Below are 56398 nucleotides of genomic sequence, written 5' to 3'. Positions count from 1 at the left end.
GGTCTTGCCCGCCGGATCGTTGGCCTGTATGCATCCCTGGGCGCGCCGCAGCGAGGCCAGCGCGCCATCGTACAGCATGAGGATGAGCGCATGCGGGCTGGAGGTCGAGACGCCGGTTTCCACACCTATGCTGGCATAGGCCCGGGCGCCGAAGCTTGCGAATCCTGACACGTCGTTCTCCCGGCCCGCTACGAACGCAGGCCCTTGAGGGCTTCGAGCTGTTGGCTCAGAAAGCTGGAAGTGTTGTTCATCTGAGTGAGCACCGAATCGAGCGCGGTGAATTGCGCCCGGTATCTGGCCTCGATCTGCTTGAGCCGGCCCTGCAGTTGCACCTGCTGGTTCTGCAAGGTCTTGGTGGTGGAATTCAGGCCGTCCACGCGAGAGTCGATCAGGCCCTTGGCATTGACCACGGCGTCGAGTTCGGCGGTGAAGCGCTCGGCGATGTTCCGGCCGTCGCCATAGGCTTGCGGGTCGAAGAGCTTGGCGATGGCGTCGGCATCGGAGGCCATCGCCTTGTCGAACCGGGCAGTGTCGAGCTTGAGCGTGCCATCGGCCTGGAAGCTGACGCCTATCGAGGCGAGCGAGGTGTATTGGCCCTTGGCGCCCTGGACCGGGCCGAAGACCTCGTTGCGGATCCGGGACATCACGTCGCGCACCAGGCTGTCGCCCGCCAGGGGGCCGGTGGTGCCGGCCTCTCCCTTGGTCGCGCTGGGCGTGTTGACCGCCAGCGAGTTGGCCGTGGTCAGGAGCTTGTTGTAGGCGTCGACCATCGATTGCAGCGCGGCGCGGCCTTTGGAAGTGTCGTTGCCTATCGTGATCGTGCTGCTGCCGGCCTTGACCAGGTTCAGCGTGACGCCGTCGATCGCGGTGTCGACCTTGTTGCCGGCGCTCGACATGACCAGCCCGTCGATCGTGAACTGGGCGTCGGCGGCCTTTTGCAGCCTGCTCATCTGGCTGGCCGCGCCAGCGCTGTACTCGGGGGCGGTGGACGGGTCGTAATCGAGGAACGAGAGCGGCGTACCCGTGCCCCCGGGCGTTCCGGCCGCCGTGATCCTGAAGGCCTGGGCCTCGCCGGTCTCCTTGGCCGTCAGCACGAGCCGGGTGCCGCTGCCGTCGGTGATGAGCGAGGCCGTCACGCCGATGTCGGCCTTATTGATGGCGTCGCGCACGCCCTCGAGCGTGTTCTTGCCGTCTTCGATCGTCACGGTCTTGGCTCCGCCCGAGCCCGGTACGAAGGCTCCTCCTTCGACGCTGCCGAAGGTGAACGTGAGCTTGCCCGGCTGCACCAGCGCCTTGCCGTCGGCCAGGCCGGCGCTGACGGCTTTTTCCGCCTTCGCCAGCGATACGACCTCGAGCGCATACGTGCCCTTGGTGGCGGCGTTGGTCGCCGTCGCGGTGGCCACGTCGGAAGCCGACGTTGAAGCGCCCGCGCCGTTGAATTTCTCGGGGGTCAGGGCCTTGACCGCGTCGCGCAGCGTCGACAGCGCGCTGCGAAGCTGCCCGTACGCCGAGATCTTCGATTGGGCGCTAGCTTCCTGCGTCTGCAGTTTGGTCAGCGGCACCGACTCGGCCGCCATCAGGTTGGACAGCAGGGTCGTCAAGTCGAGCCCCGAGCCGATGCCGAGGGCGGATCCTACGCTTGCCAAGATGGGCTCCTTTTAACCATGGGGATGCGGCTCAGGCCTTGCCGTCGAGCAGCAGTCCCTTGAGTTGATCCAGCGACCGGCTCAAGGCCAGGGCCTGCTCGGACGGAATCTGGCGGATGACGTCCTGCGTGTCGCCGTCGACGATCTTGACGACGACGGTACCGCTGTCCTCGTCGATGCTGAAGGTCAGGTTGTGGGTGGCCAACGGGATGAACTGGTTGAAATTGTCGACCGCGGCTTGCAACTGCTCGAGATCCGGGACCTGCGACGTGATGGGCAGCGAAGGATCGAGCTGGTTCGACGTGCCGCGCGGCGACACCTGCGCAATGGCCGGCGTCATCGCGGTCACGCTGGGGCGTGTGTCTGCCGGGTTGCCGAGGGCGGCGATGCTCATGAGGACTCCAGGGGCGAAGGCGGCGGGAAGAGCCGGCGCAATGAATGGCTATGCCTGGGTTATCGGGGAAATGCGGGGGAACTTGAGGGTGGGGACTGCCGGGTTCCGGCGTCGAAAACAAAAGGCCCAGCCTGCGGCATGGGCCTTGCGGGCGGCCCCTTGGGAGACCGCCGTGGCTTCGAAAACGCCGATCAGCCGCGGAGCAGCGTCAGGACGTTGTTCGGCAGCGAGTTGGCCTGGGCCAGCATCGCGGTGCCGGCCTGCTGCAGGATCTGGCCGCGCGTCAGCGAGGCGGTTTCCGCGGCGAAGTCGGCGTCCATGATCCGGCTGCGCGAGGCAGACAGGTTCTCGGACGTGGTCTGCAGCGTCGAGACCACCGAGCTGAACCGGTTCTGGATGGCGCCCAGGTCGGCACGGGACTCGTTGATGGACTTCAGCGCGGCATCCATGGCCAGGATGACCTTGTCGGCGTTGGCGGCGGTCTTGATGTCCAGGTTCTTGAAGCCGACCTGAGCATCGCCGGATTCGCCGTCGATGTAGCTGGGGGCGGCCGCGCCGCCGAACTCGAATTTCTCCAGCGAGGACAGTTCCAGCGCATCGCCCGCGTCGTTGATCGATGCGTTGACGCGGCCGCCGGTGGCCTTGGTGATTTCGGCCGCCACGCTTTCCAGGTGCTGGCGGATGGCGGCCTTGTTGGCTGCGTCGATGTCGGCGTCGTCGTTCGAAGCCGGCGTCACGCTGACGGCGGCGATCTCGCCCAGGTTGATCGCGGTGGTGTCGTCGCCCACGGTGACGGAGATCCCGCCCGGGGCAATGGAGGCGAACTTGGCTGCGGTCGGGGGAGCGGAGGCGGTCGCGCCGGCTGCCGCGGCCGTTCCGGGAGTGGTGATGGCGGCGGTGGTAACCGAGTAGCTCGTGCCCAGCGCCGAGGTATTGGCGTTGATGATGCTGTCGATGCTGATGCGCTGGCCGGCGTTGGCGCCGACCTGGAACGACTTGCTGGTGAACGAGCCGTCCAGCAGGTTGGTGCCGTTGAAGGACGTGTCGCGCGCGACGCGGTCGATTTCGGCGGTCAGCTGCGAGACTTCTTTTTGCAGCGCGATGCGGTCGCTGTCGGAGTTGGTCGCGTTGCGCGACTGCACGGCCAGTTCGCGGATGCGCTGCAGGTTGCTGCCGATCTGGCTCAAAGCGCCTTCGGCGGTCTGCGCCAGCGAGATGCCGTCATTGGCGTTGCGCACGGCCTGGTTCAGGCCGGTGATCTGGGTGGTCATGCGCTCGGAGATCGCCAGGCCGGCGGCGTCGTCCTTGGCGCTGTTGATGCGCAGGCCGGTCGAGAGGCGCTGCAGCGAGGTGTTGACCGCGTTCTGCGAGCTGGTCAGGTTGCGCTGCGCGTTGAGCGAAGCGATGTTGGTGTTGATGACTTGTGCCATGACTTATCTCCGTGAGGGTGAGTCATATCTTCGTTCCGGGCCTTGGGCCCGCCATATGCATCTGCGGCCGGAGGTCCTTCCGCAACTGCCCCTTGGCCATGTGACGGCGGTGCGTGCGAGAGCGGATGTGCCAGCACCGCCGACACTTTCTTGCGTAGTGCAAGCGCGGCCGCGTTGAGGCAATTAACGGGGTGGGGTCTCGAAACTTTAGGAGGGGAAGGCGGCGGGACGGAAAAAAATACCGCTAAAGTTTCCTCGCTTCGATCCGAATTGGCGCACCCGTACGGTCCATGCGCCGCGCAGCCCGGAGATGCGTGGCCGTGCGCGGGCCCGGCGTGTCAGCTTGGCGTTTCCAGCGTGAAGTAGAACGTCGCGCCCTGTCCGGGCGCGCTTTCGGCCCAGATCTGGCCGCCGTGGCGGCTGACGATGCGGCGGACGGTGGCCAGCCCGATGCCGGTGCCGGGGAAGTCGCTGGCCCGGTGGAAGCGCTGGAAGGCGCCGAACATGCGCTCGGCGTTTTGCATGTCGAAGCCCGCGCCGTTGTCGCGCACGAAATAGATCGTGCAGGCGCCGCGCGAGAAGCAGCCGAACTGGATGCGGGCCTCGGCCTGCCTGCTCGTGAACTTCCACGCGTTGCCCAGCAGATTGTCGAGCGCAATGCGCATCAGGCCGGCATCGCATTCGGCGTAGGTGGGGGCGGGCAGCTCCACCTCGACCGACCGGCCGGGATGCGCGCTGCGCAGGTTGGAGACGGTGTCGCGGGCGAGGGCGGTCAGGTCCACTTGTGTCTTGAGCAGTCCGCTCTGGTTGATGCGGGCGAGCTGCAGCAGGTCGGCGATCAGCCCGTCCATGCGGTGCGCGTTGTCGAGGATGTGCTGCAGGTGCTTGGCATTGGCATCGTCGAGCTGGCCGGCGAGCCGGCTTTCCAGCAGCTCGGCGAAGCCGGCGATCTGCCGCAGCGGGGCGCGCAGGTCGTGCGACACCGAGTAGGAGAATGCCTCGAGTTCTTCGTTGATGACGCTCAACTGATGCGTGCGCTGGGCCACCCGCTTCTCGAGCTCGTTCTGGATGCGGCGCGCCGCTTCCTGCTGCTCCATGTGCTGTGTGACGTCCTGGGCATAGCCGGAGACGGCGACGGCTTCGCCCTCGTCGTTGCACAGGCAGCTCATGTGGACCTCGAACCAGCGGGGCTCGCCGTCTACTGTCCAGATCTGCTCGAAGCGCTTGCGGGCGCGGGACTCGAGCAGTTGCCGGTGGCGCAGCGTATAGATGCGCGCAAGCGTTGCCGGCATGACCTCGTCCATGGTCCTGCCCAGGCAGTCGGCGGCCGACATGCCCATCAATTGCGCATAGGCTTGCGACACGTAGCGGTAGCGGCCGTCGCGGTCGACCACCCAGGTGGCGGCGGGCAGCGACTCCAGCGCCGCTTCCAGGAGGTCGCGGTCCTGTTCGGTCACGGCCGTGCCGCGTTGCATGGGTGGAATGACGTTTCGCATTTAGGTGTATAAATGAAACAGCTGATACAGTTTTTGTAAGAAAAATTCTTACAAGCCGAGTTTACCTAGGCAGACGTGAAATCCAGCCGGCTTCCAATGTCGATTTCGTAACAAGTGTCTGATAATTTACATATTGAATTGGTTGTCTGCGCCAAGAGTTTTGGACGGGGACGCTTGTGTTTCTCTTGCCCCAGCCGGGCATTTCCCTGAAAGGAATCGCGATGAGTCAAGTTTGCGACGTGGTCGATGTTGGCGTGCAGGCCCCGAAGGCCGAGGCTTCCTCCATGTCTCGGCTGAGCGAGGAAATCCGCGACGCCAACCTGACTTACCTGATGCTTGCGCAGCAAATGCTGCGGGTGGACCGCAGCGAGGCCCTTTATCGCCTGGGCATCTCGAGCGAGGTGGCCGACATCCTGCTGTCGCTGACGACCGCCCAGTTGCTCAAGATCGCCGGCTCGAGCATGCTCTTGGCCCGCTTTCGCTTCGACGACTCGCTGGTCTGGAATCTTCTTTCCTCGCCCAAGCGCGACGACGTTTCGCCCCGCATTCACGCCGCCATTCTGATGGCCGGCCGCACCGCCGCCATGGCCGCGTCCTGAGCCTTCCCGCCGTGCATAGACGTAGTACCCGGGGGTCGCATGGTCCGCGCTAAGAGCGTGCTGTCCGAAGCCCGGCAGATCGAGATCGCGTCCGAGCTGATCCGGCTCGACGCGCGCTTGCAGGTACTGGAGGCCGAGGTGCAGCTGTCGCGCGAGCGCCTGCTGCGCCTGTATCGCGAGATCCGAGGCAAATCCCCTCCCAAGGGCATGCTGCCGTTCTCGACGGATTGGTTCATGACCTGGCAGCCGAACATCCATGCTTCGCTGTTCATGAACATCCACCGGCACCAGCTCGGCATGGAGGACACGACGGCGGTGGAGGCCCTGATCCGCGCCTATCGCCTGTATCGCGAGCAGGTGCAGCAACTCGGCATGCCCGAAGTGCTGTCGATCACGCGGGCCTGGCGCCTGACGCGGTTCTTCGATGCGGGCATGCTCGGCATGACCGCTTGCACGTGTTGCGGCGGCGAGTTCGTCACGCATAGTTTCGAGCTGGCGCATCAGTATGTGTGCGGTTTATGCCACATGCCTTCGCGTGCCGGCAAGACCCGGCGCGCCGTGGAGGCGGCCAAGGCCTCCACGCGCTGATTGCGATCTTCCGCGCCTCAAGTTTTTCCCGGCGTGGCCGAAAACCCGTTCATGGCTCCGCGCAATGTGCCACCGGAGCCGGATTACCCCACGCAGGATAGCTTCCCCGGATATCCGGATCGTTCTCCGCCGCCACGCCAGGCAGCGAGTCCGGCCCAGGATGCGGTGGATCCGGCTCCGCCGGTCCGCCCGCATCGGCCCCCGGGGAGGCGTGCCAACGCGCAGGGGGGGACTCTATATGCTCGTCATCATTGGCTACATCATCGTTGGGGCGTCAGTGCTGGGCGGCTACGCCATGCACGGCGGCTCGCTGGGCGCGCTGTTTCAGCCGTTCGAACTCGTGATCATCGCCGGCGCCGCCATCGGCGCCTTCGTCTGCGGCAATTCCAGCAAGGTGGTCAAGGCCACGCTCAGGGCGCTGCCGACCACGTTGCACGGTTCCCGCTTCACCAAGCAGCGCTACCTCGACCTGCTCGCCCTGCTGTACGAGATCCTCAACCGGGTGCGGCGCGAGGGGCTGATGTCCATCGAGGCCGATGTCGAGGAGCCGCAGAACAGTCCGCTGTTTCAGAAATATCCGGCGTTGCTGGCCGACGAGCACCTGGTCGAGTTCGTCACCGACTACCTGCGGCTCATGGTCAGCGGCAACCTGAATCCGCTCGAGCTCGAGGCGCTGATGGACCAGGAGATCGACACCCACCACCAGGAAGCCAGCGTGCCGGCGCACGCCATCCAGCGCATCGCCGACGGCCTGCCGGCCTTCGGCATCGTCGCCGCCGTCATGGGCGTGGTCAACGTCATGGGCTCGGTCGGCGATCCGCCCGCGGTGCTGGGTGCCAAGATCGGCGCCGCCCTGGTCGGCACCTTCGTCGGCATTCTGCTGGCCTACGGCATCGTCGGGCCGCTTGCCTCGGTGCTGGAACAGAAGGTGAGCGAAAGCAGCAAGCAGCTCGAGTGCATCAAGGTCGCCCTGCTGGCCAGCCTGAACGGCTACGCGCCGGCGCTGGCGGTGGAGTTCGGCCGCAAGGTCCTGTTCTCGACGGAACGTCCGACGTTCGGCGAGCTGGAAGACACGGTGCGGGGCAAGTCCGCCGCCTGACGGCGCGGCAAGGGGTCGGTCATGGCAGGCAAAGACGGCGTTGCACCCATCATCATCCGGCGGTCCCGCCGGCGCGGGCACAAGGCGCACGGCGCCGGCATGTGGAAGATCGCCTATGCCGACTTCGTGACCGCGATGATGGCGTTCTTTCTCTTGATGTGGCTGCTCACCACCTCGGCCCAGGCCGATCTGGAAGGTATCTCCGAGTACTTCCGGACGCCGCTGCGGGTGGCCGTGACCACCGGCAGCGTGGCCGGAGACCCGGTCAGCGTGCTGACAGGCGGGCAGCACATGAGCCCGCGCATCACGCCGCAGCGCCGCGCCAGCGACGAAGAGCAGGAGGCCCGCGAGCGCCGCAAGCTCGAGGGGTTGAAGTCCGAGCTGGAAAGCCTGATCTTCACCCAGCCCACGCTCAAGCAGTTCAAGGACCAGATCCTGCTGGATTTCACCGACGAGGGGCTGCGTATCCAGATCGTCGACGAGAAGAACCGGCCCATGTTCGACAGCGGCAAGACCGTGCTCAAGGACTACAGCCGCGTCATCCTGGACGAGCTCGCCCGCGTGCTCAACGGCGTGGAGAACAAGATCTCGATCTCGGGCCATACCGATTCCGCGCCGTACGCCGGCGGCGATACCGGCTACAGCAACTGGGAACTGTCGGCCGACCGCGCCAATGCGGCACGCCGCGAGATGCTCAACGCCGGCATGCAGCCGGACAAGGCCTTGCGGGTGGTCGGGCTGTCGGATTCGGTGCCTTTCAACCGCGACGATGTGCGCGCGGCGGAAAACCGGCGCATCAGCATCGTGGTGCTGAACAAGCGCAGCGAAGAATTTCTCAAGAAAGGCGGGGTTTATGTCGATGTACCCGCCATTCCGGATACCTTGGACGGCGGGGCAACGCTGCGGGTGTCCGCGCTCGAATCGCAGTGAACACGGGGCCGGGGTCTTCCGGCCGGTATGGAGGATGCTATGGGTGCCGGTGACAATCGGTTGATGGAAATGGTGGACGAGAAGGCGCGGCTGGCGGGCTCCAACAAGATGGAGCTGCTGCTGTTCTCGCTGGGCGGCAGCGAGGTCTTCGGCATCAACGTGTTCAAGGTGCGCGAGGTCTGTGAAACCATCCCCATCACCAAGACGCCCAACGTGCCGCGGGGGGTGGAGGGCATCATCTCGCTGCGCGGCGCCATCCTGCCCGTGATCGACCTGGCCACGACGATCAACATGCAGGTCGACGCGCCCCGGACCAAGCTGCTTATCACCGAGTTCTCCAGCCATACCCAGGCTTTCCTGGTCGCCGACGTCGATCGCATCGTGCGCATCGACTGGGACAAGGTCAAGTCGCCGCAATCCATGCCATCGAACAATACCTCGTTCATGACCGCGCTGACCGAGCTGGCCGACGGCAAGCTGGTTTCCATCCTCGACGTCGAGCAGATCCTGGCCTCGGTGATCGGCGAGGACAAGATCCCGCCCGAGATCCAGCAGGTCGATGCCGACATCAAGGCGAACGTGTTCTTCGCCGATGATTCGACACTGGCGCGCAAGAAGATCACGGAAGTCCTGGACCGCATGGGGCTGCCTCACCAGCACGCCACCAACGGGGCGGACGCCTGGGAGAAACTCAAGGGCATCGCGGCGCGCGCCGAAGCCGAGAAGCTGCCGCTCGATCTCATGCTGGGGCTGATCCTGGTCGATGCCGAGATGCCGGAAATGGACGGCTACGTGCTCACCCGCCACATCAAGGCCGATCCGCGGTTCAGCAAGATCCCGGTCGTGATGCATTCATCGTTGTCGTCGGTCGCGAACAAGAAGCTCGGACAGCAGGTGGGAGTCGATGCCTATGTCGCGAAATTCCACCCCTCGGAACTGGCTAGTATGATCGCCGCTCAACTCACCCATATCAAGGCCAGAAAGGGAGCAAATGAAGCCTGACGATTTGAAGTTCCTTATCGTCGACGATTTCTCGACGATGCGGCGCATCGTCCGCAATCTGCTGAAGGAACTCGGCTACAACAACGCCGACGAGGCCGAGGACGGCCAGATCGCGCTCAGCAAGCTGCGCAGCGGCTTGTTCAATTTCGTGGTCAGCGACATCAACATGCCCAACATGAACGGCTTCGAGCTGCTGCGCGAAATCCGCGCCGACGAGCAGTTGAAGAAGCTGCCGGTGCTGCTGGTGACCGCCGAAGCCAAGAAGGAAGACATCGTTCTGGCGGCGCAGATCGGCGCCAATGGCTACATCGTCAAGCCTTTCACCAAGGCGACGTTGGAAGAGAAGCTGACCAAGATCGTGCAAAAAATGAACGGGAGCACGTAATGGCCCATACCGGCGATACCGAAGACCTCGAAGCGCTGTTCGACCAGATCTCTTCCGAGACGCTGGCCCGGCTCGACGCCACGCCTGCCGCCGAGATCGCGCCGGCGCCGCCGGCCGCGGCAGCCGCCGGCGGGGAAGGCGAGGATTCGCCCGAGTTCTATCAGCGGGTCGGCATGCTGACGCGGCAGCTGCACGATGCGCTGCGCGAGCTGGGCTACCACCAGAAGGTGGAGCAGGCCGTGCATTCGCTGCCGGACACCCGCCAACGCCTGGACTACATCGCCAGGCTGACCGGGCAGGCGGCCGAGCGCGCCTTGTCCAACGTCGAGAAGGGCCAGGAGATCCAGGAGGCCGTCGAACGCGAGGGCGCGCGGCTGAGCGGCCAATGGCAGCAGCTCTACGAGCGCAAGCTGGGCGTGGACGACTTCAAGCAGGTGGCGGCGGACACCAGCGCCTTCCTGCACCGCACGCAGGAAGATGCGCGCGCCACCCACGCCCTCCTGACCGACATCATGATGGCGCAGGATTTCCACGACCTGACCGGCCAGGTGATCCAGAAAGTCGTCAAGCTTGCCCAGGATTTCGAGGACGAACTCGTCAAGCTGCTGATCGAGAGCACGCCACCCGAGAAGCGGAATGCGGCCCACAGCGAGTGGATGAACGGGCCGGTCATCGACGCGTCCAGCCGCGACGACGTGGTGACCAACCAGGCGCAGGTCGACGACCTGCTCGAGAGCCTGGGTTTCTGAGCGAGAACAACGAGTGTCTGCCTTTTCCGACATGCAGGACCTGCTGGCCGACTTCCTGACCGAGGCCTCGGACCTGCTCGATGACGTCGATATCGGCCTGGTGGAGCTGGAGCAGCGGCCCGATGACGCCGGCCTCCTCAATCAGGTCTTCCGCGGCTTCCACACCGTCAAGGGCGGAGCCGGCTTCCTCGAGGCGACGCCGCTGGTGGAGCTCTGCCATCGCGGCGAGAACCTGCTCGACCTGCTGCGCGGCGGGTCCCTGCGCATCACGCCGGAGATCATGGACGTGATCCTGGCGGCAACGGGCGAGGTGCGGCGCATGTTCTCGGAAATGGAGCGCGGCGCGATGCCCGAGGCCGCGCCCGCCGGACTGCTCCGCGCGCTCGAGGCCGCGGCCAAGGGCGAAGCCTTCGATACGGACCTGCTGCGGGGCGGCCCCTCGGGCAACGAAACGGGCGATGCCGTCACCGCGCAGGCGCGTGCCGCGGCGGACCCGGCGCGTCCGGGTTCCGAGCCGGATTGGCTGGGCTACTACCGCGCGGCATTCGGCGATCCGCCCGGCACGCCCGCGAAAGCTGTCCCGGCACGAGAGCATCGGGAAGGCGTCCCGCCCGCGTCGAAGCCTTATCGGCCCGAGCTGCTGGCCCCCCCAGCCGGACCGGCGGCGGTGGCCAAGGATGCCACCATACGCGTGGACACCGCGCGCTTCGACCAGATCCTGAACCTGTCGGGCGAGATCGGCCTGACCAAGAACCGCCTGTCCTGCCTGCGCGACGCCCTGCTGGGCAGCCGCCGCGACGATGCCGCGGCCGAGACCCTCGATGCCGTCTTCAGCCAGCTCGATACCCTGGTCTCCGACCTGCAGTCGGCCGTCATGATGGCGCGCATGCAGCCCGTCGGCCGCGTGTTCCAGAAGTACTCGCGGCTGGCCCGGGACCTGGCGCGCCAGCTCGACAAGGACGTGGAACTCATCATCACCGGCGGCGAGACCGAAGTCGACAAGACCATCCTCGACGAGCTCAACGACCCGCTGGTGCACCTGATCCGCAACGCGGTGGATCACGGCATCGAGACCATGGTCGAACGCCGCTCGGTGGGCAAGCCCGCACGCGGCACCGTGCACCTGTCGGCGCGCCAGACGGGGGATTCCATCGTGGTCGAAGTCTCCGACGACGGCCGAGGCATGGATCCCGAAGTCATACGGCGCAAGGCGATCGAGAAAGGCGTCATCAGCGCCGAGGAAGCCGCGGTGCTGGATCACGCGCACTGCCTGCAGCTCATCTTCCTGCCGGGTTTCTCCACCCGCAGCGAGGTGAGCGACCTTTCCGGGCGCGGCGTGGGCATGGACGTGGTCAAGACCAACATCGAGAAGCTCAAGGGGCAGATCGACATCCAGTCCTCCCCAGGCATGGGCTCGCACATCGTGATCTCGCTGCCGCTGACCCTGGCCATCCTGCCCGTGCTGATGCTCAAGCTGGTGGACCAGCCCTATGCGATCCCGCTGTCCGTGGTGCGCGAAATCATCCCGCTGCGCCAGGAAGAGATGCACAGCGTCGGCAACAACCAGGCGCTCACCATACGCGGCGAGATCCTGCCGGTCATCGACCTGGCCACGTTGCTCGGCCGCGAGCGCCAGGAACCGCCGTCGCTGGCGGTCGTGCTGGCCCATGGCGATCGCCAGCTCGTGCTGGGCGTGGACGGCTTCATCGGCCAGGACGAGGTCATGATCAAGCCGCTGGAGGGCATCCACCCCCGAGGCGTGGCCGGCGCCACGCTGTCGGGCGACGGCACGCTGGTGCTGGTTCTGGAGATGAAGCAGCTGCTCGAGGGCATCTTTTAAGCTCACCCCCTCCGCGCTGCCGCGCGTCCCCCTCAAGGGGGCGATGCGGGTGGACCGGCGGAGCCGGATCCACCGCATCCTGGGTCTAGTACCGCTTTCTTGGAATGTGGCGCCTATGCTTCGCTGGCTGCCAGCGGCAGCAACGATGTGGCAATTGGAGAAAACGGTACTAGACCCAGGGCGCCGCGGATCCGGCTTTGCCGGTCCGCCAGCGCCGCCCCCTTGAGGGGGAGCGGCCGAAGGCCGCTAGGGGGTGGGCTTCCCTTGCGCGTAGGGGGGATTAACTCCTTTTCCCGCCTCTGTTCGACGCTTTGAGGCGCGCCGCTTTCGCAAATAATCCATACGCCGACGTGGCGGGGGCGGCTTGCGCTCGCCTGCACGTCCATGGCATCGGCCCGGGAGCGGTTATCGCCCCGGCGTTCGTCGATACCCCGGAATACCGTGTCAGATAATCAGGAAAGCGGCCAGGAAAAAACCCTGGCGCCCTCCCAGCGGCGGCTGGACCAGGCGCGCGAGGAAGGGCGCGTCGCGCGTTCGCGCGACCTGTCGGGGGCCATGGCGACCTTTGCCTGCGTGGCGGCGCTGGTCATCGCGGGCGCCGGCATTGCCGACCGCGCCATGAGCTGGATACGGGCCTCGTTCGCAGCGGCGGCCAGCACTGCCGCCGTTACCCGCGACGACGCCACGCTGCTCAAATCCCTGAACGAAGCGCTGGGCGACGCCTTGCTCGCGATTTCCCCCATCCTCGCGGCCGGCATGGCCGCGGGCATCCTCGGGTCGTTGGGATTGGGCGGCCTGGTGCTGTCCGGCAAGGCGCTGGGGCCGGATTTCAGCCGGCTTTCTCCCCTGAAGGGCTTCGGCCGGATTTTCTCGCTCGCCGGCTTGGGAGAACTGGGCAAGTCCTTGCTCAAGGTCGTGGTGCTGGGCGGCGTGGCCGCAATGCTGGTCTGGCATGGCGCCCAGGCCTGGCTGGCCCTGGTGCTGCCGTCGCCGCCGCAGGCCCTGGCCGAGCTCGGCGACATGCTGTCGAACCATGCGCTGGTGCTGGCCGGCGCGTTGTTCGTCATCGCCGCCGCGGATGTGCCGCTGCAGTGGTGGAATCATCACAAGAACCTGCGCATGACGTTCGAGGAAGCCAAGCAGGAGAACAAGGAAACCGAGGGCGACCCGCACGTGAAGGGGCGCATCCGCCAGTTGCAGCGGGACCGAGCCCGCTCGCGCATGATGCAGGCGGTGCCCACCGCCGACGTGGTGGTGACCAACCCCACCCATTACGCGGTGGCGCTGAAGTACGACGAAGGGAAAATGAGTGCGCCGCGCGTGGTCGCCAAGGGCACGGATGCCGTGGCCGCCAGGATTCGGGAACTCGCCGGGCAGCACAGGGTTACCGTGCTGGAAAGCCCCAAGCTGGCGCGCGCGCTGTACCGGCACGCCGAGATCGACCAGGAGGTCCCGGTGGCGCTGTACCGGGCGGTGGCGCAGGTGCTGGCCTATGTCTATCAGCTGCGGGACCATGTATCCGGCCCGCCGCCCGAACTCAAGCCTGTCGAGGTTCCGGCCGGCTGGGATCCGCTCGATGACGCCCCGCTGCGGCGAGGAGGCCGCGCATGACCGGGCGCAGCCTGAAGCTGGGCGGGCTGGAGTTCAACTCGTCGCAATTGCGCGAGCTGGGCATGCCGGCCTTCATCCTGCTGGTGCTGGGCATGATGCTGCTGCCCTTGCCGCCGCTGGTGCTGGACCTCCTGTTCACTTTCAACATCGCCATCTCGCTGCTGGTGCTGATGGTGTCCACCTACACCAAGCGGCCACTGGATTTCGCCGTCTTTCCCAGCGTGATCCTGGTGACGACCCTGCTGCGGCTGTCGCTCAACGTGGCTTCGACGCGCGTCGTGCTGCTGCACGGGCATACCGGTCCGGATGCGGCCGGCAAGGTCATCGAAGCCTTCGGCCAGTTCCTCGTGGGCGGCAATTTCGCCGTGGGCGTGGTCGTGTTCCTGGTGCTGGTCATCATCAACTTCGTCGTGGTCACCAAGGGCGCGGGGCGGATCGCCGAGGTCTCGGCCCGCTTCACCCTCGACGCCATGCCCGGCAAGCAAATGGCCATCGACGCCGACCTGAACGCAGGCCTGATCGACGAAGCCAGCGCGCGCAAGCGTCGCGCCGAGGTCGCGCAGGAGGCCGATTTCTACGGCGCGATGGACGGCGCTTCCAAGTTCGTGCGGGGGGACGCCATCGCCGGCATCCTGATCCTCTTCGTCAACATCATCGGCGGCCTGCTGATCGGCGTGGGACAGCATGGGCTCAGTTTTTCCGAGGCGGGACGCGCCTACGTCCTGCTGTCCATCGGCGACGGTTTGGTGGCGCAGGTGCCGGCGCTGCTGGTGTCCATCGCCGCGGGCCTCATCGTCTCGCGCGTAGGCGAGGGCGAGGACATCGGCACCGAGGTCGGCAAGCAGCTGCTCGGCACTCCGCAGGCAGTGGCCTTGTCGGCGGCCATCGTCGGCATGTTGGGGCTGGTGCCGGGCATGCCCAATCTCGCGTTCCTCGCGCTGGCGCTTTCCCTGGGCGGGCTGTCCTGGCACCTGGCGCGCCGGCGCAAGCTGGAAGCCGACAAGGCGGCCACAGCCGCCGTCCCGGCGGAGCCTGTGGAGTCGCAAGAGGCGAGCTGGGACGACGTCACCCAGGTCGACACCGTGGGGCTGGAGGTCGGGTACCGGCTGATTCCGCTGGTGGACAAGACGGGCGAGGGCGACCTGCTCAAGCGCATCAAGGCCTTGCGCAAGAAGTTCGCGCAAGACGTCGGCTTCCTGCCCGCCGCCGTGCATATCCGCGACAACCTGGAGCTGCGTCCGGGGGGCTACCGCATCACGCTCAAGGGCGTGGCCATCGGCGAGGGCGAGGTGCAGACCGGCGGTTTCCTCGCCATCAATCCCGGCCGCGTGACCCGGGAGGTGCCGGGAACGCCGACGCGCGATCCCGCCTTCGGGCTGCCGGCGATGTGGATCGAGGCCTCGACCCGCGAAGCGGCGCAGGCCGCCGGCTATACGGTGGTCGACATCGGCACGGTGATCGCCACCCATCTCTCGCACTTGCTGCACAACCATGCAGCCGACCTGCTGGGGCGCGCCGAGCTGCAGGCGCTGTGCGACCACTTCTCGCGCAGCACGCCCAAGCTGCTCGAAGATCTCGTGCCCAAGCTGCTTTCGATGGCGACCCTGCAGCGTGTCCTTCAATCGCTGCTCGACGAGGGCGTCCATATCCGCGACTTCGGCACCATCGTCGAGACCTTGTCCGAGCATGCCGTCCACACCCAGGACCCGGTGGAGCTGGTCGGCGCCGTGCGGGTCGCCCTGGGGCGCGCCATTACCCAGGGCATCTTCGGCGCCAATGGCGAGGTCGACGTGCTGGCGCTGGATCCGGAGCTCGAGCGCATCCTGCAGACCATCAGCACGAAGGCCGGCGAGATCAGCGCGATCGAACCCGGCCTGGCCGAGCGCCTGCTGAGCGAGGCGGCCGCGGCGGTCGAGAAGATGGATGCGGTGGGCAAGCCGGCCGCCCTGCTGGTGCCGGATCGATTGAGGCTGGCGCTGGCTCGCTTTTTCCGCCGTTCCGTGCCGCGCCTGAAGGTGCTGGCCCATTCCGAAATCCCCGAATCCCGTCTCATCCGCGTCGCGCTGACGCTGGGAGGGCGTTGAGCATGTCTCCTTTCATTAGCCTGCAGGTATCCACCCCATGAAGTTCCGCAAATTCATCGCTGCCTCCACGCGGGATTGCTTGCGCATGATGCGCGAAGCGCTGGGGGCCGACGCCATGATCGTCTCCACCCGCCGCACGCCGGCCGGCGTGGAAGTGGTCGGCATCCGGGCGCAGGACATGCCGCTCGCCGACGAAACGCCAGGGGATGCGGCGGCGGCCGATTCCACCCCCGCCATGGAGCCAGCCGCGTCGGCGCCGCCATCCGCCCCGGCGCTCTGGGACGACATGGAGGACGAGTCCGTGCGCCTGTCTCCCGCGGCCCGGGTGCTGGCCCGGCACGACGAAGCGGCCGCACGACCGGCGGAGCCTCCCCAGCCGCCGGAGCAGGGCGACCTTCCGCTCGCCCGATGGCCGCGCCTGCAGGAGGGACAGATCTCCCATCTCGTGCGCTCGGGCGGCGACTTTGCCGATCCTGCCCACGCCATGGCCGTCGCGGCGGCCGACGGCGAGGCTGGCAAACCGGTGCTGCAGCTCGGGCTGGTGCGTCACGGTGCCGAGAAGCGGCCGCCCCGGCGGGGCATGCCGCCGTCGCGGCCCGGCCGGCCGGCGGCGCAGCAACCCGCGGCGCCGGCTCGCCTCGACGAGCGCGACCGCGCCGAGCTGGTCAGCCGCGTATCCGAGCCCATCGTCAGCGAGATGCGTTCGATGCGCGATTGGCTGGCTCACCAGATGGACGCCATGGCGTGGCGCGACAGCACGCAGCGCCATCCGTTGCGCCGCGAGCTGTGGCGGCGCATGGTCGATTGCGGTTTCACTCCCGAACTGGCGCGCACCGTGACCTCGCGCCTGCCCGCTTCGCAAGCGGACGACCAGGGCGAGCGCTGGCTGGCCGAGGTCCTGGTGCGCAATCTCGCCTGCGTCGATGCCGACGCCAGTATCGTCGAGCGGGGCGGGCGCTATGCCATCGTCGGGCCGACCGGCGTGGGCAAGACCACCACGACCGCCAAGATCGCCGCTCATTGCGTGGTCAAGTACGGCGCCGGCGCGCTGGGCCTGATCTCGACCGACCAGAACCGTATCGGCGCCGTGGACCAGTTGCATACCTTCGGACGCATTCTCGGCGTGGAAGTCTACGCCGCGCGGGGAGGCAGCGATCTCGAAGTGTTGCTGGCCAGCATGGCCGACCGCCGCCTCGTCCTGATCGATACCGCCGGCGTGAGCCAGCGCGATACGCAGATGGCGCAGCACCTGCAAGCCATCGCCGCCGAAGGCGTGCAGCGCCTGCTGGTGGTGCCGGGCGGCTCGCATGCGGAACAGGCGGAGGACATCGTACGCGCCTATTCGGCCGGCGGACTGGCGGGCATGATCGTGTCCAAGCTGGACGAGGCCGTGCGCCTGGGCGGGGTGCTGGATGCGGCCATCCGCCATCGCTTGCCGGTGCATTACATGACCAACGGACAGCGCGTGCCCGAGGACATCCACGCGGCCAACGCGCGCCTCCTGGTCCACCGAGCGCTGCGGGCGCGCAATGCCCCGGTGTTCGCGCTCGAAGCCGAAGAGCTGGAATGGGCGAGCGCGGCCCCCGCCGCGTCGTGGACGGAATCCGTACCGCCGCAATCGGCCGAGGCCTGATCCATGGAGAAATTCGTTCCCACCCATGATTTTTTCCGGCGAGAAGCGAATGTATACGCGTGAAGGAACGCTGGCGCGCGAGATGAATATCGAGCAGTACATGCCGATGGTGCGCCGCATGGCCCACCACATGGTGGCGCGGCTGCCCGCCAGCGTGCAGATCGAGGACCTGATGCAGGCCGGCATGCTCGGCCTGCTCGACGCCCTCGGCCGTTTCGAGGAGGGCCTGGGCGCGCAGTTCGAGACCTATGCGACGCAGCGCATACGTGGTGCCATGCTGGACGAACTGCGCCGCGGCGACTGGTTGCCGCGCAGCGTGCGCCAGGTCCAGCGCAAGATCGAATCGGCCATGCAACGCTGCGAGCACAAGCTGGGGCGGGTGCCCACGGATGCCGAAATGGCGGCCGCGCTGGAGGTGAGCCTGGCCGACTACCAGCAGATGCTGGCCGAGGCGCGCGGCGTGCAGCTGTTCTACTACGAAGACCTGGACGGTGGCGAAGAGTCGGACGACTACCTCGATCGCCACGTGCCCGTGGACAATGCCGGCGATCCGCACCTGCGGCTGTCCGATCGGCGCTTTCGCGAGGCTGTCGTCAACGGCATCGAGCGCCTGCCCGAACGCGAGAAGCTCGTCATGGGCATGTACTACGAGCAAGAGATGAACTTCAAGGAAATCGCGGCGGTGCTGGGCGTGACCGAGTCGCGGATCTGCCAGCTCCATTCGCAGGCCGTGTCGCGCCTGCGCACGCGCTTGAAGGAATGGGGCCGCTAGCGGCAGGGGCGGTCAGCGGGAGAGCTGCCCGGTATTCGAGTAGGACAGGTCGGCCCCGCTGACGCGCGCCAACGCGGCCAGCCGCGCCGACGCGGATGCGGTGTTGAGTGTCGAGAGTTCCGCGCCGACCTTGAGCGGCTGGACGGCAGCCGTCAACCGCGCCAGCCATGCCTTGCGGACATCGGGCGCGGCCGCTTGCAAGGCGGGCAGCGCGTGGGGCAAGGCCCGCTGGACGTCGAGCACGCGCAGGCTCAGCGCCTGGGTGGCGTCGTCGATGCGATTCGTATCGGTGCCCGCAACCGCCTCGGCGAGCGTCCGGCCGGCCGAGGCGCAGCGGTCTACCACCACGGAGAATTCTTCCAGCGTCATGCCCGGCGCGCCAGCCCGCGTTCGATTTCAAGGAGCCGATCGGCCACCACTTCGGCGTTCACGGTGAACTCGCCGTTGCGTATCGCCTGCTTGATGCGCTCGACGTTCTCGGCATTGAAGGGGGCCTCGCCCGCGCTGAGCTGGCTGGTGGCCAGCGGGGAAAGCTGGACCGGGTTGGGTTCCGTTCCACCGGCGGCAGGCGGGGCCGGCGTCGCGGGACGGGCTTCCGTGCCCGCGGCGGGGCGGGAAACCTTGATCGAGTCAGGACCCTTTTGCGTGATTTTCACGATGCTGTTCCATCTGGTTGCCGTTGCGGACGGGCGTGCGCCGGACCTTGGCAGATGAGCCAATTATCGGCGTATGCGCGTCGAACTTTAGCATTCGCCCTCCCGCGCGGTACCGGGAGGCGCTACAGGATGTAAACGCCGGGTGAGCAGGCCCTAGAGGTTGACCTCGATCTCGCGGTCTTCGCGCAGGATGCCCGCCACGGTGCGGCCGGAGTCGAGCTGCACGCGCGCCGGCTGCCCGGGGCTGGCCTGGTGCAGCATCTTGCCGGTGGCCTTGATGGTGAAGCCGGCGCCGCTCAGGACGACTTGCACCGGATCGCCGGGCCCCAGGTGCGATCGCGATTGCACGGCCTGGGGCGGAATGGGTTCGCCGGCCTTGAGCGGACGGGTCGTGGTGGCGCCCTCGAGCTGGCGTGGATCGGTCGTGACGCCGCGCGGCCAGGCCGCCACGTTCACCTCCGACAATGACCAGTCGCTTTCCCGCAATACCGTTCCGGCGGGCAGCGGCCGACTAGGCACGGGCACCGGCACGAGCAGCGCGACCTCGGCCGGGATGCGGACCTGCCAAGGCTGGTGTGTGCAGCGCAGGCCGATCGAGGTCTTGCCCGTCGGCCGGCCGCCGGCGGGCAGGAAGACCTGCGGCGAGCAGGGGACCTGGGCCAGGCGCTCGGCCGCCTGGTCGGCCACGTGGACGTCGATGCGGCCGCCCAGCGCGGCGGCGGTGGCGGCGGCGCGCGCTTCGAGAAGCTGGCGGCCGCGTTCGAGCAGATCGGCCGCGGAGGGCCGTTCCAGGGCCGCCGTCGGGGCGGCCTCGGCTTGGGCGCTCCTGGACGGCGCCGCCGTGGGCGCCGCCCACAGCGGAACAGGGCCGATCGAGGCCAGCACGAGGGCCGCGGAGGCGGCGCAACCGGACCGTTTCATATGCCTGCTTCCGAGGTTGGAGGTGAGGCGACACTCTATCGCGCACCCGTGGCGAGGAAGGTGAAAACAAGGATGAAAAAGAGGCCTTACTCCGCCTTTCCTCGTGGCAGGGAATGCGAATAATGGCTAGGCCTGCGAAAAGGCCCACCGCCGCACGCGAGTACAGGAGGTCACGTGATCAGCCGCATAGGCGACGAACTGATGTTCAATGCGCAAGCCCTGACGTTGCGCGCCCAGCGCCAGGAGGTGCTGGCGTCCAACCTGGCCAATGCCGAGACGCCCAACTACAAGGCGCGGGATTTCGATTTCGGCGCCGCGTTGCGCGCGGCCACGGGAACCCCGGAACCGGACGCCGCGCTCGCGCCGCTGCGCCTGGCCACCACCGATGCCCGCCACCTTCGGGGCGAAGCCGCGGCCGGCCTTCCGGTGGCGCTCCGGTACCGCACGCCCACCCAGGCATCCATCGACGGCAACACCGTGGATCCCGACCTGGAGCGGACCCGCTTCGCCGACAACGCGCTGCGCTACGACGCGGCCCTGCGGATGCTGAACGGGCAGATCCAGACGCTCCAGCGCGCGATCCAGAACAATTGAGCGAGGCTGCAACACCATGTCCATGAACAAGGCATTCGAGATCGCCGGCTCGGCGCTCACCGCGAATAGCCAGCGCCTGAACGCCGTGGCGAGCAATCTCGCCAATGCCGAAAGCGTCAGCGGTCCCGACGGGGAGGTCTACCGGGCCCGCAAGGTGGTATTCGAGTCCTACCTCGTGCCGGGCGCAGCCGACGGCGGCAGCGGCGTGCGCGTAAGGGAGGTCGTGACCGATCCGTCGCCGCCCAAGCGCATCTACGATCCCCGGCACCCCATGGCCGACGCCGAGGGCTATATCAGCATGCCCAACGTCGAAGTGGTGGACGAGATGGTCGACATGATCGCCGCCTCGCGGGCCTACCAGACCAATGTCGAGGTCATGAACACGGCCAAGACCTTGATGCAGAAAACCCTGACTCTCGGCAGCTAAGGAATCGCCATGGCCGTCTCCAACGTCAACGGCAGCACCGGTACGAATGCGTCCGCCAACTCGCTCGGCGCGGCTTCCGCCGAGGAGCTGTCGAACCGCTTTCTTACCATGCTGACCGCGCAGATGCGCAACCAGGATCCGCTCAATCCGCTCGACAACGCCGAGCTGACTTCGCAGCTCGCCCAGATCAGCTCGGTCACCGGCATCAGTCAGCTCAATACCACCATGCAGTGGCTGGGCTACAGCATGGGCAGCCTGCAGGCCACCCAGGCCGCTTCGCTGATCGGCCGCAAGGTCATGCTGTCGGGCGACGGGCTCACGCTGGCCGAGGGCAAGGCCGAGGGCGGCTACGTGCTCAGCATCCCGGTCGAGAGCGCCGAGCTCGTCGTCAAGAATGCCGACGGCGTCGAGGTCGCGCGCCGCAAGCTCGACGACGTCGAGGCCGGCGTGCATGCCTTTGCCTGGGATGGCAAGGACGGCAAGGGCAACACCCTGCCCGACGGCGAATACAAGTTCGAGGTCCAGGTCGGCCAGGGTACGGAGGTCGGCGCGGCGCCGCCCCTCACCGTGTCCCAGATTACTTCGGTACGCCCGTCGTCGGGTTCGACCACCGTCGTCGACGCCAAGGGCAACATCGTCAATCTGTCCGACGTCTACCAGGTCTGGTAGCCGCGGACCCTGCCCACGCCCGATTTCCCGGATACAGAGTCAGACAAGGAACCATGCGATGAGCTTCCAGCAGGCATTGAGCGGCCTGAACGCCGCAGGCAAGAACCTCGACGTGATCGGCAACAACGTTGCCAACGCCAACACCGTGGGCTTCAAGGCGTCGCGCGCCGAATTCGCGGACGTCTACGCGTCGACGGTGCTCGGCACGTTCTCCAACAACATCGGCATCGGAACCAAGCTCAATTCCGTCACCCAGATGTTCACGCAAGGGGCGATTTCCGTCACCTCCAACCCCTTCGATGTCGCGATCTCGGGCGAGGGCTTTTTCCGGATGGACAACAACGGGTCCGTCGTCTATTCGCGAAACGGCCAGTTCCACTTGGACGCCAACGGCTACGTGGTCAACGCCAACGGCCTGCGCCTGACCGGATACGTGGCCGATGCCAACGGCAACATCAACACCGCCCAGCCCCAGCCGCTGAGACTGACGGTCAGTTCCATCGAGGCTCGCGGCACTTCCGAGGTGACCCAGGGCGCGGTGCTCGATTCGCGCTCGGACGCGATCGATCCCGCCGTCAAGCCATTCGACCCGGACGATTCCTCCACCTATACCCACGCCACCTCCATCGCGGTCTACGATTCCCTGGGCAATACCCATACGCTGTCCACGTTCTACGTGAAGCGGGGCCCCGGGCAATGGGAGGTCTACACGGCGCTCAACGGCACGGTCACCAATCCCGACGCCAACGGCGACGGGACGCCCGAGGGCTTCCCGCTGGTGTTCGACGCCGCCGGCAAGATCGACCTCGACGCCTCGAACAACGGCGTGTTCGACATCGCGGTCGACGCCGCGACGCTGGGCACCGGCGCCAATGGACTGAACATCCGCTACAACGTGGCGGCCACCTCGCAGACCGGCCAGGCGTTCAGCAACGAGCTGCAGCGGCAGGACGGCTATACCTCGGGCCGCCTCACCAGCTTCACCATCGACGAGAACGGCATCCTCAAGGCGAACTACTCCAATCAGCAGTCGCGTGCGCAAGGCCAGATCGTGCTGGTGTCCTTCGTCAATCCGCAGGGACTGGTGGCCGCGGGCGGCAACAACTTCCTGGAAACGACGCTGTCCGGCGGACCGCGCATCGGCGTGCCGGGGTCCAGCAACTTCGGCACCGTGACTTCGGGCGCGCTGGAGGATGCCAACGTCGACCTGACGGGCGAGCTCGTCAACATGATTACCGCCCAGCGCGTCTACCAGGCCAACGCACAAACCATCAAGACCCAGGATTCGGTGATGCAGACCCTGGTCAACATGCGCTGACGGGTAGCGGGCAGTCATGGACAGAGCGCTCTACATCGCCGCCACCGGCGCCCGCGAGCTGATGCGGCGGCAGGACATCCAGACCAACAACCTTTCGAACGCGCTGACGCCGGGGTTCCGGGCCGAGATCGCCGCCCAGCGGACCGCTCCCGTGGTGGGCGGGCCCGGGCTGCGCACGCGCGCGTACGCCGTGGAGTCGACGCCCGGGGCCGACATGTCGCCCGGCGCGATGATGGCCACCGGACGCGAACTCGATGTGGCGGTCCAGGGCGACGGCTGGTTCGCGGTCCGCACGGCGGACGGGGGGGAGGCCTATACCCGCGCCGGCGGATTCCAGACCACGGCCGACGGCATGCTGGTGGATACCGCCGGCCGCCCCGTGCTGGACCCCAACGGCGAGTTCATCACGATTCCGCCCGATACCAAGGTGCAGGTCAATACCGACGGATCGATCTCGTCCATTCCGGAGGTCGATCGGGTGCAGGCTGTCCAGATCGCCAATCTCAAGCTCGTAAACCCGCCGCCCGGGGCGCTCGAGCGCGGCGCCGACGGCCTGTTCCGGCTGCGGCAGGGCGGCATCGCGCCGATGGCCGAAGGCGTAAGGGTGGCCGGCGGCATGCTGGAGGGCAGCAACGTGAATGCGGTGGGCACGATGGTCGAGATGATCGCCGCCGCCCGTCACTACGACGTGCAGATACAGCTCATGCAGAACAGCGACCAGAACCAGCGTGCGGCCACGCAGATCCTGTCGATGAGTTAAGCCCCCCTACGCGCTTACGCGCCCATGCGGGCGGACTGGCAAAGCCGGATCCGCCGCATCCTGGATGGGGTTGTTGCCGTTGGGCGTGTCGGTTTTTGTGATTTTGGTAGCAGTGCGGCGGATGCCGCGATAAAGGACAAGCATCATGATGCGTTCGCTCTGGATTGCCAAGACTGGCCTGGATGCGCAGCAGACCCAGCTGGACGTGATTTCGAACAACCTGGCCAACGTGAGCACCAATGGCTACAAGCGTTCGCGCGCGGTGTTCGAGGACTTGCTCTACCAGACCATGCGTCCGGCGGGCACGCAGACGACGCAACAGAACCAGGTGCCGGCGGGCCTGACGCTGGGCACCGGGTCCCGGCCGGTGGCAACGGTGCGCAACTATTCTCAGGGAGCCTTGCAGCAGACCGACAGCAGTTTCGATCTCGCCGTCAACGGCGCCGGATTCTTCCAGGTCCAGCTGCCCGACGGCACGCTGGCCTACACGCGCGACGGAAGCTTCCAGATCGACAGCCAGGGGCAGCTCGTCACCAACAACGGTCTCATCATCGATCCGGGCATCGTCGTGCCTGAAGGAGTCAAGGAAGTCGCGATCGGCCAGGACGGCGTCGTGACGGCCACCGTGGCCGGACAGACCCAGCCGGTCCAGCTCGGCCAGCTGCAGCTGGCGACCTTCATCAATCCGCCGGGCCTGCAGCCGCTGGGGCAGAACCTGTTCGCGGAAACCGCGGCCTCGGGCGTGCCGGTCGTGAACGTGCCCGGACTGAACGGCGCCGGCCTGATCAACCAGGGCTACGTCGAGGCCTCCAACGTCAACGTGGTGGAGGAGCTGGTCGGCATGATCCAGACCCAGCGCGCCTACGAGATCAATTCGCGCGCCATATCCACGTCGGACCAGATGCTCCAGCGCATCTCGCAGCTCTGAGGGCGATAAGGCATGAAGGAAGCGCTCACGACCTGCGCCGCATGGGCAGCAAGGGGAATCGCCGTCGGGCTGGCGGCCTCGGCGCTGGCGGCATGCGCCGTGCCCAAGGTGGACATCGCCGAACCCACGACGGCACGGCCGCTGGACCCGGTCGTCTACAACGCCAACCGCCGTCCCACCGGCGGAATCTTCGGCACCGCGCCGGGATACCGGCCGCTGTTCGAGGACGTGCGGGCGCGCAACGTGGGCGATACCCTGGTAGTGCGGCTCGAAGAGCACATCAACTCGACCCAGCGCAACAATACCTCGGCCCAGCGCACGGCATCGGCGTCGGTGGGCGTGCCCACCATCAACAAGCTGCCCGGGTCCGGCATCCTGCGGGGCCTGGGCGTGGAGGGCGAGAGCGACAACCGCTTCAACGCGCGCGGCGAGACCGGCGCCTCCAACATTCTGTCCGGCACGGTCACGGTCACGGTGGTCGAGGTGCTGGCCAACGGCAACCTGCGCGTCTCGGGCGAAAAGCAGATCGGCACCAACCGCGAGACCGAGCGGGTGCGCTTTTCCGGCGTGGTCAACCCGGCGCATATCGTGGGCGGCAATTCGGTCAGCTCCACCCAGGTCGCCGACGCGCGCATCGAATACCGGGGCCAGGGCGCGATCGACGAGGCGCAGACGGTGGGCTGGCTGTCGCGCTTCTTCTTCTCGTTCCTGCCGTTCTGAATGGGTAGATGATGATCCGCCGCCTTCCTCCCCTTGCGTGGCTGGCCCGCTCGGCCCTGCTGGCGTTGTGCGCCGTGCTGCAACTTGCCCCCGAGGCGCACGCCGCGCGCGTGAAGGACCTCGCCAACGTCCAGGGCGTGCGCAACAACCAGCTCGTGGGTTACGGCCTGGTCGTGGGGCTGGACGGCACCGGCGACCAGACTACGCAGACGCCGTTCACCACCCAGTCGCTGATGTCCATGCTGTCGAACCTGGGCATCAACGTGCCGCCCGGCACCCGGTTGCAGCTCAAGAACGTGGCGGCGGTCATGGTGACCGCGACGCTGCCGCCGTTCTCCCAGCCGGGCCAGCAGCTCGACGTGACGGTGAGCTCCATGGGCAACGCCAAGTCGCTGCGTGGCGGCACGTTGCTGCTGACGCCGCTCAAGGGACTGGACGGGCAGGTCTATGCGATGGCGCAGGGCAGCGTGTCGGTGGGCGGGGCGGGCGCTTCGGCCGCGGGCAGCCGGGCGCAGATCAACCACCTGAGCGCCGGACGCATCCCCTCCGGCGCCACGGTCGAACGTGAAGTGCCGACGCCATTTTCCGATGACGGCGCGCTGCGCCTCGAACTGACGACGGCCGATTTCTCCACCGCGCGCTCCATGGTGGACGCCATCAACCGCAGTTTCGGGGCCGGCACGGCGACCGCGCTCGACGGCCGGGTCATCGAGCTGCGCGCGCCGTCTTCGCCCAATGCCCGCGTCGCCTTCATGGCGCAGATCGAGGATCTCGAGGTGGCTGGCAGCCGTGCGCCGGCGCGCGTGGTCATCAACGCCCGCACCGGTTCGGTCGTGATGAACCAGAGCGTGCGCCTGGCGCCGGTGGCGGTGGCCCACGGCAACCTGAGCGTGACGGTCAGCGCCACGCCCGTGATCAGCCAGCCGGCACCGTTCTCGGGCGGGCAGACCGTCGTGGCCGAGCGGGCCGATATCGAGGTCAAGCAGGCCGGCGGCCAGATCGTCCACCTGGATGGCGGAGCGCAACTGGCCGACGTCGTCAAGGCGCTGAATCTGCTCGGCGCGACCCCCCAGGACCTGATTTCCATCCTCCAGGCGCTCAAGACCGCCGGAGCGCTGACCGCCGAACTGGAGATCATTTGATGAGCAAACTCGATCGTTCCGCCGCGGCAGGAGGCATGGCCATCGACGCCCGGTCGCTGGAGGCGCTCAAGCAGCAGGCGCGCCGCGACCAGGCCGGCACGGCGCGGCAGGCGGCGCGGCAGTTCGAAGCGCAGTTCGCCCAGATGCTGCTTGCGCAGATGCGACAGTCGTCGATGGCGGGCGACAGTTCGCTGGCGCAGGCGCTGAACAGCCACGCCTCCCAGACCTGGCGCGGCATGCTCGACCAGCAGCTGGCGCAGAAGCTGGCCGGCGTCGCAGGGCCGGAGAATCGCGGCAACGTATCCCAGCACAGTGGCCTTGGACTGGCCGACATGCTGGAGAAGCAATTGACTCGCCAGACGGTATCCCCGGAGTCCGTGCGCCGGGCCGGGCTGCCGCTGTCCATGTCCACGCTGGACCTGGCGCGGGGCCGCGCCGCGGGCACGCCGACCACGGCCACGAGCGGCATGATAGGCGGCGCCGATACGGCGGCTCTGGTGGGCGAGGCGGTGCCGGCGCGCCGGATCCAGAACGGCAAGTTCGGCGGGAAAGCGGCCTATCCGCCACCTGCGGCCGTCGCCACCGGGGCAGGGCGGGCCGCAGCGTCTCGTCCCGCAGCGGCTTCGGCCGAGCAGGTCAGGGCCGAATTCCTGGGCAAATTTCTGCCTGCGGCCAAGCGGGCGGAAGCGGCCACCGGCATTCCCGCCGCCTACATCCTGGGCCAGGCGGCGCTCGAGTCCGGCTGGGGGCGGCGCGAGATCCGCGGTGCCAACGGCGAACCCAGCCACAATCTTTTCGGCATCAAGGCCACGGGTTGGGATGGCCGCACCGTGCGGACGCGCACGACCGAATACCGGAACGGGGCGGCCGAGCGAGTGACCGCCGAATTCCGGGCCTACGAGTCGTACGAGCAGGCCTTCGAAGACTACGCGCGCCTGCTGGCGTCGAACCCGCGCTATGCCAAGGTGCTCCAGTCGACCGGCAGCGCCGAACAGTTCGCCCAGGGACTGCAGCGGGCCGGCTATGCCACCGATCCCCGCTATGCCGAGAAGCTGGGCAGCACCATCCGGCGTGCCATGCAGATCGTCGTCTAGGGGCCGCGGTGGCGGGCAGGCGTGTCCCGGCCGGCTCAAGCTTCGGCGCGGACGTCCGTTAAGTGATACATAGCCGCGCGCGGCCAGCCCGCGCGCCCAGGCAGCTCGAACACGACCATGACCACGAACATCGCCAATATCGCACTGACAGGATTGCGGGCCGCCCAGGCCGGCCTGGCCGTGACCGCCAACAACATCTCCAACCAGGGCACGCCGGGCTATTCGCGCCAGCAGGCGGTCCTGCAGTCGGCCATGTCCACCTTCAGCGGGGCCGGCTACTTCGGCCAGGGGGTGGACGTGACCACGGTGCAGCGCGCCTATAACGCGTTCCTCACCAGCCAGGCCAGCCAGTCGGCATCGGCGTTGAGCTATCTCGGCACGTACGCCGACCAGATGGGCGGCCTCATCAACCGGCTGGGTTCGGTCGACACGGGCATCAACCAGAGCCTGAACGCGCTGTACACGGCCATCGGCAGCTTCAGCCAGAACCCCAATGAAACCGCAGGGCGCCAGAGCGCGCTGGCGGCGGCGCAATCCACGGCGGCGCGGTTTCGCGCCATCAGCGAAGACCTGTCCGCGCTCGGCCAGGGCATCAGCAACCAGGCCACGGCCACGGTGGGGCAGATCAACCAGCTGGTGCAGAGCATCGCCACCTACAACGCCAAGATCAGCGACGCCTATGCCGCCGGCAACGGCCAGGCGCCGAACGGGCTGCTGGACCAGCGCGACGTGCTGGTGCGGGAACTGGGCAAGCTCACCGGCATCACCACGAGCACGCAGGGGACGAGCGTCAACGTCTACCTGACCAATGGCCAGCCGCTGGTCATGGAACACCTGGCGTCGGAGCTGCAGATCGACACGAAGGATCCCTATTCGACATCGGGCACCAGCCTGTCGCTCAAGGTGGGAGGGCATTCCATGCAGCTCAACCGCGGAGACGTCGACGGTGGCCAGCTTGGCGCGCTCTTGCAGTTCCGCGACAACGAGCTGGCCCAGGCCCAGGCCGAGCTTGGCAAGCTGGCGATCGCGATGGCGTCTGCCTACAACCAGCAGCAGCAATTCGGCCTCGACCGCTCGGGCCAGCCCGGCCAGGCGCTGTTCAAGATCGGCAATCCGGTCGTGCTCGGTACCCGCGGCAATACGGGCGATGCGCAGGTGACGGCGAGCATCGCGGATACGCGCTCCCTGACCGGCAGCGATTACCAACTGACCCGGGTCGGAACGGAGTACGTCGTCACCCGGCTCGACGACGGCACCGAGTTCGGCCCCTTCACGTCGCTGCCGCAGAACGTGGATGGCCTGACCATCGGCATGGCCGGTGGCGACCTGGACGACGGCGATACCTTCACCGTCAACGTCGCGAGCCAAGCCGCCGCCGGCATGGAGGTCCTGCTCGGCGACCCCGGCAAGCTGGCCGCCGCCGCACCCATGCGTCTGGATGCGGCGGCCGCCAATACCGGTACGGCCGTGGCGTCGCGGCTGCGGTCGGTGGAGTCGGCCAGCGCCGACTACGGTGCGTCGGTCACGGTGCGCTTTACCTCCGCCTCCGGGTACGACCTGCTGGCCGACGACGGCACCGTGCTGTCGTCCGGCACGCTGCAGCCGCCGCAGCAAACGATTTCGTACAACGGCTGGGCCTTCGATCTCGCCGGCACGCCCGCCGCGGGCGACACCATCACGGTCAAGGCCGATCCAGGCGATCCGTCGGGCGACAACCGCAACGCGCTTGCGCTGGCTGGCCTGGGGAGCACCAAGATCGCCGGTGGCAGCACCCTGACTGATTCGTACGCCGCGCTCATTTCCCAGGTCGGGACGCGGGCGGCGTCGCTCAACGTGAGCAAGGCGGCCCAGCAGACGGCCTATGACCAGGCCGTCGCTGCCGAACAGTCGCTCTCGGGCGTCAACCTCGACGAGGAAGGGGCCAATCTGTTGCGTTACCAGCAGGCCTATGCGGCCGCCGGCAAGGTGCTCGGCATGTCTTCCGAGCTGTTCGACCAGTTGCTGGCCGCCATCCATTAACGCCCGCGGCCGCGCCGGGCCGCCCGCCAAGACCGACCACGGATTCCGAATCGCCATGAGAGTCAGCACCAACCAGTTCTACGACAACAGCATCCGGGCCATCAACAGCCAGCAGGGCGCGCTGTTGCAGGTTTCGCAGCAGTTGTCCGCGCAGCGCAAGCTGCTGAGTCCCGCCGACGACCCGGTCGCGTCCAGCCGCGAGGTCGCGCTGGATGCGACGCTCAAGGCCAACGAGCAAATGCTCAGGAACCAGTCGGACGCGAAGAGCACGCTGGAGGCCACCGAGAACTACCTGGTGGAGGCCGGCAACACGGTGCAGGCGGCCCTGGCCCGCGTCGTGCAAGCGGGCGGCGGCGCGTTGAACGAAGAGAACCGCCAATCGATCCTGGCGGATCTGAAGAGCCTGCGCGACCAGTTGATGAGCGTGGCCAATACCAGGGACGAGAACGGCAACTACATCTTTGCCGGCTACAAGCGCGACAACCAGCCGTTCGTGCGCAATGCGTCCGGCGTCGTCTACCAGGGTGACGCCGGCGTGCGCCAGAGCCAGATCGGGCCGAACCGGGTCATCGACGTCAGCTTTACCGGCAATTATCTGTTCGGCGATATTCCCACGGGCCAGAATGGGCTCGTGGTCAGCGCCGACGGCGCCAATACCGGCAGCGCTGCGCTGACTTCCGGCGTCATCACCGACCGGCAGGCCTGGAATGCGGCGGCCGCCTTCGGCCCTTACACGATCGAGTTCGGCGCCGACGGCGCCTATACCGTGACCGACAGGGACGGCGCCGAAGTCGGCACCGGTACGCTGGGAGACGGCCAGGTGGTCGAGATTGCCGGCGTGCAGGTCGGCTTCAGCGGCAGCCCGGCCGAGGGCGACAGGCTGAGGTTCGGGCCGGCGGAGTCGCAAAGCGTGTTCGATACGCTGGACCAGGCGATCGCCGCCCTGAGCCTGCCGGCTTCCGAGACCGAGTCCACGGCGCGGGCCAATGCGCTCTATGAAGTCAACCTCAACCTGAATTCGGCCCTGAACCGCTTGCTCGAGGCCCGATCGTCCGTCGGCAGCCGGCTGAACGAGATCGAATCGGCCACGACCGCCGGAGAGGCGCGCAGCGACCAGGTCACCGGCGAGATTTCGCGCGTGGTCGGGTCCGATCTGGAAACGATGACCGAACTGACCGGCGAATTGGCCAAACGCACTTACACTGTGCAGGCTGCGCAGCAGACGTATACGCAGATCGCCCGGTTGTCGATATTCAACTTCCTGTAGACGCCGGCATCCGCCGCGGCGGATGACGCGAAGGGGCTGCCAGCGAATTTCCCCGCTTTCACCGGATGCCCATGTCGCAGGAACCGTTCAATATCCTCGTCGTCGACGACGAACCGCTGAACCTCGAGATCATTTCCGAGCATTTGTCCGATCCGCGCTACCGCTTGCGGTGCGTGCAGGACGGCATCCAGGCCTGGGACGTGCTGCAGAACGCCGGCGTCGACTACGACCTGATCGTGCTCGACCGCATGATGCCGGGGATCGACGGCATCGAGCTGCTTTCCCGCATACGGGGGGACCGCCGGTTTGCGGAGATCCCGGTGATCATGCAAACGGCGGCTTCGCATCCCGACGACGTGCTGGAAGGCATTCACCGGGGCGCCTATTACTACCTGACCAAGCCGTACGAGCACGACATGCTGATCGCCGTGGTCAGCGCAGCCATCGAATTCCGCGCCAGGCAGAAGGGCCTGCGCCGGCGGCTGTCCGACGTGCACGACGTGTTTGCCCACATGCGGCAGGCGAGATTCGAGTTCGTCTCGCTCACCGAGGCGCGCCAGCTCGCCTTTTTCCTCGCCAAGCTCTGTCCCGCGCCGGAAGTGGCGGTGATCGGCCTGGCCGAGCTGATGGTCAATGCCGTCGAGCATGGCAATCTGGAGATCGGGTTCACGGAGAAAGGGCGCCTGAGCATGGAGGGCCGCTGGGCGGCGGAGATCGAGCGGCGGCTGTCGTTGCTGCCTTACCGGGAACGGGTGGCAAGCGTCACGTTCGAGCGCGAGGCGGGCCTTGTTCGTTTCCGCGTCCGGGACCAGGGCAATGGTTTTGATTGGCGAACGTACCTGGAAATCTCGCCGGATCGTGCGTTCGACATGCACGGACGGGGAATCGCAATGGCGCGCGCCCTGACGTTCACGGACCTGGCCTACGCCGATGGAGGCCGCGAAGCCATCGGAACGATTGCGTTGCACGGCTAGCGTTACCCAGGATGCGGCGGATCCGGCTCCGCCGGTCCGCTCGCATCGCCCCCTGGGGGGCGCGTAAGCGCGTAGGGGGGCGTCTACTCCACCAACTTATGTTTCAACGCGTAGTGCGTAAGCTCCGCGTTGTTCTTGAGCTTCATCTTTTCCAGCAGCCGGGCGCGATAGACCGAGACGGTCTTGGGCGAGAGGGAGACTTCCTCGGCGATCTGGGTAAGGGTGCGGCCCGAGGCGATCATGACCATGGTCTGGTATTCGCGGTCGGACAGGAGTTCGTGCGGCGGGCGTTCGTCGCCCTGGCTGAGGTGGCTGGCGAGTTGCTCGGCGAGTTCGGGCGTGATGTATTTCTTGCCGCGGGCGACGGTCCGTATGGCTTCGATGACGGTTTCCGGCGGCGAGTTCTTGTGCAGATAGCCGGCGGCGCCGGCCTTGACGCTGCGAACGGCGTATTGGTCTTCGGGGTACATGCTGAGCATCAGCACGGCGATCTTCGGCCAACGCTCGCGCACTTGCTTGAGGCCTTCGAGGCCGCTCTTGCCGGGCATGGAGATGTCCATCAGCACGACGTCCGCCTCGGTCTTGCGCAGCACGTCGAGCAGGTCGCCGCAGTCGGCCGCTTCGCCTACCACCGAGATGCCTTCCTCGGCTTGCGCGATCTGGCGCAGTCCGGAGCGCACGATCGCGTGGTCGTCGGCGAGCACCAGGCGGATCATTCCAGATCCTCCGGCTCGTGATGGGGAAATTTCCCACCGTGTGAAGTCATGGGTGTTTCCTGGGGATTCAGCGGGATGGAGATCATAAGTGTAGTGCCTCGGAAGGGCGGCGTGCCCGTCTTTGGCGATCCGCTGATGTCCATCCAGCCGCCCAGCCCGTGGACGCGTTCCATCATGCCGCGCAGGCCGAAGGAGGTGCGCTTGCGCAGGGCGTCGGACGACAGGCCGATGCCGTTGTCGCGGACTTCCAGGCTCAGCGTGCTTTCGTCGGCGAAGAGGTCGACGTCGACGCGCGTGGCTTGCGCGTGCTTGAACACGTTGGTCAAGGCTTCCTGGAAGATGCGAAAGATCGCGATGGAGGGTTCCAGTTCCAGGGCGAGGTCGTCCTGGTTGGTGTGCACGTTGACCGCGATGCCCGTGTGCTGGGCGAAATCACGGGCCTGCCATTCGATGGCCGCGACGATGCCGAAGTCCAGGACCGGCGGGCGCATGGCACGGGCGATGCGGGAAATGGCTTCTCCCAGCGAGGCCACCATTTGCTCGGCCTCGTCGAGCAGTTGCGCGGTTTCCTTCTCGCGCGGCCGGCGCCGGGCCAGCGCCAGGTCGGCCCTTATGCGGGTGACCAGCGCGCCCAGGTCGTCGTGGATCTCGCGCGCCAGTTCCGCGCGTTCGTTTTCGCGCACGCGCTCGGTATGGCGCGACAGTTCCCGCAGCTGGCTCTCGGACCGGCTCAGTTCCGCCTGCGCATGCGCGAGGTGGGTCACGTCGGAGAGCGCGACCACGCAACCCGAGGGCGGCGATCCGCTGAGCGGGCTGGCCGAGACCAGCAGCTCGCGCTTTTCGCCCTTGGCCTCGATGCTGAAGGGCAGGCCGCGCACCGCCGTGCCGTCCAGGGCGGGCGCGATGAGGGTCAGCAGTTTCCAGGTATCGGGCTGCGACGGCAGGGCGAACGGGCGGGACAGGGTCTGGGCCGCGTTCAAGCCGGTAAGGTCTTCGAACGCCGGGCTCCACATGGTGACCACGCGTTCGCGCGAAATGGCGAACAAGGCTACCGGCGTGGCCGAGAAAATCGCATTGAGCTGGTCGTGCGCCGAAGCGAGCGCGGTTTCCGCCCGCTGCCGCTGGTCGCGCGTCTGCACTTCGCGCAGGCCGCGTTCGAGCGCGGGAGGCAGCCGGCGCAGGTTGTTCTTCATGACGTAGTCGTCGGCGCCGGCCCGCATGGCCTCGACGGCGGTTTCCTCGCCGATGGCGCCCGACACGATCAGGAACGGGCCGCGAAAGCCGACTTCCTTGGCGACCTTCAGGGCGCGCAGGCCGCTGAAAGTGGGCAGGGAGTGGTCGCTGATGATGGCGTCCCACGTTCGTTCGGCCAGGGCCTGCCGCATGGTGGTCTCGGTATCGACGCACTGGGCCGTGACATTCAGGCCGGCATCCACCAGCACTGCCCGCATCAGCGTGAAATCGGCAAGCGAATCCTCGATGAACAGGATCGCCAGCTGGTTCGTGTCGCGCCCGTCGGCTCCCAGGCCCGCGGAGGCCTGGCCGGGCGCCGTCATCATGAAGCGAGGCGTGCCGCCGGCCGGAGAGGGGGCATTCTGCACGGGGACCGAGCCGCGATTGAACATGCTTAATGAATCGTTAACAGTTGCCGATAATCCCTTCAATGATAGCGTGGGGGCCTGTCGTTCCGCTGTGGCGCGGTTGCCTCCAAGAGCGCTTTTTAGGGCAAACCGTGACATCCAGAACCAGCCCCCTGGCCATGGCCGACGGCGCGCCGGGCATGGCCGATTCCCTGGCCGGCACCGAATTCGCCTTCAGCAGCCAGGATTTCGACCAGATCCGCACGCTGCTTCGGCAGCACACAGGCATTTCGCTGTCCGACGCCAAGCGCAGCATGGTCTACAGCCGCCTGGCCCGTCGCCTTCGCGCCACGGGCCGCTCGTCGTTCAGCGCCTATCTCGAGGGCCTGCGCACGAGCGCGCCGGAGTGGGAGTTCTTCGTCAACGCGCTGACGACCAATCTCACTTATTTCTACCGGGAAAGCCATCACTTCCCGATCCTCGCCGATTACCTCAAGCGCAAAGCGGCCGAACGTGGCGGACAGACCCTGCAGCTCTGGTGCGCCGCCGCCTCCACCGGCGAGGAGGCCTGGACCCTCGCCATGACGGCGGCCGAGGCATTCAACAGCCTGGCGCCGCCGGTACGGATCCTGGCGACCGATCTCGATACCCAGGTGCTGGCAACGGCCCGGCAAGGCCTCTATCGGCGCGACCAGCTGGCCAAGATTCCCGAAGCGCAGATCCGGCGGTATTTCTGCGAGGAGTCCGAGGGCCAGTATCGCGTGCGGCCGGAACTGCGCGCCCTGGTCGGGTTCCGCCAGCTGAACCTGCTCGACCCGGCATGGGCCGTCCACGGCCCGCTCGACGCGGTGTTCTGCCGCAATGTCCTCATCTATTTCGACCGGGCGACGCAGTTGAAAGTGGTCGAGCGCATGGCGTCGCTGATGCCCGCCGGCGCCTTGCTGTTCGTCGGCCATTCCGAGAATTTCTCGCAGGGGCAGCAGAATTTCGTGCTGCAGGGGCGCACCGTCTATGCTCGCTGTTCAGGTTGAACGGCACTCACCATGACCGACATTTCCGCCCAGCCCGCCGACGGCGGCCAGGCATCGCCTTCCCCCTACGACCGCCGGATGCTGGTGGCGATCGGCGCGTCCACGGGCGGCACCGAGGCATTGCGCGAACTGCTCGGCGGCCTGCCGGCGAGTCTGCCGCCCATCGTCATCACCCAGCACATGCCGCCCGGTTTCACGCGCAGCTTTGCCGAGCGCCTGGACAAGCATTCGCGGCTGCATGTGAAGGAGGCCGAGCACAACGAGCGCCTGCGCGCGGGCTGCGCCTACGTGGCGCCCGGCCACGCGCACCTGGCCGTGCGGCAGCTGCCGCTGGTCGGGTACTACGCGCAATTGTCGGAAAGCGAGCCGGTCAACCGCCACCGTCCCTCGGTCGAGGTGCTGTTCCTGTCGGTGGCCCAGGCCGCGGGCCACGGCGCCGTGGCGGTCATGCTGACCGGCATGGGCAAGGACGGCGCACGCGCCATGCTGGCGCTGCGCGAGGCGGGGGCCTACAACCTGGCCCAGGACGAAGCCTCGAGCGTGGTCTTCGGCATGCCCCGCGAAGCCATCGCCCTGGGCGCCATCCACGAAGTGGTCCCGCTGTCCCAGATGGCGCAACGCCTCCAGTCCGCGGTAGAAGCCCGCCAGCGCGCGCTCGCGTCGCCACTGAACTGAGCGGCGGTGCACGCCGCCAGTGCCGCCCCGAGGCGGGTGCCGGCCCCCTTTCGGGCTGCCGCGTAGCGCTGGGGGCTCACCACTCTGGGCGCGCGTCAGCGCGCAGGGGGGCTTCCTACAGACCCAGAACGTCCTGCATGTCGTACAAGCCCGTGGACTTGTCGGCCAGGTAGCGCGCGGCGCGCAGGCTGCCTTCGGCATAGGTGACGCGGCTGGCGGAGCGATGCGTGATCTCTATCCGTTCGCCGGGTCCGCAGAAGAAGACGGTGTGGTCGCCGACCACGTCGCCCCCGCGGGCCGACGAAAAACCTATCGTGCCGTGCTTGCGGGCGCCGGTGTCGCCGTGCCGCGCCCATTCGGCGACCTCGGAGAGCGGCTTGCCCCAGGCCCGGGCCACGGTTTCGCCCATCTTCAACGCGGTCCCCGAGGGGGCGTCGACCTTGTGCTTGTGATGGACCTCGAAGACTTCCACGTCGTAATCGTCTTTCAGGATGCGGGCGGCGATGTCGAGCAGCTTGAGCGTGACGTTGACGCCCACGCTCATGTTCGGCGCGAACACGACGCCGATCTTGCGCGCGGCCGCCTCGATCGCGGCCTTGCCCGCCTCGTCGAAGCCGGTGGTGCCGATGACCAGCTTGACGCCATGGCGCTGGCAGGCTTCGAGATGCGCGAGGGTGGCCTGGGGCCGCGTGAAGTCGATCAGGCAGTCGGCCTGGGCGAGGGCGTCCAGGTCGTCCGTGATCAGGACCTTGCTGGATTTGCCCAGGAATTCGGCGGCGTCGCGGCCGATGGCCGGGCTGCCGGCACGGTCCAGCGCGACGGCGAGTTCCAGGTCGGGGGCGGCGAGCACGGCTTCGATCAACATGTGGCCCATGCGGCCGGTGGCCCCGGCAATGGCGATACGCATCGAGGTCATTCCTTGGTATTCGTGGCGGGTTGGGACGGCGCGGGATCGGCCGCGGGCGGCGCCACGGGCGTGGCGACCGGAGGCGGCGGCGCGCTGGGGTCGAGCGAAGTGGGGGCGGCATTGCCGTCGACCGTCAGGGGCGTGTTGTTCACGGCGCCTGCCTGGGTGTTTTGCGCGGCGGTGCCTGCAGACCCTTGCGTTGCCGGCTGCTCGCCGGCCTGGGCTTGCGGCTGTGTGGCCGGGGTGCCGGTGCCGAGGGCCCGGCGGGTATCCTTCTGCTGGAACGGCTGGCGGGCGGGCTGTTCGTCCCCGGTCCAGCGGTCCAGCCGGTCATTGACGAAGTAGACGGTGAAGCGGCGCTCCTCGGTCTGGCCATGGCCGGGGGTGAACAGGTAGGGGTAATCCCAGCGATCGGCGTGGAAAATGCTCGTCAGCGTGGGGCTGCCCAGGGCGAAGCGGACCTGCTCCCGGGTCATGCCCGGGCGCAGCAATTCCACCTGTTCCTGGGTCAGCCAGTTGCCTTGCTGCACGTCGGCCCGGTAGGGCTTGACGAAGCCGGGCACGTAGTTGTTGATCGTGCTGCATGCGGCCAGGCCCAGCAGCGCGACCGGCGCAAGCCGGCGCAGAGCGCCCGCGGGGCCGTGGATGAAGGAAATCAGAGCGTTTGGCACAGATCCGCACTCGTCTTGATTGGGGAAACCGTTATCATAAAGCTCTCGGGGAGTGCCTGGGTTTTTCGGTGCCTTCCCGACCTTCTCGGGCGGTTGTCGCAGGACGGAAGGGGCGCTAGGCGCGCACCACCATGCCGGGCCGTACTGCCGCCGCCCGCCGCCAGGCCAATTGCAGGCGCGAACGGGTTCCGCGGCTGGCGGTCCGGCGGTTGCCACGCCGGCCGGCACTGGGGCTACGGCGTCCGGAAGGAACCGATACACAGAACCGCTTTCCAAGGGACCATCATGACAGATCAAAGCGAACTCAAAAGTATAGGCCTGAAAGCGACATTTCCCCGGCTGAAGATCCTGGATGTCTTCCGCAAGGCTGAAGTGCGCCACATGAGCGCCGAAGACGTATACCGTGCCCTGATCGGCGAAAGCGTGGAAATCGGCTTGGCCACGGTTTATCGCGTGTTGACGCAGTTCGAGCAGGCCGGGCTCCTGGTCCGCAGCCAGTTCGACAGCGGCAAGGCGGTATTCGAGCTGAACGAGGGCGATCACCACGACCACCTCGTATGCACCAATTGCGGCAAGGTCGAGGAGTTCTTCGACGCCGAGATCGAAAAGCGCCAGCAGAAAATCGCCAAGGACCACGACTTCGTGCTGACCGGGCACGCCCTGTCGCTCTACGGCATCTGCCAGAACTGCGCCAAGAACAGGTAGTAAGCGTGGCGGGCGGCCGCGCCCGCCCGTCAGTTGTTGCCTATCATCTCGCGCGCATGCTTGCGCGTCGTGGCGGTGATCTCTATGCCGCCCAGCATGCGCGCAATCTCGTCCACCCGGCCGCCCCGGTCGAGCAGGCTGACCGTGGAGACCGCCGCGCCGTCCGCCTGGCGCTTGTCCACCCGCAGATGCGTATTGCCGCAGGCCGCGACCTGGGGCAGGTGCGTCACGCACAGGACCTGGTGCAGGCTACCCAATTCCCGCAGCAAGCGCCCGACCACTTCGGCCACGGCGCCGCCGATGCCGGTATCCACTTCGTCGAAGATCAGCGTCGGCACGCGGGCGGCACGGCTGGCGATCACCGATAGCGCCAGCGAGATCCGGGCCAGCTCGCCACCCGAGGCGACCTTGGCCAGCGGCCGGGGCGTGGTGCCGGCATGGCCCGCCACCCGGAACTCGATGGCATCGGCGCCGCCGGGGCCGGGCTCGGCCGGTTCCACCGCGACCTCGAACCGGCCTCCGCTCATGGCCAGCGTCTGCATCGCCTGGCTCACGGCCTTGCCGAGGGACCCGGCCGCCTTGCGGCGCGCGCGGCTGAGCTTGCCGGCGGTTTCGTCGTAGGCCGCCTTGGCGGCGGCGACCTTGGCGCGCAGCGCCTCGACGTCCTCGGCTTCCTTCAGCGTATCGAGCTGGGCGAGCAGCGTGGCGTGCCGTTCCACCAGTTCCTCGGGCTGCAGCCGGAACTTGCGGGCGGTGTCGAACACCGCCTGCAGCCGAGCCTCGACCTCGGCCAGGCGCTGGGGATCGAGTTCGAGGCGCGCGAGGTAGCTGTTCAGGTCGGAAACCGCTTCCTGCAGGGCGATGCGGGCCGATTCCAGGGCCTCGGAGACCGGCGCCAGCGCGGCATCGTGGGAGGCCAGCTGGGCGATGCGCTGCGACGCCGCGGCCAGGCGCGCGTGGGCCGCGTCGTCGTCTTCCTCGAGCGCGGCGATGGTCTGGCTCGCGCCGTCGATCAGCGACTGGGCGTGGGCCAGCCTGCCGTGCTCGGTCTGCAACTGTTCCCATTCGCCTTCTTTCAGCGCCAGGCGGTCGAGTTCGTCGGCCTGCCACTGCAGCCGTTCGCGCTCCTGCCGCAGCGAGGCGGCGTCGCGCTCGACGGCCTCGAGCTTGCGCGCGACCTCGCGCCACGCCTTCCAGGCCTGGGCCACCGCGCGTCGCATCGCGCCGTGGTCGCCGTGGTCGTCGAGCATGTCGCGCTGGGAATCGGCCTTGAGCAGGCTCTGGTGGGCGTGCTGGCCATGGATGTCGACCAGCTGCTCGCCCAGTTCGCGCAACTGGGTCAGCGTGGCCGGCACACCGTTGATGTAGCCCCGGCTGCGCCCCTGGGCGTCGATGACCCGGCGCAGCACGAGGCTGTCGGTGTCCAGCTCGCGCTCGGCCAGCCAGTCGTGCAGGGTCGCGGGCACGTCGAACACCGCGCTGACCTCGGCCCGGTTCGCGCCTTCCCGCAGCACCGAGGCGTCGGCGCGTTCACCCAGGGCGAGGGCCAGGGCGTCGATCAGGATCGACTTGCCGGCGCCCGTTTCGCCGGAGAAGACGGTGAAGCCCGGGCCGAACTCGACCTCGGTGTGGTCGACGATCACGAAATCGCTGATGTGCAGGGCGCGCAGCATACGAATGAAGCCGGTGGTGGAGGACGGGGACGAAGCTAGTCGATTGCGGTGCCGGAGATCTGGTTCCAGTGCAGCTTGCGCCGCAGGGTGGAAAAATAACTGTATCCGGCCGGATGCAGGAAGCGGATGGTATGTTCGGCGCGTCTCACCAGGACACGGTCGCCTTCCTGCAGCGAGGACCAGCTCTGCATGTCGAAGTGGACGCTCGCGCTTTCGTCGCGGCCGCCGGGGGAGCGGGTGAGGGTGATTTCTATGGTGCAGTCGTCCGGGATGGCAATGGGCCGGTTCGACAGCGCCTGCGGCGCCACGGGAACCAGCACCAGGCCCCGCAGCGACGGATGCAGGATGGGGCCGTTGGCCGACAACGCGTAGGCGGTCGAACCGGTGGGCGTGGCGATGATGAGGCCGTCGGCGCGCTGCTTGGACATGTACAGGCCATCCACCTGCACCGTGACTTCCAGCATGCCCCCCAGGCCCGCGCGGCTCAGCACCACGTCGTTGAGGGCGAGGGCCGACACCAGCGTGGTCTCGCCCCGGATGACGCTGGAAGCGAGCAGGGTACGGGTTTCGGATTCGAACTCCCCGTTCAGCATGCCCGCCACGGCGGTGCAGGCGTCCTCGAGCGGGATGTCGGTGATGAACCCGAGCCGGCCGTGGTTGATGCCCACCACCGGCACGTCCCAGGGCGCCAGTTGGCGCGCCACCCCCAGCATGGTGCCGTCGCCGCCCATGACGATGGCCAGCGACGCCCGCTGGCCGATCTCCTCGACGGTGGCGGCCGGGTATTCATCGACGCCGATGTTGGCGGCGGTGTCCTTTTCGAACACGACCTCGCGCCCGGCGTCGCGCAGCATCTGCGCGACGGCGCGCAGCGGAGCGGAGATGCCGGTGTCGTGATATTTGCCAACCAGGGCGACGATGGGAAAATGCATGCAGCCATTATATGGTTGGAAGGCCCCAGGGCACAGCGGATCCGGCTTTGCCGGTCCGCCGGTGCCGCCCCCTTGAGGGGGACGCGCGAAGCGCGGAGGGGGGGGGGACCATCCACCGCCATTCCTTTAGGCGCACGGGCGGGTAAACTATGGTCATGGACGATCGCGCACGTACGTTATTGAAGGCTCTCATCGAGCGTTACATTACTGACGGACAGCCTGTCGGCTCGCGCACACTCTCCAAGGTCTTCGACCTGTCGCCGGCCACGATCCGCAATGTCATGGCTGACCTCGAGGAGCACGGCCTCATACACAGCCCGCATACCTCGGCCGGGCGGGTTCCTACTCCACGCGGCTACCGCATGTTCGTCGATTCGCTGCTCACCGTGCAGCCGTACGAAGTGTCGGAGGCCACCCATATCCAGAACCTGCTGCCCTCGGCCGAACCGCAGCGCGTCATCGCGGCTGCGGCGTCGCTGTTGTCCAATCTCACGCAGTTCGCAGGCGTGGTGATGGCTCCCAAGCGCAGCCAGACCTTCCGCCAGATCGAATTCATCCGCCTGTCCGACAAGCGCGTCCTGCTCATCATCGTGACGCCGGAAGGCGACGTGCAGAATCGCATCCTGTCCGTCCAGCGCGACTATTCCGCCGCCGAACTGACCGAGGCGGCCAATTTCTTCAACCAGCATTTCAGCGGGAGGTCGTTCGACGATGCCCGGCAGATCCTGCAGAAGGAGCTGAGCCAGCTGCGGGAGGACATTTCCCGCCTCATGGAACTGGCGGTCGACGCCAGCGCCGAGGCCGCCACGGAGGACGAGGGCGTCGTGATTTCCGGCGAACTCAACCTGCTCGGCGTGTCGGACCTGGCCGCCGACATGGACAAGCTGCGCAAGATGTTCGAGCTGTTCGAGAAAAAGACCGATCTGATGCAGCTCTTCGACATGTCGAGCCGGGCCCAGGGCGTCCAGATCTACATCGGCGGGGATTCGCAACTGGTGCCGATGGAAGAGGTCAGCATCATCACCGCGCCTTACGGGGTGGACGGCAAGGTCGTCGGTACGCTGGGGGTGATCGGCCCGACGCGAATGTCGTACGAGCGCGTCATCCCCATCGTCGACATTACGGCGCGGCTGTTGTCGAACGCATTGAGCCATCACTGACTCCCGCCCACCCATACGCCGGAAAACGCCCCTCGCATGCGCTTCCTCCCCGAGCCGTCCCCGCCCGCCGACCATCCCACCCGCACCGGCTTGCTGCTGGTCAACCTTGGCACGCCCGACGCTCCCACCCCAGCCGCCGTGCGCCGCTACCTGGCCGAGTTCCTCTCGGATCCACGCGTCGTCGAGATCCCCCGAGCGGTCTGGCTGCCCATCCTGTATGGCTTGGTTCTGACCCTGCGGCCGCGGGAGGCCGCGGCGCGCTATGCGTCGATCTGGATGCCCGAAGGCTCGCCGTTGCTGGCCTGGAGCCGCCGCCAGAGCGAAAGCCTGGCCCGCGAGCTTTCCGGCCGGGGCCTGGGCGTGGAAGTCGCGCTGGCGATGCGCTATGGCAATCCTTCCATGGCCGACAGCATCGGCGCGCTGCGCGACGCGGGATGCGAACGCATCCTGGTGCTGCCGCTGTACCCGCAATACGCGGCGAGCACGACAGCCTCCGTCTTCGATGCCGTCGGCGAGCGCCTGGCGCAACTGCGCAACGCGCCCGAGATCCGCTATGTCAGGCAGTTTCACGACGATCCCGGCTATATCGAAGCGATGGCCGCCCGCATCCTGGAGTTCTGGCAGCACAACGGCAGGGGCCAGAAGCTGGTGCTGAGTTTCCATGGCCTGCCCAAGCGGTCGATCGCACAGGGCGATCCCTATTACGACCAATGCCAGGAAACCGGCCGCCTGCTCGCCGGCAAGCTCGGTCTTTACGCCGAGCAAGTGGAAGTCACTTTCCAGAGCCGTTTCGGGGCCGCCGAATGGCTGCAGCCGTATACTGAACCGAGGTTGAAGGAATTGGCCAAGGCGGGCGTGACCGACGTGGACGTGTTCTGCCCGGGTTTCGTCGCCGACTGCATCGAGACACTGGAAGAAATCGCCGTGCAGGGGAAAGAGGCGTTCCTGCTGGCCGGCGGCCGGCAGCTCCGGTACATCCCCGCGCTGAACGACTTCGCGCCGTGGATACGGGCCTTGGCCGACCTGGCCGAACGCCACATGCAGGGCTGGACGACCCGCACGGGGGGCAGGCGCCCGGCCGCGGCTGAGGGGCCCGATCTGCGCGAAAGCGCATTGCTGCCGGGAGCCGCCGATTGACGGAAGAGTTACGCATTGATAAATGGCTCTGGGCCGCGCGGTTCTACAAGACCCGTACGCTGGCCCAGGCCGCGGTCGAGGCCGGGCAGGTCAAGGTGGGGGGCGAACGCGTCAAGCCGTCGAGGTCCGTGCGGCCGGGCGACATCCTGCAGATCCGGGCGGGCGAGCAGGACTGGGAGGTCCTGGTACGGGCCCTGTCCGCTCAGCGCGGCCCCGCGGTTTTCGCCCGCACCCTCTACGACGAGACCCAGCAAGGGCTCAAGCGCAGGCTGGAAGCCCTGGAACTGCGCAAGCAAAACCTCGATCCTTCCGCCCATATCAAGGGCCGCCCCACGAAGCACGACCGCCGCCAGCTGGAGAGGTTTAAGACCCCCCCTACGCGCTGACGCGCGCCCCCCGAGGGGGCGGCACTGGCGGACCGGCAAAGCCGGATCCGCTGTGCCCTGGGGTACAACCAGGCTGACAGCGTACGGCGTCTTTTTCCACATTGGTAGAAAGCCGACGAAAAAACGCCGCCCCCGATCAGCCTGGTAGTACCCCAGGATGCGGTGGATCCGGCTCCGCCGGTCTACCCGCATCGCCCCCTGGGGGGCGAGCGTCAGCGCGTAGGGGGGATATCTCACTCTTGAAAAGTAGGATTTAATCCCCATCTCGCGCATAGAGTTCAAACAAGTCGCTGATTTATTTGGTTTTTTATGGAGGCATCAATGTCGGCTGAGCACAAGCCTGGCGACCAACCCATTCCGGATCCGGACCAGACCGAGAACGATGCTGCGGCGCAGCAGCAGCCCCAGGCCCCGGTCGAGGAGGATCCTATCGCCGCGCTGCAAGCCCAATTGGCCGCGGTCCAGGCCGAGGCCAAGGACAACTACGATGCCATGCTGCGGGCCAGGGCCGAGGCGGACAATGTCCGGCGGCGCGCCCAGGAAGAAGTGGCGAAGGCGCAGAAGTTCGGCATCGAGTCGTTCGCCGAGAGCCTGCTGCCGGTCAAGGATAGCCTGGAGGCCGCGCTGGCCCAGGAAAATCAGTCCCTCGAGACCCTGCGCGAAGGCGTGGACGTTACCTTGAAGCAGCTGACGGGCGCGTTCGAGCGCAACAAGCTGGTCGAGATCGCGCCCGTTCCCGGGGACAAGTTCAATCCGCATCACCACCAAGCCATCGCGTCGGTTCCGTCGGACGAGCCGGCCAATACGGTCCTGCAGACCCTGCAGAAGGGCTACATGATCGTCGATCGCGTGTTGCGTCCGGCACTGGTGACCGTCGCGGGCCCCAAGTAGGCCTTCGGTGCGCCGCGATTGGATAACGCTATCGCAGGCATTGAAATAACGAAAACTCCACCTATTTATTTACTAGTCAATAAAGTTCTCTGATCTTTCAGGAATAGGATTATGGGCAAAATCATAGGCATCGACCTGGGTACCACCAACAGCTGCGTGGCAGTCATGGAGGGTGCGCAGGTCAAAATCATCGAAAACGCCGAAGGCGCCCGCACCACCCCCTCGATCGTCGCCTATATGGAAGACGGCGAGATCCTGGTGGGCGCGCCGGCCAAGCGCCAGGCGGTCACCAACCCCAAGAACACCTTGTACGCCGTCAAGCGCCTGATCGGCCGCAAGTTCGACGAAGAGGCGGTGCAGAAGGACATCCACCTGATGCCCTATGCCATCGTCAAGGCCGACAACGGCGATGCCTGGGTGCAGGTGCGCGACAAGAAGCTGGCGCCGCCGCAGGTGTCGGCCGAAGTGCTGCGCAAGATGAAGAAGACGGCCGAGGACTACCTGGGCGAGGAAGTGACCGAAGCCGTGATCACGGTACCGGCCTACTTCAACGACAGCCAGCGCCAGGCCACCAAGGACGCCGGCCGCATCGCCGGCCTGGACGTCAAGCGCATCATCAACGAGCCCACGGCGGCCGCGCTGGCGTTCGGCCTGGACAAGACGGAAAAGGGCGACCGCAAGATCGCGGTGTATGACCTGGGCGGCGGCACGTTCGACATCTCCATCATCGAGATCGCGGACGTCGACGGCGAGAAGCAGTTCGAGGTGCTGTCCACCAACGGCGACACCTTCCTGGGCGGCGAGGACTTCGACCAGGTGCTGATCAACTACATCATCGCCGAGTTCAAGAAAGAGCAGGGCGTGGACCTGTCGAAGGACGTGCTGGCCCTGCAGCGCCTGAAGGAAGCCGCCGAGAAGGCCAAGATCGAGCTTTCGTCGGCCACCCAGACCGAGGTCAACCTGCCGTACATCACGGCCGACGCCTCCGGTCCCAAGCACTTGAACCTGAAGATCACCCGCGCCAAGCTGGAAGCGCTGGTCGAAGACCTGATCAACCGCACGATCGAGCCCTGCCGCATCGCCATCAAGGATGCCGGCGTCAAGGTTTCGGACATCGACGACGTGATTTTGGTCGGCGGCATGACGCGCATGCCCAAGGTGCAGGAGAAGGTCAAGGAATTCTTCGGCCGCGATCCGCGCAAGGACGTGAACCCCGACGAGGCCGTCGCCGCCGGCGCCGCCATCCAGGGCTCCGTGCTGTCGGGCGACCGCAAGGACGTGCTGCTGCTGGACGTGACGCCTTTGTCGCTGGGCATCGAGACCCTGGGCGGCGTCATGACCAAGATGATCAAGAAGAACACCACCATCCCGACGAAGTACACGCAGGTGTTCTCCACCGCCGACGACAACCAGCCGGCCGTGACCATCAAGGTGTTCCAGGGCGAGCGTGAAATCGCCGCGGGCAACAAGGCCCTGGGCGAATTCAACCTCGAAGGCATCCCGCCCGCGCCGCGCGGCACGCCCCAGATCGAGGTCACGTTCGACATCGACGCCAACGGCATCCTGCACGTGTCCGCCAAGGACAAGGGCACGGGCAAGGAAAACAAGATCACGATCAAGGCCAACTCCGGCCTGACCGAGGCCGAAGTCGAACGCATGGTCCGCGATGCCGAGGCCAACGCCGACGAAGACAAGCGGGTCGCTGAGCTGGCGCAGTCGCGCAACCAGGCCGACGCCCTGGTCCATGCCACGCGCAAGTCCCTGGGCGAATACGGCGACAAGCTGGAGGCCTCCGAGAAGGAAGCCATCGAGGCCGCCATCAAGGACCTCGAGGACGTTCTGAAGGAAGGCGACAAGGCCACCATCGACGCCAAGGTCGAGGCCCTGTCCAAGGCTTCGCAAAAGCTCGGCGAGAAGATGTACGCCGACATGCAGGCCCAGGCTCAGGCCGCGGGCGCGGCGGGTGCGGCGCCAGGCGGCGACGCCGGCGGCGCCAAGGCCGACGACAACGTGGTCGATGCCGACTTCAAGGAAGTCAAGCGCGACGACAAGTAAGCAGCATCGCCGAGCGGCCTACAATGTGGGCCGCTCGGCTTTTTCGTTTGACTGCACCTGCGGCCTTTTCGCCGGCGCCGGTGCAGGGTTTGGGTAGGCTCCCTCGGCCCTGCGGGGCAGCCAGGCCGAGGGAGCCTACCCAAACCCGTCAATAGCGCAAGAAGCTATTTACCAGAGATATTGCCGGCCCTCCCGGGCCACCAAAGAAAGAACCATGTCCACCAAACGCGACCTGTACGAAATCCTCGGCGTCTCCCGCACCGCCTCCGAGGAAGAAATCAAGAAGGCCTACCGCAAGCTGGCCATGAAGTACCATCCCGACCGCAATCCCGACTCCAAGGAAGCGGAAGAGAAATTCAAAGAGGTCAAATACGCCTACGAGATCCTCTGCGAATCCGACAAGCGCGACGCCTACGACCGCTACGGCCACGCCGGCGTCGATGCCGCGGCGGCCGGAGGCATGGGCGCGGGAGCCGGCGGCTTCGCCGACGCATTCGGGGACATCTTCGGCGAGATCTTCGGCGGCGGCCGCCAGCGCGGCGCCCAGATGTACCGCGGCGCCGACCTGAAATACAGCATGGAAATCACGCTGGAGCAGGCCGCCACCGGCTTCGACACCGAAATCCGCGTACCCAGCTGGGACAACTGCGACACCTGCCACGGCACCGGCGCCAAGCCCGGCACCCATCCCAAGACCTGCCACACCTGCGGCGGCACCGGCGCCGTGCGCATGCAGCAGGGCTTCTTCAGCGTGCAGCAGACCTGCCCGACCTGCCACGGCACGGGCAAAGTCATCCCCGACCCCTGCACCGCGTGCGATGGCGTCGGCAAGGTCCGCCGCAACAAGACCCTGCAGGTCAAGATCCCGGCCGGCATCGACGACGGCATGCGCATCCGCTCGTCCGGCAATGGCGAACCGGGCGTCAACGGCGGCCCGTCGGGCGATCTCTACGTCGAGATCCACATCAAGCCGCACCCCATCTTCCAGCGCGACGGCGACGACCTGCATTGCGAGTTGACCATCCCGTTCACCACCGCCGCGCTCGGCGGCGAGCTGGAGGTGCCCACGCTGGGCGGACGCGGCGAGATCAGCATTCCGGAAGGCACGCAGTCGGGCAAGGTATTCCGCCTGCGAGGCAAGGGCATACGCGGCGTGCGCTCCAGCTATCCGGGCGACCTCTATTGCCACGTCGTGCTCGAGACCCCGGTGCGCCTGAACGACAGGCAGAAGCAGATGCTGCGCGACTTCGAGGCTTCGCTGAGCGAAGGCGGCGACAAGCATTCTCCACAGAGCAAGTCGTGGACGGACAGGGTGAAGGAGTTCTTCAGCTGATCGCGGCATTCGCCGCGAAAACATTCTGCCCGTAGACTTTCGCCCGTCGGGCGTCTTCGAGGTGCTTGCGCATCAGGCCGGCGGCCTCGATCAAGTCCTGTTGCTCGATGGCCGCCAGAATGCCCAGATGCTCCCGCGCCTGAGTCTGGCGGGCCGGGCGCATCGCGGCCTGGCGGTATTCGACCAGGCGCCTTAACTGATTCAGGCGCTGCACGGTCTGCAGGGCGAAACGATTGCCGGACCACTGCGCCAGCGTTTCGTGAAAACGGCAGTTCGCCTCGAATAGTTCGATGGCCGTCATGGACTGGTAGCCGCCGTCGACGATGAGTTGCTGTTCGCGCCGCAGAGCGGCCAATTGCGTGCGGTCGGCCGAGAACCAGGGGCTCATCAGGGCCGCCGGTTCTATGGATTGGCGGAACAGATAGCTTTCTTCATAGGCCTGGGGCGAGTCGATCATGGGCAGGAATTCCCAGCCGCTGCCTACGCGCTGTTCGACCCAGCCTTCCTTGGCGATGCGCGAGAGGACCTTGCGCAGGGTGCTGCGGGCGACACCGAACATCCGCATGAGCTGAGCCTCGTTCACCTCGTTGGGTAGTTCGCCCGATTGCCTCGCTTGCGCGATCTGGTGATAGAGCGGGTCGTCGGGCTCGGCCAGCAGGGTTCCCGCCACGTCATCCAGGTCCTTGGCGTCGCGCGCCAGGACGAAGCGGCGGTTGCTGTCCTGTCGGACGACGCCCAGGGTAGCCAGGTGGCGCAGCGCCACCTGGACCGGGCTGCGGGATGTGCCGATGGCCTGGGCCAGGGAGATCTCGGGCATGGCATCGCCCGCCACGCGATTTTCCCGGCGCACCAGCGCCATGATCTCGCGCACCACGCGGGCCTGCACGGCAGTCAGATCTTTGGTTTTCTCCATGCGCCCTAGTGTAGCCGGGAGCTTCGCCAGGTTCGGCGGGCAGGCGATGCCTCAATCGATCTTGAGATGGAATCGGGAAATCAGCGCGGACATTTTCTCGGACTCCTTGGCGATCAGCTCGCGCAACGCCTCCGGACCCTTGCCGACTGCGGTGGTCATGCCCTCGGCGAAGCGCTGGCGCACATCCGGTTCGGCCAATGCCCGCCGGGTGGCCTGGTCGACGATGTCGATCCGGTCGCGCGCAGTGCCCTTGGGCGCTACCAAGCCCATCCAGGAGACGAATTCGTAGCCGGCCACGCCGCTTTCAGCCACGGTGGGCACTTGGGGCAGCGCGGCGCTGCGGGTACTGCCCGTGGTCGCGAGCGCGCGCAGCTTGCCGGCCCGGATGTGCGGCAGGGCCGCGAGGGGGAACGCCACGACGGTCGAGATTTCTCCTCCCAGCGCGCCTATCATGGCGGGACCGCCGCCGCGGTAGGGCACATGTACGAGATTCACGCCGGCCATGGATTTCAGCATTTCGCCGGCCAGATGATTGGCGCTGCCGTTGCCGGCCGTTCCGTAGGTGAAGGCGCCGGGTCGGCGCCGAGCCTGTTCCAGCAATTCGGCCAGGTTATTGGCGGGCACGGATGGGTGGGCGCAGATGATCAGATCGATGGACGTCATCAGGCTGACCGGCTCCAGTTCGGCTACCCGATAGCCGGGGTCCTTGTAGAGAAAAGGATTGATGGCCATGGTGCTCTGGTTGACGAAGGTCAGCGTGTAGCCGTCGGAAGGCGCGCGGGCGCCGGCGGCCGTGCCGATGTTGCCCGCCGCGCCGGCGCGGTTCTCGATGATCAGCGACTGCCCCAGCGCCTGTCGCCAGTGGGGTTGCAGCAAGCGGCAGACGGCATCAGCATCGCCGCCGACCGGCTGGGGAACCAGGAGCGTGATGGCCTTGTCGGGATACCTGTCGTTGGCTCGCGCCTGGCTGGAGAGCCCGGCCAGGGCCGCCATGCCGGTCAGCGTGCGCAGTGCCTGGCGCCTGCCTCGAGTGTCGATGTTCATGTTTGTCTCCTTCACGATCTGTTTGGAATGGGATGCGGTATGGACTGGAGATCAGGCCAGCGGGGGCGTGCCGACGTAGTCACGCCAGACCCGGGGCAGAATGCCGCCGTGCCGCCAGTACTCGACGTCTTCGGCCGTGTCCAGCCTGACGATCAGCGGCACGGTGGTCATCCCGCCGGTCTCGCGATGGATGACGGCGCGCACGCGCGCGCCGACTCCCAGTTCGTCGGACAGGCCGAGGATGTCGATGCGTTCGGAGCCGTCCAGGGCCAGCGATTCGGCCGTCGTGCCGGCTTCGAATTGCAGCGGCAGGACACCCATGCCGACCAGGTTGGTGCGATGGATGCGCTCGAAGCTCTCGGCAATCACGGTCTTGACGCCCAGCAGCGCGACGCCTTTCGCGGCCCAGTCGCGTGATGATCCGCAGCCGTAGTTGCGGCCGGCAATGATGGTCAGCGGCACGCCGCGGCGCAGGTACTCTTGCGCCGCTTCGAAGATGCGCATCTGGGTGCCCTCGGGCATCAGACGCGTGTGGCCGCCTTCGATGCCTGGCACGATGCGGTTGCGCAGGCGGATGTTGGCGAAGGTCGCGCGCACCGCCACGTCATGGTTGCCGCGCCGCGTGGTGTAGTTGTTGAAGTCGGCCTTTTGCACGCCCTGACCGAGCAGGAAGTCCGCCGCCGGCGTGCCCAGGCTGATGGCGCCTGAAGGAGAAATGTGGTCGGTGGTGACCGAGTCGCCCAGAATGGCCAGCGGCCGCATGCCCAGAATGTCCGAGACAGGAGGCGGGCGGCGGCTCAACCCGTCGAAGTAGGGCGGCCGGCGGATATACGTGCTGTCCGCGTGCCACGCGAATCGTTCGCTGGGTTCCCCTGCCAGGGCGTCCCAGGCGGGGCCGCCGTCGAACAGGTCGGCATACTTGGCGCGGAAGAGATCCGGTTCGTAGGCATTGTCTACAGCCTCGGCGATTTCGGCCGCGGTCGGCCAGATGTCGCGTAGATAGACCGGCGAGCCGTCGCTGCCGGTACCGATGGGGTCGCGGGTGATGTCGAGCATCAGGCTGCCGGTCAGGGCATACGCCACCACCAGCGCCGGTGATCCCAGGTAGGCGGCGCGTACGTTGGGGTGGATGCGGCCTTCAAAGTTGCGGTTTCCCGAGAGCACTGCGGTGGCGACCAGCTTCTCGTGTTCGATGGCCTCTACAATGGCTTCCGGCAATGGGCCCGAACCGCCGTTGCAAGTGGTGCACCCGAAGCCGGCCACCTGGAAACCCAGGCTGTCCAGGGCGTCCTGCAAGCCCGCCTTTTCGAGCACGGCGGCGGTAACCTGGCTGCCGGGTACAAGGGAGGTCTTGACCCAGGGCTGGCTGCGCAGGCCCAGAGCGACGGCCTTCCTGGCCACGAGGCCGGCCGCCATCATGTTGACGGGGTTGGCCGTGTTGGTGCAACTGGTGATGGCGGCGATGACCACGGCGCCGTCATGCAACGAGAAGCCGGCATCGCGCACCGGCACACGGCGGGCCGCGTCGGCGGGCGCGCCGGCAATGTCGAGGTGGTGCTGCCGGAATGCGCGGCTGACCTCTTCCAGCGCGATGCGATCCTCGGGATTGCGGGGGCCGGCCAGGCAGGGGGTGATGGCATCCAGGTCCAGCGTGACGACGGCATCGAACTCGGGAGCGGGGGTATCTGCGTCGCGCCACAGTTTTTGGGCCTTGGCATAGGCCTCGACCAAAGCGACTTGATCGTCTTCGCGGCCCGTCATGCGCAGATAGGCGAGAGTGCGTTGGTCGATGGGGAAATACACGACGGTAGCGCCATACTCCGGCGCCATGTTCGCGATCATGCCGCGGTCCCCCAGAGAAAGGGTGTCCAGTCCTTCGCCGAAAAACTCCACGAACTTGCCGACTACGCCGATCTCGCGCATTTTCTGGGTGATGGTCAGAACGAGGTCGGTCGGCAGCACGCCCTCGCGCAGCCGGCCGCGCACCTCAATGCCGACCACTTCCGGCAAAGCCAGGGACACGGGCTTGCCCACCATGACCGCTTCGGCCTCGATGCCGCCTACTCCCCAGCCCAGCACGCCCAGGCCATTGACCATAGGGGTATGGCTGTCGGTGCCGACACAGGTATCGGGAATCGCCAGTTCGCCATCCGGCAAGGTTTCCGTTCTTACCACCTGGCCGATATGCTCGAGATGGAGCTGGTGCATGATGCCCTTGCCGGGCGGGACGATGCGCACGCCCTCGAAGCTGCTGCTGCACCAGCGCAAGAACGCGAAGCGCTCGCCATTGCGTTCGTACTCGCGCTCGAGGTTGACCTGGCGGGCATCGGCGCTGGCCCAGCGATCCACTTGCAGCGAATGGTCGATGATGACATCCACCGGTACTTTGGGCCGGACGGCGGCTGGCGCCATTCCGGCGTCGGCGACGGCATCGCGCAGGCCGGCCATGTCCACCAGCATGACCTGCCCGAGGATGTCCTGCCCGAAGACGCGTGCGGGATAGAAGCTCAGGCCGCCGCCTGTTTCGCGTTTGAGTAGGATGTCGATGTCCGCACGCGTATCCGAGCCCTGGCGGGCCTGGCGCAGCAGATTCTCCAGCAGGATGCGCAGAGAGAAAGGCAGGCGGTCCAAGCCGGGGATGTCCGTAACGGGAACATAGCGAATCTTGCGGCCGGGCAACGGTAATAGAGGAAGGTCGGTCATGGTGCGGGTTTCAGCGTGATTTAAGGGGGGGCGCGGCAGACTCATGCTTCGCGCTTGAGACGGCGCAGCAGCAGGGGCAGCACCAGGGCGGCGGCGGCCAGGGCGAGCAGGGTGGCCGAGGTGGGGGTCGACACCAGGATCATCGGATTGCCCTCGCCCACGGCCAGGGCGCGCCGCAACTGGGTTTCCGCCATGGGCCCGAGGATCAGCCCGATCAGGACCGGCGCGATGGGGAAGTCATAGACCCGCATGACGTAGCCCATCAGGCCGATGCCGAACATCAGCGCCATGTCGGTCCACGAGGTCGCCACGCCCCAGATCCCCACCATGGCGAAGATCAGGATGCCCGCGTACAGATAGGGCCGGGGAATCAGCAGCAGCCGCACCCACAGGCCGACCAGCGGCAGGTTCAGCACCAGCAGCATCAGGTTGCCGATGTACAGCGAGGCGATCAGGCCCCAGACCAGTTCGCCGCTGTTGGTGAAGAGGAAGGGGCCGGGTTGCAGGCCATAGCTCTGGAACGCGGCCAGCAGCACCGCCGCCGTGGCCGAGGTGGGCAGCCCCAGGGTCAGCAGCGGCACCAGCACGCCGGCGGCCGCGGCGTTGTTGGCGGCTTCGGGGCCGGCCACGCCTTCGATGGCGCCCTTGCCGAATTCCTCGGGATGCTTGCAGAGCTTGCGCTCGATCGTATAGGACAGGAAGGTCGGGATCTCGGTGCCGCCGGTGGGCAGCGCGCCGATGGGAAAGCCCAGCGCGGTGCCGCGCACCCAGGGTTTCCATGACCGCTTCCAGTCCTGGCGCGTCATCCAGGTGCCTCCCGCGAGCGGGTTGATGCGCGGCGGGGCCTTGCTGTAGCGGCTGGCGACATACAGGATCTCGCCCACCGCGAACAGCGACACCAGCACCACCGTCAGTTCGATGCCGTCGAGCAGGTCGGCCGAACCGAAGGCCAGCCGGGCCTGCCCGGTCTGGCCGTCGATGCCCACCACGCCCATGGCCAGGCCCAGGAACAGCGCGATGAAGCCGCGCACGCGCGAGGTGCCCAGCACCACCGAGACGGAGGTGAAGGACAGCACCATCAAGGCGAAGTAGTCGGCCGGGCCGAACACGAAGGCCAGTTCGGCGATGGCCGGCGCCACGAAGCTCAGGGCCAGCGTGGCGATGGTGCCGGCCACGAAGGAGCCGATGGCCGCGGTGGCAAGCGCGGCGGCGCCGCGTCCGGCCCTGGCCATCTTGTTGCCCTCGAGCGCGGTCATCATGGAGCCGCTCTCGCCCGGCGCGTTGAGCAGGATGGACGTGGTGGAGCCGCCGTACATGGCGCCGTACAGGACGCCGGCGAACATGATGAAGGCGGCGGTGGGGGCGATCTGCACGGTGACCGGCAGCAGCAGCGCGATGGTCAGGGCCGGGCCGATGCCGGGCAGCACGCCGATGGCGGTTCCCAGCACGGAGCCCAGGAAGGCCCAGAACAGGTTCATCGGCTGCAGCGCGACGCCGAAGCCGGACATCAGGGCGTTGAAGGTATCCATGGATCACCACCCCACCGGAGGAAAGGCCAGGCCCAGGCCGACGCCCAGCCGGGAGAAGCCGAGCCAGCAGATCACGCCCAGCGCGAGGCCGATGGCACAGTCGAACACCAGGCGCCGCGAGCCGAAGGCCCGGGTGACCAGGGCGAAGGACCCCATGGCGGTCAGGGGAAAGCCGAGCGGCTGCATGGTCAGCAGGGGCAAGGCGGCGCCGGCGGTGGCCCACAGCAGGGCCGGCCAGGAGGCGCCGGCATCGGCCTCGGCGTTTTCCACTTCCTGGGGCGAGAAGCTCTCGCCGCGGGCGATCTGCACCAGCAGCAGGATGCCCAGGACGATCAGCGCCGCGCCGATGGCGCTGACGAAGAAGCCCGGGCCCAGCGCGGCATAGCCGCCGATCTGGGGCAGGGTGCCGCCTTCATAGAGCCAGACCGCGCCTATGGCCATGACGGCCAGGCCCAGCCACCAGGGGCGCCTTGGGGGGGTAGTCATCGTGTCGTTCAGGTGACTCATTTGACCAGTCCGACGTCCTTGAGCACTTCGGCCTGGCGCGCCTTCTCCTTGGTCAGGAAGGCGGCGAAGTCGTCGCCGGCCAGGTAGGCGTCGTCCCAGCCGTGGTCGGCCAGCGCCTTCTTCCATTCGGGCGAGGCGTGCAGCTTGGCATAGCGCTGCAGCCACATGTCGCGGCCGGCCTTGCTCATGCCGGGCGCGCCGACGATGCCGCGCCAGTTGCCGATGACGACGTCGTAGCCGCTTTCCTTGAGCGTGGGCGCGTCGATACCCGGCAGGCGCTGCTCGGAAGACACCGCGATGATGCGCAGGCGGCCTTGGCTGACATAGGATTTCACTTCGGACAGGCCCGAGATGCCGATCTTGGCTTGCCCGCTGGCCAGTGCGGTGACGACTTCCGCGCCGCTGGCATAGGGGAGATAGTTGATCCTGGTAGGCGCGACGTCGACCGCCTTGGCAAGCAAGGCCGCGGTGACGTGGTCGGTCCCGCCGATCGAACCGCCCGCGATGGTTGTGCCGCCCGGGTTGAACTTGAACGCTTGAAGCGCATCGGCAGCGGTCTTGATGGGCGAGTCGGCGGCCACCACGATGGCGCCGGTATCCAGGCTGAGGCGCACCAGCGGCACGACCTGGTCCAGCGTGACGGGAGACTTGTTGGTGATGATGGCGCCGACCAGGATGGCGCCCATGGACATGATGGCGTTGTCGTCGCCCTTGCCGGTGCGCACGAACTCGGCCAGGCCGATGGTGCCGCCCGCTCCGCCCTTGTTGGTGACCTGGAAACCGTCGGTGAAGATGCCGGTCTGCTGCATGACCTGCAACGGCACGCGCGCCGCCGCGTCATAGCCACCGCCTGGGCCGCCGGGCGCCATGACCTTGGCAGGAGCGCTCATGGCGGTCAGCGGCACGGCGGCAATGGCGAGAGTCGCCAGTGTCTGTTTGAGGAATTTCATGGATGTCTCCTGGTTTTGTTATAGGAGGCGGACTGGCCGCCGGTGGGGAACGGCCATCGGCCGTTCCGGCAAAAAGCTCATGGGGTTGCGGCGCGACGCGCCATGGGGGTCATTTCCATGGCGGCACCAGCACCACGCCGTCCATCAGCCGGCGCGCCGTGCGGCTCATGGCCACCCGCGCGACGCTCCAGCGCCCGTCCTGGCTGCGTGCCTGGGCGCCCACCTTCAGCGTGCCCGACGGGTGGCCGAAGCGCAGTTCGCCGCATGGGCCGCCCAGCACGTCGGCCAGCACCGTGCCGGGCACGGCGGCGGTGGCGGCGATCGCGACCGCGCCGGTACCGGTCATGGCGTGGTGCAGCTTGCCCATGGAAAAAATGCGCACGTTCAGGTCGATGTCGCCGGCGGCGACGGCGCGGCCGCTGGAGGCGGTATAGGCCGCGGGCGGGGCGGCGAAGGCGAGCTTGGGCGTGTGCTGGCGGTGCGCGGTGGCATGGGCGGCGTCGGGCGCCAGCCCCATGGCCACGGCGGCATGGGCGCGGATGGCCTCGACCCGTGCCAGCAGGTCGGCGCGGCTGTTCACATCGGGTTGCAATTCCGTGCCGGCCAGTCCCAGGGACGAGGCGGCGACGAAGACGGTGGGGTTGCCGGCGTTGACCAGCGTCGCACGGATTTCCCCCACTCCTGGAATGGTCAACACGTCGGCCGCGCGGCCGGTGGGGAACATCGCGTCTTCAGGTCCGTCGCCACCGCCCGGATCCAGGAATTCCAGGCGGACTTCGGCCGCCGGGAAGGTCACGCCGTCCAGTTCGAAGTCGCCCAGTTCCTGGACCTGCCCGCCCCGCACCGGTACGTGGGCGATGATGCGCTTGCCCAGGTTGGCCTGCCAGATGCGGACCACGGCGATGCCGTCGCCATCGGGCCGTACCAGTGCGCGGTGGATGGCGAAGGGGCCGACGGCGGCACTGAGGTTGCCGCAGTTGCCGCTCCAGTCGATGACGGGCTGGCCGATGGCGACCTGGCCGAACCAGTAGTCGACGTCGCAGTCGGGGCGGGTGCTGGGGCCCACGATGACCACCTTGCTGGTGCTGGAGGTGGCGCCGCCCATGCCGTCGATCTGCTTCTCGTAGGGGTCGGGGCTGCCGACCACGCGCAT

General features: G+C 67.1%; 53 protein-coding genes and 1 pseudogene (2 of these 54 running past the window's edge). 33 read left to right on the top strand and 21 right to left on the bottom strand.

Features of this window, described 5'->3' with window-relative positions; all coding sequences use genetic code 11:
• The 5 genes from fliS to CDO44_RS16935 all read right to left on the bottom strand — a co-directional run.
• Window positions 1-171, bottom strand: the beginning of a protein-coding gene (fliS, locus tag CDO44_RS16955) for a flagellar export chaperone FliS (protein ID WP_087781430.1). 237 nt of this gene lie to the left of the window's left edge; the window shows 171 of its 408 coding nt (coding positions 1-171); its start codon is at window positions 169-171; its stop codon lies off the left edge, out of view.
• 17 nt (window positions 172-188) lie between these two features.
• Window positions 189-1646 carry a flagellar filament capping protein FliD gene (gene fliD / locus CDO44_RS16950; protein ID WP_087781429.1) on the bottom strand — a complete coding sequence of 486 codons (1458 nt, stop codon included), beginning with the start codon at window positions 1644-1646 and terminating at the stop codon, window positions 189-191.
• Window positions 1647-1677: 31 nt separating this feature from the next.
• Window positions 1678-2040, bottom strand: coding sequence for a flagellar protein FlaG (locus CDO44_RS16945; RefSeq protein ID WP_087781428.1), 363 nt, complete (start codon window positions 2038-2040; stop codon window positions 1678-1680).
• Between the two features lie 191 nt (window positions 2041-2231).
• On the bottom strand, window positions 2232-3470 hold the full coding sequence (locus CDO44_RS16940) for a flagellin (protein ID WP_087781427.1): 1239 nt from the start codon (window positions 3468-3470) through the stop codon (window positions 2232-2234).
• A gap of 338 nt (window positions 3471-3808) precedes the next feature.
• Window positions 3809-4945: a PAS domain-containing protein gene (locus CDO44_RS16935; RefSeq protein WP_158213316.1), complete on the bottom strand. Its 1137-nt coding sequence runs from the start codon at window positions 4943-4945 to the stop codon at window positions 3809-3811.
• A 305-nt stretch (window positions 4946-5250) separates the two neighbouring features.
• Between CDO44_RS16935 and flhD the strand changes: the two genes are divergently transcribed.
• From flhD to CDO44_RS16875, 12 genes are all read left to right on the top strand, one after another.
• On the top strand, window positions 5251-5565 hold the full coding sequence (flhD, locus tag CDO44_RS16930; protein WP_087781475.1) for a flagellar transcriptional regulator FlhD: 315 nt from the start codon (window positions 5251-5253) through the stop codon (window positions 5563-5565).
• A 39-nt stretch (window positions 5566-5604) separates the two neighbouring features.
• A complete protein-coding gene (flhC, locus tag CDO44_RS16925; RefSeq protein WP_087781425.1) occupies window positions 5605-6153 on the top strand; it encodes a flagellar transcriptional regulator FlhC in 549 nt (182 codons plus the stop codon).
• Between the two features lie 238 nt (window positions 6154-6391).
• On the top strand, window positions 6392-7252 hold the full coding sequence (motA, locus tag CDO44_RS16920) for a flagellar motor stator protein MotA (protein ID WP_087781424.1): 861 nt from the start codon (window positions 6392-6394) through the stop codon (window positions 7250-7252).
• Window positions 7253-7273: 21 nt separating this feature from the next.
• The gene (gene motB / locus CDO44_RS16915) at window positions 7274-8182 is read left to right on the top strand and encodes a flagellar motor protein MotB (protein ID WP_087781423.1); all 909 of its coding nucleotides are present in this window, start codon (window positions 7274-7276) and stop codon (window positions 8180-8182) included.
• Between the two features lie 39 nt (window positions 8183-8221).
• Window positions 8222-9184 carry a chemotaxis protein gene (locus CDO44_RS16910; protein WP_087781422.1) on the top strand — a complete coding sequence of 321 codons (963 nt, stop codon included), beginning with the start codon at window positions 8222-8224 and terminating at the stop codon, window positions 9182-9184.
• A complete protein-coding gene (gene cheY, locus CDO44_RS16905; protein ID WP_087781421.1) occupies window positions 9174-9569 on the top strand; it encodes a chemotaxis response regulator CheY in 396 nt (131 codons plus the stop codon). Before CDO44_RS16910 ends, cheY begins: the two co-directional genes overlap by 11 nt.
• Entirely contained in the window at window positions 9569-10318 is a 750-nt protein-coding gene (cheZ, locus tag CDO44_RS16900) for a protein phosphatase CheZ (RefSeq protein ID WP_087781420.1), read from the top strand. Before cheY ends, cheZ begins: the two co-directional genes overlap by 1 nt.
• A gap of 13 nt (window positions 10319-10331) precedes the next feature.
• Entirely contained in the window at window positions 10332-12158 is a 1827-nt protein-coding gene (locus tag CDO44_RS16895; RefSeq protein WP_087781419.1) for a chemotaxis protein CheA, read from the top strand.
• 441 nt (window positions 12159-12599) lie between these two features.
• Window positions 12600-13769: a flagellar biosynthesis protein FlhB gene (gene flhB / locus CDO44_RS16890; protein WP_233146226.1), complete on the top strand. Its 1170-nt coding sequence runs from the start codon at window positions 12600-12602 to the stop codon at window positions 13767-13769.
• Window positions 13766-15853 (top strand): flagellar biosynthesis protein FlhA, encoded by a 2088-nt coding sequence (gene flhA / locus CDO44_RS16885; RefSeq protein ID WP_087781417.1) that lies wholly within the window; start codon window positions 13766-13768, stop codon window positions 15851-15853. Before flhB ends, flhA begins: the two co-directional genes overlap by 4 nt.
• Window positions 15854-15890: 37 nt before the next feature.
• The gene (gene flhF / locus CDO44_RS16880; protein ID WP_087781416.1) at window positions 15891-17486 is read left to right on the top strand and encodes a flagellar biosynthesis protein FlhF; all 1596 of its coding nucleotides are present in this window, start codon (window positions 15891-15893) and stop codon (window positions 17484-17486) included.
• Between the two features lie 49 nt (window positions 17487-17535).
• Window positions 17536-18258 carry an RNA polymerase sigma factor FliA gene (locus CDO44_RS16875; RefSeq protein ID WP_087781474.1) on the top strand — a complete coding sequence of 241 codons (723 nt, stop codon included), beginning with the start codon at window positions 17536-17538 and terminating at the stop codon, window positions 18256-18258.
• A gap of 12 nt (window positions 18259-18270) precedes the next feature.
• Here the strand turns inward: CDO44_RS16875 and CDO44_RS16870 are convergent, their stop codons facing one another.
• The 3 genes from CDO44_RS16870 to flgA all read right to left on the bottom strand — a co-directional run bounded on the left by CDO44_RS16870 (window position 18271) and on the right by flgA (window position 19835).
• Window positions 18271-18627, bottom strand: a complete 357-nt coding sequence (locus CDO44_RS16870) for a hypothetical protein (protein ID WP_087781415.1) — start codon at window positions 18625-18627, stop codon at window positions 18271-18273.
• Window positions 18624-18914: a flagellar biosynthesis anti-sigma factor FlgM gene (flgM, locus tag CDO44_RS16865; RefSeq protein WP_198951375.1), complete on the bottom strand. Its 291-nt coding sequence runs from the start codon at window positions 18912-18914 to the stop codon at window positions 18624-18626. Before flgM ends, CDO44_RS16870 begins: the two co-directional genes overlap by 4 nt.
• A gap of 153 nt (window positions 18915-19067) precedes the next feature.
• Window positions 19068-19835, bottom strand: a complete 768-nt coding sequence (flgA, locus tag CDO44_RS16860; protein ID WP_087781414.1) for a flagellar basal body P-ring formation chaperone FlgA — start codon at window positions 19833-19835, stop codon at window positions 19068-19070.
• Window positions 19836-20009: 174 nt separating this feature from the next.
• On the opposite strand from flgA, the gene flgB reads away from it, so the two are divergent.
• From flgB to CDO44_RS16800, 12 genes are all read left to right on the top strand, one after another.
• Window positions 20010-20429, top strand: a complete 420-nt coding sequence (gene flgB / locus CDO44_RS16855) for a flagellar basal body rod protein FlgB (RefSeq protein ID WP_087781413.1) — start codon at window positions 20010-20012, stop codon at window positions 20427-20429.
• A gap of 16 nt (window positions 20430-20445) precedes the next feature.
• On the top strand, window positions 20446-20856 hold the full coding sequence (gene flgC, locus CDO44_RS16850; protein ID WP_087781412.1) for a flagellar basal body rod protein FlgC: 411 nt from the start codon (window positions 20446-20448) through the stop codon (window positions 20854-20856).
• A 9-nt stretch (window positions 20857-20865) separates the two neighbouring features.
• The gene (locus tag CDO44_RS16845) at window positions 20866-21525 is read left to right on the top strand and encodes a flagellar hook assembly protein FlgD (protein ID WP_087781411.1); all 660 of its coding nucleotides are present in this window, start codon (window positions 20866-20868) and stop codon (window positions 21523-21525) included.
• Window positions 21526-21583: 58 nt separating this feature from the next.
• Window positions 21584-22843, top strand: a complete 1260-nt coding sequence (gene flgE, locus CDO44_RS16840) for a flagellar hook protein FlgE (protein ID WP_087781410.1) — start codon at window positions 21584-21586, stop codon at window positions 22841-22843.
• A 16-nt stretch (window positions 22844-22859) separates the two neighbouring features.
• Complete coding sequence (gene flgF / locus CDO44_RS16835) at window positions 22860-23603, top strand: flagellar basal-body rod protein FlgF (RefSeq protein ID WP_087781409.1); 744 nt, start codon at window positions 22860-22862, stop codon at window positions 23601-23603.
• 145 nt (window positions 23604-23748) lie between these two features.
• Window positions 23749-24531, top strand: coding sequence for a flagellar basal-body rod protein FlgG (gene flgG / locus CDO44_RS16830; protein ID WP_087781408.1), 783 nt, complete (start codon window positions 23749-23751; stop codon window positions 24529-24531).
• 12 nt (window positions 24532-24543) lie between these two features.
• Entirely contained in the window at window positions 24544-25251 is a 708-nt protein-coding gene (locus CDO44_RS16825; RefSeq protein WP_087781407.1) for a flagellar basal body L-ring protein FlgH, read from the top strand.
• 8 nt (window positions 25252-25259) lie between these two features.
• On the top strand, window positions 25260-26393 hold the full coding sequence (locus CDO44_RS16820; protein WP_233146225.1) for a flagellar basal body P-ring protein FlgI: 1134 nt from the start codon (window positions 25260-25262) through the stop codon (window positions 26391-26393).
• Window positions 26393-27487 carry a flagellar assembly peptidoglycan hydrolase FlgJ gene (gene flgJ / locus CDO44_RS16815; RefSeq protein WP_087781406.1) on the top strand — a complete coding sequence of 365 codons (1095 nt, stop codon included), beginning with the start codon at window positions 26393-26395 and terminating at the stop codon, window positions 27485-27487. The genes CDO44_RS16820 and flgJ overlap by 1 nt, the downstream gene beginning before the upstream one ends.
• A 117-nt stretch (window positions 27488-27604) precedes the next feature.
• Window positions 27605-29506: a flagellar hook-associated protein FlgK gene (flgK, locus tag CDO44_RS16810; RefSeq protein WP_087781405.1), complete on the top strand. Its 1902-nt coding sequence runs from the start codon at window positions 27605-27607 to the stop codon at window positions 29504-29506.
• Window positions 29507-29561: 55 nt separating this feature from the next.
• A complete protein-coding gene (gene flgL / locus CDO44_RS16805) occupies window positions 29562-30773 on the top strand; it encodes a flagellar hook-associated protein FlgL (protein WP_158213315.1) in 1212 nt (403 codons plus the stop codon).
• Between the two features lie 71 nt (window positions 30774-30844).
• Window positions 30845-31747, top strand: a complete 903-nt coding sequence (locus CDO44_RS16800) for a response regulator (protein WP_087781471.1) — start codon at window positions 30845-30847, stop codon at window positions 31745-31747.
• Between the two features lie 83 nt (window positions 31748-31830).
• Here the strand turns inward: CDO44_RS16800 and CDO44_RS16795 are convergent, their stop codons facing one another.
• Window positions 31831-32463, bottom strand: a complete 633-nt coding sequence (locus CDO44_RS16795) for a response regulator transcription factor (protein ID WP_087781403.1) — start codon at window positions 32461-32463, stop codon at window positions 31831-31833.
• A complete protein-coding gene (locus CDO44_RS16790) occupies window positions 32460-34088 on the bottom strand; it encodes a response regulator (RefSeq protein WP_158213314.1) in 1629 nt (542 codons plus the stop codon). The genes CDO44_RS16795 and CDO44_RS16790 overlap by 4 nt, the downstream gene beginning before the upstream one ends.
• Before the next feature lie 134 nt (window positions 34089-34222).
• Here CDO44_RS16790 and CDO44_RS16785 point away from each other — a divergent pair, with 134 nt between their 5' ends.
• Both CDO44_RS16785 and CDO44_RS16780 read left to right on the top strand, forming a co-directional pair.
• Window positions 34223-35074: a protein-glutamate O-methyltransferase CheR gene (locus CDO44_RS16785; RefSeq protein ID WP_369824688.1), complete on the top strand. Its 852-nt coding sequence runs from the start codon at window positions 34223-34225 to the stop codon at window positions 35072-35074.
• Between the two features lie 81 nt (window positions 35075-35155).
• Window positions 35156-35749: pseudogene (locus CDO44_RS16780) on the top strand (CheB methylesterase domain-containing protein); the annotation flags it as partial.
• A 115-nt stretch (window positions 35750-35864) separates the two neighbouring features.
• On the opposite strand, the gene dapB reads toward CDO44_RS16780, so the two are convergent.
• Together dapB and CDO44_RS16770 are read right to left on the bottom strand one after the other, a co-directional pair.
• Window positions 35865-36656 (bottom strand): 4-hydroxy-tetrahydrodipicolinate reductase, encoded by a 792-nt coding sequence (gene dapB / locus CDO44_RS16775; RefSeq protein WP_087781400.1) that lies wholly within the window; start codon window positions 36654-36656, stop codon window positions 35865-35867.
• Between the two features lie 5 nt (window positions 36657-36661).
• On the bottom strand, window positions 36662-37258 hold the full coding sequence (locus CDO44_RS16770; protein ID WP_233146235.1) for an outer membrane protein assembly factor BamE: 597 nt from the start codon (window positions 37256-37258) through the stop codon (window positions 36662-36664).
• A gap of 354 nt (window positions 37259-37612) precedes the next feature.
• Between CDO44_RS16770 and fur the strand changes: the two genes are divergently transcribed.
• The gene (gene fur, locus CDO44_RS16765; RefSeq protein WP_087781399.1) at window positions 37613-38032 is read left to right on the top strand and encodes a ferric iron uptake transcriptional regulator; all 420 of its coding nucleotides are present in this window, start codon (window positions 37613-37615) and stop codon (window positions 38030-38032) included.
• Window positions 38033-38061: 29 nt separating this feature from the next.
• Here fur and recN read toward each other — a convergent pair whose 3' ends face one another.
• Together recN and CDO44_RS16755 are read right to left on the bottom strand one after the other, a co-directional pair.
• Window positions 38062-39705: a DNA repair protein RecN gene (recN, locus tag CDO44_RS16760; protein WP_087781398.1), complete on the bottom strand. Its 1644-nt coding sequence runs from the start codon at window positions 39703-39705 to the stop codon at window positions 38062-38064.
• Between the two features lie 35 nt (window positions 39706-39740).
• Window positions 39741-40637, bottom strand: a complete 897-nt coding sequence (locus CDO44_RS16755; protein ID WP_087781397.1) for an NAD kinase — start codon at window positions 40635-40637, stop codon at window positions 39741-39743.
• A 155-nt stretch (window positions 40638-40792) separates the two neighbouring features.
• On the opposite strand from CDO44_RS16755, the gene hrcA reads away from it, so the two are divergent.
• The 6 genes from hrcA to dnaJ all read left to right on the top strand — a co-directional run bounded on the left by hrcA (window position 40793) and on the right by dnaJ (window position 47599).
• Window positions 40793-41797: a heat-inducible transcriptional repressor HrcA gene (hrcA, locus tag CDO44_RS16750; protein WP_087781468.1), complete on the top strand. Its 1005-nt coding sequence runs from the start codon at window positions 40793-40795 to the stop codon at window positions 41795-41797.
• Window positions 41798-41833: 36 nt separating this feature from the next.
• Window positions 41834-42934: a ferrochelatase gene (gene hemH / locus CDO44_RS16745; protein WP_087781396.1), complete on the top strand. Its 1101-nt coding sequence runs from the start codon at window positions 41834-41836 to the stop codon at window positions 42932-42934.
• Window positions 42931-43320, top strand: a complete 390-nt coding sequence (locus tag CDO44_RS16740) for an RNA-binding S4 domain-containing protein (protein WP_087781395.1) — start codon at window positions 42931-42933, stop codon at window positions 43318-43320. Before hemH ends, CDO44_RS16740 begins: the two co-directional genes overlap by 4 nt.
• A 321-nt stretch (window positions 43321-43641) precedes the next feature.
• Window positions 43642-44211 carry a nucleotide exchange factor GrpE gene (gene grpE / locus CDO44_RS16735; RefSeq protein WP_087781394.1) on the top strand — a complete coding sequence of 190 codons (570 nt, stop codon included), beginning with the start codon at window positions 43642-43644 and terminating at the stop codon, window positions 44209-44211.
• A 111-nt stretch (window positions 44212-44322) separates the two neighbouring features.
• Entirely contained in the window at window positions 44323-46266 is a 1944-nt protein-coding gene (dnaK, locus tag CDO44_RS16730) for a molecular chaperone DnaK (protein ID WP_087781393.1), read from the top strand.
• Between the two features lie 214 nt (window positions 46267-46480).
• The gene (dnaJ, locus tag CDO44_RS16725; protein ID WP_087781392.1) at window positions 46481-47599 is read left to right on the top strand and encodes a molecular chaperone DnaJ; all 1119 of its coding nucleotides are present in this window, start codon (window positions 46481-46483) and stop codon (window positions 47597-47599) included.
• Here dnaJ and CDO44_RS16720 read toward each other — a convergent pair.
• The 7 genes from CDO44_RS16720 to prpF form a co-directional block, all read right to left on the bottom strand.
• The gene (locus CDO44_RS16720; protein ID WP_087781391.1) at window positions 47592-48512 is read right to left on the bottom strand and encodes a GntR family transcriptional regulator; all 921 of its coding nucleotides are present in this window, start codon (window positions 48510-48512) and stop codon (window positions 47592-47594) included. The genes dnaJ and CDO44_RS16720 overlap by 8 nt on opposite strands.
• A 51-nt stretch (window positions 48513-48563) precedes the next feature.
• Window positions 48564-49556, bottom strand: coding sequence for a tripartite tricarboxylate transporter substrate binding protein (locus CDO44_RS16715; RefSeq protein ID WP_087781390.1), 993 nt, complete (start codon window positions 49554-49556; stop codon window positions 48564-48566).
• A 51-nt stretch (window positions 49557-49607) separates the two neighbouring features.
• Window positions 49608-52259, bottom strand: coding sequence for an aconitate hydratase AcnA (acnA, locus tag CDO44_RS16710; protein ID WP_087781389.1), 2652 nt, complete (start codon window positions 52257-52259; stop codon window positions 49608-49610).
• A gap of 41 nt (window positions 52260-52300) precedes the next feature.
• Window positions 52301-53788: a tripartite tricarboxylate transporter permease gene (locus CDO44_RS16705; protein WP_087781388.1), complete on the bottom strand. Its 1488-nt coding sequence runs from the start codon at window positions 53786-53788 to the stop codon at window positions 52301-52303.
• 3 nt (window positions 53789-53791) lie between these two features.
• Window positions 53792-54295, bottom strand: a complete 504-nt coding sequence (locus tag CDO44_RS16700) for a tripartite tricarboxylate transporter TctB family protein (protein WP_233146223.1) — start codon at window positions 54293-54295, stop codon at window positions 53792-53794.
• Window positions 54292-55245 (bottom strand): tripartite tricarboxylate transporter substrate binding protein, encoded by a 954-nt coding sequence (locus CDO44_RS16695; RefSeq protein WP_087781387.1) that lies wholly within the window; start codon window positions 55243-55245, stop codon window positions 54292-54294. Before CDO44_RS16695 ends, CDO44_RS16700 begins: the two co-directional genes overlap by 4 nt.
• Window positions 55246-55354: 109 nt before the next feature.
• Window positions 55355-56398, bottom strand: partial view of a 2-methylaconitate cis-trans isomerase PrpF gene (prpF, locus tag CDO44_RS16690; RefSeq protein WP_087781386.1) — the 3' portion only. 132 nt of this gene lie beyond the right edge of the window; only the last 1044 of its 1176 coding nucleotides appear in the window; the start codon falls outside the window, past its right edge; it ends in the stop codon at window positions 55355-55357.

It is taken from the genome of Pigmentiphaga sp. NML080357 (assembly GCF_002188465.1).
In the GTDB taxonomy this organism is placed as follows: Bacteria; Pseudomonadota; Gammaproteobacteria; order Burkholderiales; family Burkholderiaceae_B; genus Pigmentiphaga.
This window is presented reverse-complemented; position numbering and strand designations above follow the sequence as displayed.

Coding starts and splice junctions, on each gene's coding strand:
- CDO44_RS16945 (WP_087781428.1), bottom strand. CDS start 2,040: ATGAGCATCGCCGCCCTCGGCAACCCGGCAGACACACGCCCCAGCGTG.
- CDO44_RS16940 (WP_087781427.1), bottom strand. CDS start 3,470: ATGGCACAAGTCATCAACACCAACATCGCTTCGCTCAACGCGCAGCGC.
- CDO44_RS16935 (WP_158213316.1), bottom strand. CDS start 4,945: ATGCAACGCGGCACGGCCGTGACCGAACAGGACCGCGACCTCCTGGAA.
- flhD (WP_087781475.1), top strand. CDS start 5,251: ATGTCTCGGCTGAGCGAGGAAATCCGCGACGCCAACCTGACTTACCTG.
- flhC (WP_087781425.1), top strand. CDS start 5,605: ATGGTCCGCGCTAAGAGCGTGCTGTCCGAAGCCCGGCAGATCGAGATC.
- motA (WP_087781424.1), top strand. CDS start 6,392: ATGCTCGTCATCATTGGCTACATCATCGTTGGGGCGTCAGTGCTGGGC.
- motB (WP_087781423.1), top strand. CDS start 7,274: ATGGCAGGCAAAGACGGCGTTGCACCCATCATCATCCGGCGGTCCCGC.
- CDO44_RS16910 (WP_087781422.1), top strand. CDS start 8,222: ATGGGTGCCGGTGACAATCGGTTGATGGAAATGGTGGACGAGAAGGCG.
- cheY (WP_087781421.1), top strand. CDS start 9,174: ATGAAGCCTGACGATTTGAAGTTCCTTATCGTCGACGATTTCTCGACG.
- cheZ (WP_087781420.1), top strand. CDS start 9,569: ATGGCCCATACCGGCGATACCGAAGACCTCGAAGCGCTGTTCGACCAG.
- flhA (WP_087781417.1), top strand. CDS start 13,766: ATGACCGGGCGCAGCCTGAAGCTGGGCGGGCTGGAGTTCAACTCGTCG.
- flhF (WP_087781416.1), top strand. CDS start 15,891: ATGAAGTTCCGCAAATTCATCGCTGCCTCCACGCGGGATTGCTTGCGC.
- CDO44_RS16875 (WP_087781474.1), top strand. CDS start 17,536: ATGTATACGCGTGAAGGAACGCTGGCGCGCGAGATGAATATCGAGCAG.
- CDO44_RS16870 (WP_087781415.1), bottom strand. CDS start 18,627: ATGACGCTGGAAGAATTCTCCGTGGTGGTAGACCGCTGCGCCTCGGCC.
- flgA (WP_087781414.1), bottom strand. CDS start 19,835: ATGAAACGGTCCGGTTGCGCCGCCTCCGCGGCCCTCGTGCTGGCCTCG.
- flgC (WP_087781412.1), top strand. CDS start 20,446: ATGTCCATGAACAAGGCATTCGAGATCGCCGGCTCGGCGCTCACCGCG.
- CDO44_RS16845 (WP_087781411.1), top strand. CDS start 20,866: ATGGCCGTCTCCAACGTCAACGGCAGCACCGGTACGAATGCGTCCGCC.
- flgE (WP_087781410.1), top strand. CDS start 21,584: ATGAGCTTCCAGCAGGCATTGAGCGGCCTGAACGCCGCAGGCAAGAAC.
- flgF (WP_087781409.1), top strand. CDS start 22,860: ATGGACAGAGCGCTCTACATCGCCGCCACCGGCGCCCGCGAGCTGATG.
- flgG (WP_087781408.1), top strand. CDS start 23,749: ATGATGCGTTCGCTCTGGATTGCCAAGACTGGCCTGGATGCGCAGCAG.
- CDO44_RS16825 (WP_087781407.1), top strand. CDS start 24,544: ATGAAGGAAGCGCTCACGACCTGCGCCGCATGGGCAGCAAGGGGAATC.
- CDO44_RS16820 (WP_233146225.1), top strand. CDS start 25,260: ATGATGATCCGCCGCCTTCCTCCCCTTGCGTGGCTGGCCCGCTCGGCC.
- flgJ (WP_087781406.1), top strand. CDS start 26,393: ATGAGCAAACTCGATCGTTCCGCCGCGGCAGGAGGCATGGCCATCGAC.
- flgK (WP_087781405.1), top strand. CDS start 27,605: ATGACCACGAACATCGCCAATATCGCACTGACAGGATTGCGGGCCGCC.
- flgL (WP_158213315.1), top strand. CDS start 29,562: ATGAGAGTCAGCACCAACCAGTTCTACGACAACAGCATCCGGGCCATC.
- CDO44_RS16800 (WP_087781471.1), top strand. CDS start 30,845: ATGTCGCAGGAACCGTTCAATATCCTCGTCGTCGACGACGAACCGCTG.
- CDO44_RS16795 (WP_087781403.1), bottom strand. CDS start 32,463: ATGATCCGCCTGGTGCTCGCCGACGACCACGCGATCGTGCGCTCCGGA.
- CDO44_RS16790 (WP_158213314.1), bottom strand. CDS start 34,088: ATGTTCAATCGCGGCTCGGTCCCCGTGCAGAATGCCCCCTCTCCGGCC.
- CDO44_RS16785 (WP_369824688.1), top strand. CDS start 34,223: ATGGCCGACGGCGCGCCGGGCATGGCCGATTCCCTGGCCGGCACCGAA.
- dapB (WP_087781400.1), bottom strand. CDS start 36,656: ATGCGTATCGCCATTGCCGGGGCCACCGGCCGCATGGGCCACATGTTG.
- fur (WP_087781399.1), top strand. CDS start 37,613: ATGACAGATCAAAGCGAACTCAAAAGTATAGGCCTGAAAGCGACATTT.
- recN (WP_087781398.1), bottom strand. CDS start 39,705: ATGCTGCGCGCCCTGCACATCAGCGATTTCGTGATCGTCGACCACACC.
- CDO44_RS16755 (WP_087781397.1), bottom strand. CDS start 40,637: ATGCATTTTCCCATCGTCGCCCTGGTTGGCAAATATCACGACACCGGC.
- hrcA (WP_087781468.1), top strand. CDS start 40,793: ATGGACGATCGCGCACGTACGTTATTGAAGGCTCTCATCGAGCGTTAC.
- hemH (WP_087781396.1), top strand. CDS start 41,834: ATGCGCTTCCTCCCCGAGCCGTCCCCGCCCGCCGACCATCCCACCCGC.
- grpE (WP_087781394.1), top strand. CDS start 43,642: ATGTCGGCTGAGCACAAGCCTGGCGACCAACCCATTCCGGATCCGGAC.
- dnaK (WP_087781393.1), top strand. CDS start 44,323: ATGGGCAAAATCATAGGCATCGACCTGGGTACCACCAACAGCTGCGTG.
- dnaJ (WP_087781392.1), top strand. CDS start 46,481: ATGTCCACCAAACGCGACCTGTACGAAATCCTCGGCGTCTCCCGCACC.
- CDO44_RS16720 (WP_087781391.1), bottom strand. CDS start 48,512: ATGGAGAAAACCAAAGATCTGACTGCCGTGCAGGCCCGCGTGGTGCGC.
- CDO44_RS16715 (WP_087781390.1), bottom strand. CDS start 49,556: ATGAACATCGACACTCGAGGCAGGCGCCAGGCACTGCGCACGCTGACC.
- acnA (WP_087781389.1), bottom strand. CDS start 52,259: ATGACCGACCTTCCTCTATTACCGTTGCCCGGCCGCAAGATTCGCTAT.
- CDO44_RS16705 (WP_087781388.1), bottom strand. CDS start 53,788: ATGGATACCTTCAACGCCCTGATGTCCGGCTTCGGCGTCGCGCTGCAG.
- CDO44_RS16700 (WP_233146223.1), bottom strand. CDS start 54,295: ATGAGTCACCTGAACGACACGATGACTACCCCCCCAAGGCGCCCCTGG.
- CDO44_RS16695 (WP_087781387.1), bottom strand. CDS start 55,245: ATGAAATTCCTCAAACAGACACTGGCGACTCTCGCCATTGCCGCCGTG.